52 protein-coding genes (1 of these 52 running past the window's edge) are annotated in these 57671 nt (G+C 74.6%); 35 read left to right on the forward strand and 17 right to left on the reverse strand.

Translation table 11 applies throughout. The features are described 5' to 3' along the window. The 10 genes from KK617_RS07395 to proB form a co-directional block, all read left to right on the forward strand. The coding region (locus KK617_RS07395; RefSeq protein ID WP_277499176.1) for an Rne/Rng family ribonuclease at positions 1-2312 on the forward strand (2312 nt) is incomplete at its 5' end. A gap of 159 nt (positions 2313-2471) precedes the next feature. Beyond that, positions 2472-3758: an O-acetylhomoserine aminocarboxypropyltransferase/cysteine synthase family protein gene (locus tag KK617_RS07400; RefSeq protein WP_277499177.1), complete on the forward strand. Its 1287-nt coding sequence runs from the start codon at positions 2472-2474 to the stop codon at positions 3756-3758. A gap of 13 nt (positions 3759-3771) precedes the next feature. Further along, positions 3772-4890 carry a homoserine O-acetyltransferase gene (locus tag KK617_RS07405; protein ID WP_277499180.1) on the forward strand — a complete coding sequence of 373 codons (1119 nt, stop codon included), beginning with the start codon at positions 3772-3774 and terminating at the stop codon, positions 4888-4890. 256 nt (positions 4891-5146) lie between these two features. Further along, a complete protein-coding gene (locus KK617_RS07410; protein ID WP_277499183.1) occupies positions 5147-6397 on the forward strand; it encodes an HNH endonuclease signature motif containing protein in 1251 nt (416 codons plus the stop codon). 230 nt (positions 6398-6627) lie between these two features. Then, positions 6628-7026 carry a hypothetical protein gene (locus KK617_RS07415; protein ID WP_277499185.1) on the forward strand — a complete coding sequence of 133 codons (399 nt, stop codon included), beginning with the start codon at positions 6628-6630 and terminating at the stop codon, positions 7024-7026. 145 nt (positions 7027-7171) lie between these two features. After that, a complete protein-coding gene (locus KK617_RS07420; RefSeq protein ID WP_277499186.1) occupies positions 7172-7387 on the forward strand; it encodes a hypothetical protein in 216 nt (71 codons plus the stop codon). Between the two features lie 198 nt (positions 7388-7585). Next, positions 7586-7888 carry a 50S ribosomal protein L21 gene (rplU, locus tag KK617_RS07425; RefSeq protein ID WP_277499251.1) on the forward strand — a complete coding sequence of 101 codons (303 nt, stop codon included), beginning with the start codon at positions 7586-7588 and terminating at the stop codon, positions 7886-7888. Between the two features lie 35 nt (positions 7889-7923). Continuing rightward, positions 7924-8178: a 50S ribosomal protein L27 gene (rpmA, locus tag KK617_RS07430; RefSeq protein WP_277499188.1), complete on the forward strand. Its 255-nt coding sequence runs from the start codon at positions 7924-7926 to the stop codon at positions 8176-8178. 128 nt (positions 8179-8306) lie between these two features. Continuing rightward, entirely contained in the window at positions 8307-9887 is a 1581-nt protein-coding gene (obgE, locus tag KK617_RS07435) for a GTPase ObgE (protein WP_277499190.1), read from the forward strand. Then, positions 9884-11020 (forward strand): glutamate 5-kinase, encoded by a 1137-nt coding sequence (proB, locus tag KK617_RS07440; RefSeq protein ID WP_277499193.1) that lies wholly within the window; start codon positions 9884-9886, stop codon positions 11018-11020. The genes obgE and proB overlap by 4 nt, the downstream gene beginning before the upstream one ends. Here the strand turns inward: proB and KK617_RS07445 are convergent. After that, positions 11017-11805: a superoxide dismutase family protein gene (locus KK617_RS07445; protein WP_277499195.1), complete on the reverse strand. Its 789-nt coding sequence runs from the start codon at positions 11803-11805 to the stop codon at positions 11017-11019. The genes proB and KK617_RS07445 overlap by 4 nt on opposite strands. A 145-nt stretch (positions 11806-11950) precedes the next feature. On the opposite strand from KK617_RS07445, the gene KK617_RS07450 reads away from it, so the two are divergent. The 5 genes from KK617_RS07450 (at position 11951) to KK617_RS07470 (ending at position 17188) form a co-directional block, all read left to right on the forward strand. After that, on the forward strand, positions 11951-13159 hold the full coding sequence (locus KK617_RS07450) for a benzoate/H(+) symporter BenE family transporter (protein ID WP_277499197.1): 1209 nt from the start codon (positions 11951-11953) through the stop codon (positions 13157-13159). A gap of 31 nt (positions 13160-13190) precedes the next feature. After that, entirely contained in the window at positions 13191-14390 is a 1200-nt protein-coding gene (locus KK617_RS07455) for a cysteine desulfurase family protein (RefSeq protein ID WP_277499199.1), read from the forward strand. Between the two features lie 23 nt (positions 14391-14413). Further along, the gene (mnmA, locus tag KK617_RS07460) at positions 14414-15529 is read left to right on the forward strand and encodes a tRNA 2-thiouridine(34) synthase MnmA (protein WP_277499252.1); all 1116 of its coding nucleotides are present in this window, start codon (positions 14414-14416) and stop codon (positions 15527-15529) included. Next, entirely contained in the window at positions 15526-16518 is a 993-nt protein-coding gene (locus KK617_RS07465) for a methionine synthase (RefSeq protein WP_277499200.1), read from the forward strand. The genes mnmA and KK617_RS07465 overlap by 4 nt, the downstream gene beginning before the upstream one ends. A 100-nt stretch (positions 16519-16618) precedes the next feature. Further along, positions 16619-17188 carry a type 1 glutamine amidotransferase domain-containing protein gene (locus KK617_RS07470; RefSeq protein ID WP_277499203.1) on the forward strand — a complete coding sequence of 190 codons (570 nt, stop codon included), beginning with the start codon at positions 16619-16621 and terminating at the stop codon, positions 17186-17188. Here the strand turns inward: KK617_RS07470 and KK617_RS07475 are convergent. Next, positions 17169-17804: an alpha/beta fold hydrolase gene (locus tag KK617_RS07475; protein ID WP_277499204.1), complete on the reverse strand. Its 636-nt coding sequence runs from the start codon at positions 17802-17804 to the stop codon at positions 17169-17171. The two genes, KK617_RS07470 and KK617_RS07475, sit on opposite strands and share 20 nt — an antisense overlap. Positions 17805-17840: 36 nt before the next feature. Next, the gene (locus KK617_RS07480) at positions 17841-19424 is read right to left on the reverse strand and encodes a GMC oxidoreductase (RefSeq protein ID WP_277499206.1); all 1584 of its coding nucleotides are present in this window, start codon (positions 19422-19424) and stop codon (positions 17841-17843) included. A gap of 102 nt (positions 19425-19526) precedes the next feature. Between KK617_RS07480 and KK617_RS07485 the strand changes: the two genes are divergently transcribed. Further along, on the forward strand, positions 19527-20132 hold the full coding sequence (locus KK617_RS07485) for a TetR/AcrR family transcriptional regulator (RefSeq protein WP_277499207.1): 606 nt from the start codon (positions 19527-19529) through the stop codon (positions 20130-20132). A gap of 9 nt (positions 20133-20141) precedes the next feature. Here the strand turns inward: KK617_RS07485 and KK617_RS07490 are convergent, their stop codons facing one another. Beyond that, positions 20142-21782 carry an MFS transporter gene (locus KK617_RS07490; RefSeq protein WP_277499208.1) on the reverse strand — a complete coding sequence of 547 codons (1641 nt, stop codon included), beginning with the start codon at positions 21780-21782 and terminating at the stop codon, positions 20142-20144. Between the two features lie 85 nt (positions 21783-21867). Then, positions 21868-22476 carry a TetR/AcrR family transcriptional regulator gene (locus tag KK617_RS07495; protein ID WP_277499209.1) on the reverse strand — a complete coding sequence of 203 codons (609 nt, stop codon included), beginning with the start codon at positions 22474-22476 and terminating at the stop codon, positions 21868-21870. Between the two features lie 159 nt (positions 22477-22635). On the opposite strand from KK617_RS07495, the gene ligA reads away from it, so the two are divergent. Beyond that, positions 22636-24783, forward strand: a complete 2148-nt coding sequence (gene ligA, locus KK617_RS07500; protein WP_277499210.1) for an NAD-dependent DNA ligase LigA — start codon at positions 22636-22638, stop codon at positions 24781-24783. A gap of 123 nt (positions 24784-24906) precedes the next feature. Here ligA and KK617_RS07505 read toward each other — a convergent pair whose 3' ends face one another. After that, the gene (locus KK617_RS07505) at positions 24907-25473 is read right to left on the reverse strand and encodes a hypothetical protein (protein ID WP_277499211.1); all 567 of its coding nucleotides are present in this window, start codon (positions 25471-25473) and stop codon (positions 24907-24909) included. Positions 25474-25680: 207 nt separating this feature from the next. Here KK617_RS07505 and gatC point away from each other — a divergent pair, with 207 nt between their 5' ends. From gatC to gatB, 3 genes are read left to right on the forward strand one after another with little or no spacing between them, the layout of a single operon-like run. Next, on the forward strand, positions 25681-25992 hold the full coding sequence (gene gatC / locus KK617_RS07510; RefSeq protein WP_277499213.1) for an Asp-tRNA(Asn)/Glu-tRNA(Gln) amidotransferase subunit GatC: 312 nt from the start codon (positions 25681-25683) through the stop codon (positions 25990-25992). After that, complete coding sequence (gene gatA / locus KK617_RS07515) at positions 25989-27536, forward strand: Asp-tRNA(Asn)/Glu-tRNA(Gln) amidotransferase subunit GatA (RefSeq protein WP_277499214.1); 1548 nt, start codon at positions 25989-25991, stop codon at positions 27534-27536. Before gatC ends, gatA begins: the two co-directional genes overlap by 4 nt. Next, on the forward strand, positions 27533-29035 hold the full coding sequence (gene gatB, locus KK617_RS07520; protein ID WP_277499215.1) for an Asp-tRNA(Asn)/Glu-tRNA(Gln) amidotransferase subunit GatB: 1503 nt from the start codon (positions 27533-27535) through the stop codon (positions 29033-29035). The genes gatA and gatB overlap by 4 nt, the downstream gene beginning before the upstream one ends. Before the next feature lie 21 nt (positions 29036-29056). On the opposite strand, the gene KK617_RS07525 is transcribed toward gatB, so the two are convergent. Continuing rightward, positions 29057-30220 carry a PQQ-dependent sugar dehydrogenase gene (locus KK617_RS07525; protein ID WP_277499216.1) on the reverse strand — a complete coding sequence of 388 codons (1164 nt, stop codon included), beginning with the start codon at positions 30218-30220 and terminating at the stop codon, positions 29057-29059. 23 nt (positions 30221-30243) lie between these two features. Beyond that, positions 30244-31218 (reverse strand): alpha/beta hydrolase, encoded by a 975-nt coding sequence (locus tag KK617_RS07530; RefSeq protein ID WP_277499217.1) that lies wholly within the window; start codon positions 31216-31218, stop codon positions 30244-30246. A gap of 116 nt (positions 31219-31334) precedes the next feature. Here KK617_RS07530 and KK617_RS07535 point away from each other — a divergent pair, with 116 nt between their 5' ends. Further along, on the forward strand, positions 31335-33029 hold the full coding sequence (locus tag KK617_RS07535) for an alkaline phosphatase D family protein (protein WP_277499218.1): 1695 nt from the start codon (positions 31335-31337) through the stop codon (positions 33027-33029). Between the two features lie 43 nt (positions 33030-33072). Here the strand turns inward: KK617_RS07535 and KK617_RS07540 are convergent, their stop codons facing one another. Genes KK617_RS07540 through KK617_RS07550 form a run of 3 tightly spaced genes read right to left on the reverse strand, consistent with a single transcriptional unit; the run spans position 33073 to position 37222 of the window. Then, entirely contained in the window at positions 33073-33885 is an 813-nt protein-coding gene (locus KK617_RS07540) for an EamA family transporter (RefSeq protein WP_277499219.1), read from the reverse strand. A gap of 53 nt (positions 33886-33938) precedes the next feature. Continuing rightward, a complete protein-coding gene (locus KK617_RS07545) occupies positions 33939-36437 on the reverse strand; it encodes a glycosyl hydrolase family 65 protein (protein WP_277499220.1) in 2499 nt (832 codons plus the stop codon). Positions 36438-36445: 8 nt separating this feature from the next. Next, positions 36446-37222, reverse strand: coding sequence for a beta-phosphoglucomutase family hydrolase (locus KK617_RS07550; protein ID WP_277499221.1), 777 nt, complete (start codon positions 37220-37222; stop codon positions 36446-36448). A 124-nt stretch (positions 37223-37346) separates the two neighbouring features. Between KK617_RS07550 and ilvD the strand changes: the two genes are divergently transcribed. Together ilvD and KK617_RS07560 are read left to right on the forward strand one after the other, a co-directional pair. Beyond that, positions 37347-39104, forward strand: a complete 1758-nt coding sequence (ilvD, locus tag KK617_RS07555) for a dihydroxy-acid dehydratase (RefSeq protein WP_277499222.1) — start codon at positions 37347-37349, stop codon at positions 39102-39104. Further along, entirely contained in the window at positions 39043-40374 is a 1332-nt protein-coding gene (locus tag KK617_RS07560) for an aminotransferase class V-fold PLP-dependent enzyme (RefSeq protein WP_277499223.1), read from the forward strand. The genes ilvD and KK617_RS07560 overlap by 62 nt, the downstream gene beginning before the upstream one ends. On the opposite strand, the gene KK617_RS07565 is transcribed toward KK617_RS07560, so the two are convergent. Beyond that, positions 40371-41039, reverse strand: coding sequence for an MFS transporter (locus tag KK617_RS07565; protein WP_277499224.1), 669 nt, complete (start codon positions 41037-41039; stop codon positions 40371-40373). The genes KK617_RS07560 and KK617_RS07565 overlap by 4 nt on opposite strands. Before the next feature lie 98 nt (positions 41040-41137). Between KK617_RS07565 and KK617_RS07570 the strand changes: the two genes are divergently transcribed. After that, the gene (locus KK617_RS07570) at positions 41138-41932 is read left to right on the forward strand and encodes a GNAT family protein (protein WP_277499225.1); all 795 of its coding nucleotides are present in this window, start codon (positions 41138-41140) and stop codon (positions 41930-41932) included. A gap of 181 nt (positions 41933-42113) precedes the next feature. Here KK617_RS07570 and KK617_RS07575 read toward each other — a convergent pair whose 3' ends face one another. Then, positions 42114-45353 (reverse strand): S8 family serine peptidase, encoded by a 3240-nt coding sequence (locus tag KK617_RS07575; protein ID WP_277499226.1) that lies wholly within the window; start codon positions 45351-45353, stop codon positions 42114-42116. 193 nt (positions 45354-45546) lie between these two features. Between KK617_RS07575 and KK617_RS07580 the strand changes: the two genes are divergently transcribed. The 4 genes from KK617_RS07580 (at position 45547) to ilvC (ending at position 50003) form a co-directional block, all read left to right on the forward strand. Further along, positions 45547-46212: a VOC family protein gene (locus KK617_RS07580; protein ID WP_277499227.1), complete on the forward strand. Its 666-nt coding sequence runs from the start codon at positions 45547-45549 to the stop codon at positions 46210-46212. Positions 46213-46560: 348 nt separating this feature from the next. Continuing rightward, on the forward strand, positions 46561-48330 hold the full coding sequence (locus KK617_RS07585) for an acetolactate synthase large subunit (protein WP_277499228.1): 1770 nt from the start codon (positions 46561-46563) through the stop codon (positions 48328-48330). Then, positions 48327-48911 (forward strand): acetolactate synthase small subunit, encoded by a 585-nt coding sequence (gene ilvN, locus KK617_RS07590; RefSeq protein ID WP_277499229.1) that lies wholly within the window; start codon positions 48327-48329, stop codon positions 48909-48911. Before KK617_RS07585 ends, ilvN begins: the two co-directional genes overlap by 4 nt. Before the next feature lie 66 nt (positions 48912-48977). Further along, positions 48978-50003 (forward strand): ketol-acid reductoisomerase, encoded by a 1026-nt coding sequence (ilvC, locus tag KK617_RS07595; RefSeq protein ID WP_277499230.1) that lies wholly within the window; start codon positions 48978-48980, stop codon positions 50001-50003. A gap of 94 nt (positions 50004-50097) precedes the next feature. Here ilvC and KK617_RS07600 read toward each other — a convergent pair whose 3' ends face one another. Beyond that, the gene (locus KK617_RS07600) at positions 50098-50940 is read right to left on the reverse strand and encodes an ABC transporter permease subunit (RefSeq protein WP_277499232.1); all 843 of its coding nucleotides are present in this window, start codon (positions 50938-50940) and stop codon (positions 50098-50100) included. Further along, positions 50937-51869, reverse strand: a complete 933-nt coding sequence (locus KK617_RS07605; protein WP_277499233.1) for an ATP-binding cassette domain-containing protein — start codon at positions 51867-51869, stop codon at positions 50937-50939. The genes KK617_RS07600 and KK617_RS07605 overlap by 4 nt, the downstream gene beginning before the upstream one ends. A 95-nt stretch (positions 51870-51964) precedes the next feature. Between KK617_RS07605 and KK617_RS07610 the strand changes: the two genes are divergently transcribed. From KK617_RS07610 to KK617_RS07625, 4 genes are all read left to right on the forward strand, one after another. After that, entirely contained in the window at positions 51965-52681 is a 717-nt protein-coding gene (locus KK617_RS07610; protein ID WP_277499234.1) for a DsbA family oxidoreductase, read from the forward strand. Positions 52682-52852: 171 nt separating this feature from the next. After that, on the forward strand, positions 52853-53284 hold the full coding sequence (locus KK617_RS07615) for a hypothetical protein (protein ID WP_277499235.1): 432 nt from the start codon (positions 52853-52855) through the stop codon (positions 53282-53284). Then, complete coding sequence (locus KK617_RS07620) at positions 53281-53724, forward strand: hypothetical protein (RefSeq protein ID WP_277499236.1); 444 nt, start codon at positions 53281-53283, stop codon at positions 53722-53724. The genes KK617_RS07615 and KK617_RS07620 overlap by 4 nt, the downstream gene beginning before the upstream one ends. Next, entirely contained in the window at positions 53721-54557 is an 837-nt protein-coding gene (locus KK617_RS07625; protein ID WP_277499237.1) for a hypothetical protein, read from the forward strand. The genes KK617_RS07620 and KK617_RS07625 overlap by 4 nt, the downstream gene beginning before the upstream one ends. Before the next feature lie 28 nt (positions 54558-54585). On the opposite strand, the gene KK617_RS07630 is transcribed toward KK617_RS07625, so the two are convergent. Continuing rightward, positions 54586-54867 (reverse strand): DUF4287 domain-containing protein, encoded by a 282-nt coding sequence (locus tag KK617_RS07630; RefSeq protein ID WP_277499238.1) that lies wholly within the window; start codon positions 54865-54867, stop codon positions 54586-54588. Between the two features lie 170 nt (positions 54868-55037). Here KK617_RS07630 and KK617_RS07635 point away from each other — a divergent pair, with 170 nt between their 5' ends. Then, positions 55038-55778 carry a hypothetical protein gene (locus KK617_RS07635; RefSeq protein ID WP_277499239.1) on the forward strand — a complete coding sequence of 247 codons (741 nt, stop codon included), beginning with the start codon at positions 55038-55040 and terminating at the stop codon, positions 55776-55778. Here the strand turns inward: KK617_RS07635 and KK617_RS07640 are convergent. Continuing rightward, entirely contained in the window at positions 55759-56325 is a 567-nt protein-coding gene (locus KK617_RS07640) for a class I SAM-dependent methyltransferase (RefSeq protein WP_277499240.1), read from the reverse strand. The genes KK617_RS07635 and KK617_RS07640 overlap by 20 nt on opposite strands. A 448-nt stretch (positions 56326-56773) precedes the next feature. On the opposite strand from KK617_RS07640, the gene KK617_RS07645 reads away from it, so the two are divergent. Together KK617_RS07645 and KK617_RS07650 are read left to right on the forward strand one after the other, a co-directional pair. Continuing rightward, a complete protein-coding gene (locus tag KK617_RS07645) occupies positions 56774-56899 on the forward strand; it encodes a hypothetical protein (RefSeq protein ID WP_277499241.1) in 126 nt (41 codons plus the stop codon). A gap of 11 nt (positions 56900-56910) precedes the next feature. Continuing rightward, positions 56911-57671, forward strand: partial view of a 3-isopropylmalate dehydrogenase gene (locus KK617_RS07650; protein WP_277499242.1) — the 5' portion only. It continues 322 nt past the right edge of the window; only the first 761 of its 1083 coding nucleotides appear in the window; its start codon is at positions 56911-56913; its stop codon lies off the right edge, out of view.

The following is a 57671-nucleotide window of genomic DNA, read 5'->3' on the forward strand; positions in this document are numbered from 1 at the left end:
GGCAGCGCCAGGGCGGGCGGGGTGGCCGCGGCGGCCGCGGCGGTCGCGGCGGTCGCGGCGCGGAGGAGCGCACCGACGGCCCCACCGACGGCACGGACGCCGCCGGCGACACCGAGGGCGACGCCGAGGGTGACGACGCGGGTGACGGCAACGACAACGGGGACGGCTCCGGCAGCGGCTCGTCGCGCCGCCGTCGCCGCCGTCGCCGCTCGGGCGACTCCGCGGGCGGCGGGAACGACGACCCGGAGAACACCGTCACGAAGGTGCGCTCCGCGCGCGCCGTCGAGGACGAGATCACGTCGATCTCCGGCTCCACGCGCCTCGAGGCCAAGAAGCAGCGTCGCCGCGACGGCCGCGAGGCCGGTCGCCGCCGTGCGCCCATCGTCAGCGAGGCCGAGTTCCTGGCCCGCCGCGAGGCCGTCGACCGCGTCATGGTCGTGCGGCAGAAGGGCGACCTGACGCAGATCGCCGTGCTCGAGGACAAGGTGCTCGTCGAGCACTACGTGGCCCGCGAGTCGCAGACCTCGATCATCGGCAACGTCTACGTCGGTCGCGTGCAGAACGTGCTGCCCTCGATGGAGGCGGCGTTCATCGACATCGGCAAGGGCCGCAACGCGGTGCTCTACGCCGGCGAGGTCAACTGGTCGGCGCTGGGCCACAAGGACGGGCAGCCGCGGAAGATCGAGTCGGTGCTGTCCTCGGGCCAGACGGTGCTGGTGCAGGTCACCAAGGACCCGATCGGCCACAAGGGCGCCCGCCTCACCAGCCAGGTCAGCCTGGCCGGCCGCTTCCTCGTCTACGTGCCCGACGGCACCACGAGCGGCATCTCGCGCAAGCTGCCCGACACCGAGCGCACGCGCCTCAAGACGCTGCTCAAGGAGATCGTCCCCGACACCGCGGGCGTCATCGTCCGCACGGCCGCCGAGGGCGCCAGCGAGGAGGAACTGACGGCCGACGTCGAGCGCCTCAAGGCCCGTTGGGAGGACATCGAGGCCCGCTCGGGCAAGGGCGGCGCGCCGCAGCTGCTGTACGGCGAGCCCGACCTGACCCTGAAGGTCGTCCGGGACCTGTTCACGGAGGACTTCTCGCGCCTCGTCATCGAGGGCGACGACGCCTGGCAGACGGTGTCGCAGTACGTCGCGGACGTGGCCCCCGACCTCGCCGACCGCCTCGAGCGGTACGAGCCCGACCGCTCGGCGAGCATCAGCAAGGACGTCTTCGAGAAGTTCCGCGTCGACGAGCAGATCGCGAAGGGCCTGGACCGCAAGGTGTGGCTGCCCTCCGGCGGCTCGCTGGTCATCGACCGCACCGAGGCCATGACGGTCGTCGACGTCAACACCGGCAAGTTCACCGGCTCCGGGGGCAACCTGGAGGAGACCGTCACGAAGAACAACCTCGAGGCGGCCGAGGAGATCGTGCGCCAGCTCCGGCTGCGCGACATCGGCGGCATCATCGTCGTCGACTTCATCGACATGGTGCTCGAGAGCAACCGCGACCTCGTGCTCCGCCGCATGGTGGAGTGCCTGAGCCGCGACCGCACGCGCCACCAGGTCGCCGAGGTCACCTCGCTGGGCCTCGTGCAGATGACGCGCAAGCGCATCGGCACGGGCCTGCTCGAGTCCTTCAGCGAGAACTGCACCCACTGCCAGGGCCGCGGCGTCGTCATCCACGACCACCCGGTCGACCCGAACAAGGGCGGCGGCAACGGCGGCGGGAACAACGGCGGCGGCAACGGCGGGGGTGACGACGACCGTCGCTCCGGCGGCCGGCGCGGCCGCGGTCGCGGCAAGGGCGGCGAGCAGGCCGAGTCGCGCCCGACGCCCCCGAAGGTGCCCACGCCGGCCGAGATCGCCGCGATGGCCCGGCCCGCCCCGGCGGCCGACGACGTCCCCGGCGACGACGCCGTCGACCCGTCGGTCGACGCACCGGTGGAGGCCCCCGCGGCCGACGCCACCGACGTCGCCGAGGTGGCCGAGGTCGTCGAGACCGCCGCTCGCCACGACGCGGAGAGCGCCGTCGAGGTCGTGGCCGCCGCCGAGTCGGCCGACCCCGACGACGAGGTCCTCGAGGCCGAGCCGACCGCCGACCCGACCGCCGAGCCGGTCACCGCGCCGGAGCCGGCGCCGGCGACCACCGGCCCGGTGACGCGCTCGGTCCAGCGCACGGCGCGCACGGCGAAGGTCGTCGCGACCAAGGAGGCCGTCGTGCTGACGGTCGACCCAGCGGCGGAGCCGACCGCGCCGGTCGTCACGCCGGCGCCGAGCGTGACCGTCGTGACGCGGACGCGCCGCGGCGTACCGTCCTCCGACTGACGCGCCACCCCGCACCACGACCGACGGCCCCCGGGACCCCCCGGGGGCCGTCGGCGTCCGTCGTCAAGCAGGTCCACGCCTCGGGAAGCCCTGGGCGCGCCGTACTAACCCGAGTAAGTTGCTCGACATTGCGTCAGTCGACGACCGAGAGGTGCGCCCATGTCCTACCGTCCCGAGACCCTCGCCGTGCACGCCGGGCAGGAGGAGGCCGACCCGGCCACGAACGCCCGCGCGGTGCCGATCTACCAGACGACGTCCTACGTCTTCGACGACACCGAGCACGCGGCCAACCTGTTCTCGCTGGCCGAGCCGGGCAACATCTACACGCGGATCATGAACCCGACCCAGTCGGTGTTCGAGGACCGGCTGACCCAGCTCGAGGGCGGGGTCGGCGCGCTGGCCACGGCGTCGGGGTCGGCGGCGGTGACCTACGCGGTGCTCAACCTGACCTACGCGGGCGACAACATCGTCGCGCTGTCGACGCTGTACGGCGGCACGTACGCCCTCTTCGCCCACACGCTGCCGCAGTTCGGCGTCGAGGTGCGCTTCGTCGACCCGGGCGACCCGCAGGCGCTGGACGCGGCGGTCGACGAGCGCACCAAGCTGGTGTTCGCCGAGACGATCGGCAACCCGCGCCTCAACGTCGTCGACATCCGGGCGTGGGCCGACGCGGCGCACGCGCACGGGCTGCCGTTGATCGTCGACAACACCACGCCGACGCCGTACCTCGCGCGCGTCTTCGACCACGGCGCGGACGTCGCGGTGCACTCGGCGACGAAGTACATCGGCGGCCACGGCACGTCGGTCGGCGGCATCATCGTGGACTCCGGCAACTTCGACTGGGCGGCGCACGCCGAGCGATTCCCCGGGCTGACGCAGCCCGACGCGGCGTACCACGGGGTGGTGTGGACCGAGGCGGTCGGCAACCTGGCCTACATCATCCGGGCGCGCACGGTGCTGCTGCGCAACACGGGGGCGGCCGTCGCGCCGCTGAACTCGTGGCTGTTCCTCCAGGGCCTCGAGACGCTGCACCTGCGCCTCGAGCGCCACAGCGCGAACGCGCTGCGGATCGCGGAGTGGCTGCAGGGCCACGACGCGGTGGCGTGGGTCAGCTACCCCGGGCTCGAGGGCGACCCGAGCAAGGAGGTCGCCGACCGCATCCTCACGGGCAAGGGGTACGGCGGGCTCGTCAGCTTCGGCCTGCGCTCGGGTCGCGACGGCGGCCGCCGGTTCGTCGAGGCGCTCGAGCTGTTCAGCCACCTGGCCAACATCGGCGACGCCAAGTCGCTGGCCATCCACAACGCCACGACGACCCACAGCCAGCTCACGACCGAGGAACTCGAGGCCGCCGGCGTGCCGGAGGACCTCGTGCGGCTGTCGGTGGGCATCGAGAACGTCGACGACCTCATCGCCGACCTCGAGCAGGCGCTCACCCAGGCGAAGTGACCCGCGACCCCCGGTGAGCGAGCCCGTCGCGTCCGCCGACCCCGCGCCCCGCACGCTCGTGCGGGGCGACGGGGTCGGTCACGTTGTCACGCGCACCGCCGTGGTCGCGACCCCCGAGGACCCCCTCGTGCTCGCCGGGGGAGGGGTGCTCGAGCACGTCGAGGTGGCCTACGAGACGTACGGCGAGCTGTCCCCGGCCCGCGACAACGTCGTGCTCGTCGCCCACGCCCTGACCGGGGACGCGCACGCCGCGGGCCACCACGGCGACCCGTCGCGGCGGGGGTGGTGGGACGACCTGATCGGACCGGGCCGGGCGGTCGACACCGACCGGTGGTTCGTCGTGTGCCCCAACCTGCTGGGGGGCTGCCGGGGCACCACCGGTCCGTCGTCGGTCGATCCCGCGACGGGGCGTCCGTACGGCCCCGACTTCCCCGAGCTCGCGGTGCGGGACCTCGTGAGCGTTCACCGCCGGCTGCTCGACGTGCTCGGCATCGGTGCCGTGCACGCCGGGGTCGGTGGGTCGCTCGGGGGCATGCAGGTGCTGCAGTGGCTGGGCGACGAGCCGGGGCGGGTACGGCGCGCCGTGCTCGTCGCGGCCACCGCGCGCCTCACCGCGGAGAACATCGGCTTCTCCGCGGTCGCGCGGGAGGCCATCACCTCCGACCCCGACTTCCACGGCGGCCGGTACGCCGAGCACGGCGTCGCCCCCGCCCGGGGGCTCAAGGTGGCGCGGATGATGGCCCACATCACCTACGTGTCGGCGCGGGGCCTGGAGGAGAAGTACGGCCGCGCCGGCATCGAGGGCTACCTCCAGCACCAGGGCGAGTCGTTCGTGCGGCGCTTCGACGCCGGGTCCTACCTCGTCCTGACCCGCGTGCTCGACCGGTTCGACCCCTTCGCCGACCCGGGCTTCTCGCCGGCCGTCGCGTCGGGCGACCCGGACGTGCTGGCCATCAGCTTCGACTCCGACTGGCGCTTCGGCACGGCGCACTCGGCGTTCCTCGTCGACCGGCTCGCGGCAGCCGGCGTACGCGTGCGGCACGAGGAGCTCGCCTCGCCGTGGGGCCACGACTCGTTCCTGCTCCGCCCGCCCGGCTACCACGAGCTCGTGGCCGAGTTCCTGGAGGCGTGACGGGGGATCGGGGCGCGCGTGCGCCGGCGCGGTGGTCGAGGTGGCGGCGCTGGTCCGGTGGTCGAGGTGGTACTGATTCCGGTGGTCGAGGTGGCTGCGCTGGTCCGGTGGTTGAGGTGGCCGCCCCAGCGGCCCTCGAAACCACGACCGGGGTGGGAGGCGTCAGTGCGAACCCGCCTCGACCTGCGGAAACTCGACCTGTGGACAGGCGTCGTCTCTGGTCAGAACTGTCGGTGGCCCCTGGTGTCATGGACCCATGACCGAGACCGCGCTGCACCCCCTGGCCGGGGTCGTCGCGCGTCTCGACGAGGCCATCGACGACGGCTTCGAGGTCGGACTCCTGACGCTGGGCCCGGCCGAGACGGGTGCCGCGCTGGTCGAGCTCGAGCGGGCGGCCAACCGTCTCACGGCCCTGCAGTCCAAGCTCCTGGCGCACGCCACTGAGGTGCGGGTCGAGGATCACACGGGGGCGCCGTCGACCGCGGTGTGGTTCGCGAGCGCCACGGCCACCACCCGCGCGGAGGCGCACCGTCGGGTGCGGGCGGCGGTGACGATCGACGAGCAGTACGACGCGCTCGCCGCCGCGGGCAGCTCCGGCGCCGTCTCGCAAGACCAGACCGAGGTCATTGTTCGGGCCCTCGACGACCTCGGCGACGGTGTTCCGCCTCAGGTCCGAGTCGAGGCGGAACAGACGCTGGTCGGGTTCGCCCGCGAGCACGACGCCAAGGCTCTCCGCGTGCTGGGCCGGCGGATCCTCGACGTCGTCGCGCCCGCTGTCGGTGAGGCGCGTGAGGCGGAGCTGTTGGCGCGGGAGGAGCGCGAGGCGGCCGCGAAGATCCGACTCATGCTGCGCGAGGACGGCCAGGGCTGTGTCCACGGCCGGTTCACGGTGCCGGAGCTGCACGGCGCGATGTTCGCCAAGATGCTCGACGCGATCGCGTCCCCCCGGCGTGCTCACCTGCGTGATGAGGCCGCCGACGCCCCCGCCGACCCGCGCCCGTCGTGGGAGCGTCGCGGCCAGGCGTTCGTGGAGCTCATCGAGCGGATGCGCGACGCCGATCTGCCCGATGCCGCCGGGGCTGGCGCGACGGTCGTGGTGACGATGCAGGTCGACACCCTCACCGGAGGTCTGGCCGCGGCGTCGCTCGACACCGGCCACCGCATCTCTCCGGGTGAGGCCCGCCGCCTGGCGTGCGGTGCAGACCTGGTGCCGGCCGTGCTCGGCACGAAGAGCGAGGTCCTCGACCTCGGCCGCACCGCCCGGTTCCACACCAAACCCCAACGCATCGCGATGATCCTGCGCGACGGCGGCTGCACCGCGGACGGATGCGACGCCCCACCGCACTGGTGCGAGGCGCACCACGACCACCCCTGGTCGAGGGGAGGCCACACCTCCGTCGAACGCGGACGGTTGCTGTGCTGGCGCCACCACCGCGTGGCCCACGACCCGACGTACCTCACCGAGACCCTTGGCACCGGCAAGCTCAGGTTCACCCGACGGGTCTGATGAGCCCGGATGTCTGACACGTGGTTTCGAGGGCCGCCGGGGCGGCCACCTCAACCACCGGAATGGGCCGGCGGGCCACCTCGCCACCGCACTGACGCGCGACCCCTCAGCCACCGCACTGCCGCGCCTCAGTCACCGCGCTGCCGCGCGCCGCGCGGCCACCTCGACAGGTCGCACGTCGAGTCTGCGTACTCACGCGCGGCCGGGCGCCGCGGCGCGACGGTGGCCGGGTGCGCACCTCCCTCTTCCTCGCCGTCGTCGTCCACGTGCTCCTCCTGATCCCGTACGCCGACGCAGGGGGCGGTTCGCGTCGAGACCTCCACGAGGTCGTGCTGGGGCTCGTGGTGCCCGGGTCCGTGCTCGCGCTCGTCGCCCTGGTGCTGCCGCTGGCCTACTTCGAGGGAGGCACCCGGTGGCTCGGGACCGTCTGCATCGGGATGGGTGTGGCGTCGGGCGTCCCGATGACGCCCTACGTCGTCGAGCTGGCCGCGTGGGCGGGCGGGTGGGAGCCGACGTGGCTGCCGCTCGTCGGTTTCTTCCTCCCGGGCTTCGTGACCTCGTTGGTCCTCGTCGTCCTCGGGACGGCCGCGGTCCTCGCCGACCGGCAGCGCGAGCTGCAGGAGTCGTGAGCATGGAGGACCGCCGCGGCGGTGCGTCGCGGACGGCGCCCGGGAACGCCCGGGCCGTGGTGCGCGGCGTCCTCCTCCTCCACGTCGCGGTGACCGCGCTCGCGGGCCCGCGAACAGGACCCCGACCGGGGACGCGGCCGACGCGGTGCTCGCCGCGCCCAGCGCGGCCGGAGCAGGCACCGCCCTCCTCGTCGGCGACACCCGCGTCGTCGGTGCGACGGCGGCCCTGGCCGCGGTGGGGACGCTGCTGTCCCTCTCGGCCGCTGCCCTCGCCGGCCCGCTCGGCGGTGGTGCGCCGGGCGCGATCGGGGCGAGCGCCCTCGTCCTCCTGGTGGCCGCGGCGTGGGCGGCCGCGCCCTAGGATGGATAGCGCGTGGAGCCGCGGTCCGTCTCGTTTTGCGGACCTCCGCCCTCGTCCCTAGTATTGGTCCTCGGTGTGCTCGGAGTGCACCATCTCTGCGTGGCGCCGCCCCTGGCGTACGACGTCCGGCATCCCGGAGGTCGCGCTGTGCGGTGTGACCAGGCCCGGAGCAGCAGCAAAGTGATGAAGGAGACCGCGGTGTACGCGATCGTGCGCGCAGGCGCCAAGCAGCAGAAGGTTGCCGTGGGCGACGTCATCGAGATCGACAAGAGCACGGTCGCGGTGGGCGAGTCCCTGACCCTCCCCGTGGTGCTCGTCGTCGACGGCGACAAGGTGACGGCCACCAAGCTCGACAAGGCGTCGGTCACGGCCGAGGTCCTCGGGGCCACCAAGGGCCCGAAGATCGTCATCCAGAAGTACAAGAACAAGACCGGCTACAAGAAGCGCCAGGGTCACCGCCAGAAGTACACCCAGGTCAAGGTCACCGACATCTCGCTCTGAGGCCCCCGGTCTCGCACCCACCTAAGGACTGACACATGGCACACAAGAAGGGCGCCGCGTCCACCAAGAACGGTCGCGACTCCAACGCTCAGCGTCTGGGCGTCAAGCGCTACGGCGGCGAGACCGTCAACGCCGGCGAGATCATCGTCCGCCAGCGCGGCACGCACTTCCACCCGGGCAACGGCGTCGGCCGTGGCGGCGACGACACGCTGTTCGCGCTGGTCCCCGGTGCGGTCGAGTTCGGCACGCGCCGCGGCCGCCGCGTCGTGAACATCCTGCCGGGCACGTGAGCTGACGCTCGTCGCACCCCCCAGCACCACGTGAAGGGCGTCCCGATCTCGGGGCGCCCTTCGCGCGTTCCACCCGGCTCCCGCCGAGCCGTCCTGCAGCACCCGCAGCCACACCCCAGGAGCACCCCATGGCCGTCCCCACGTTCGTCGACCGCGTCACGCTGCTCGTCAGCGCCGGCCGCGGGGGCAACGGCGTCGCCTCCGTGCACCGCGAGAAGTTCAAGCCGCTGGGCGGCCCGGACGGCGGCAACGGCGGCCCCGGCGGGTCCGTGATCCTGCGGGTCGACCCCTCGGTCACGACGCTGCTCGACTACCACCACAGCCCCCGCCGCCGCGCCGAGCACGGCGGCCACGGCGCGGGTGCGCACCGCAACGGCTCCCACGGCTCCGACCTCGTGCTGCCCGTGCCCGACGGCACCGTGGTGCGCGGCGAGGACGGGGAGGCGCTCGCCGACCTGGTCGGCGCCGGCACCGAGATGGTCATCGCGGAGGGCGGCCGCGGCGGTCTCGGCAACGCCGCGCTGGCCTCGGCCAAGCGCAAGGCGCCCGGCTTCGCACTCCTCGGCGAGCCCGGCGACGAGCTCACCATCACCCTCGAGCTGAAGGTCGTCGCCGACGTCGGCCTCGTCGGGTTCCCCAGCGCGGGCAAGTCCTCCCTCATCGCCGCCATGTCGCGGGCCCGGCCCAAGATCGCCGACTACCCCTTCACCACCCTCGTGCCGAACCTCGGCGTCGTGACCGCCGGCGACACCGTCTTTACCGTCGCCGACGTGCCCGGCCTCATCGAGGGCGCCAGCGAGGGCCGCGGCCTCGGCCACGACTTCCTGCGTCACGTCGAGCGCTGCGCCGCGCTCGTGCACGTCGTCGACACGGCCAGCATCGAGCCGGGCCGCAACCCCGTCGACGACCTCGACGTCATCGAGGACGAGCTGGCCCGCTACGGCGGGCTCGAGGACCGCCCGCGCCTCGTCGCCCTCAACAAGGTCGACGTGCCTGACGGCGCCGACATCGCCGACATGGTGCTCGACGACCTCGCCGCCCGCGGCCTCCAGGTCTTCCAGGTCTCCGCGGCCTCCGGCGCCGGCGTGCGCGAGCTGACGTTCGCGATGGCCCGCATCGTCATGGAGGCGCGCGCCGCCAAGCCCGTCGTCGAGGCCACCCGCATCGTGCTGCGCCCCGCGGGCGCCGACGGCGCCGAGGAGTTCACCGTCAAGCAGACCGGCGAGGGCTGGCGCGTGCGCGGCACCAAGCCGGAGCGCTGGGTGCGCCAGACCGACTTCAGCAACGACGAGGCCGTCGGCTTCCTCGCCGACCGCCTCGACCGGCTCGGCGTCGAGGAGCGGCTCGTCAAGATGGGCGCCGTCGAGGGCGACACCGTCCTCATCGGCCACCCCGACAACGCCGTCGTCTTCGACTTCCGCCCCGGCATCGACGCAGGCGCCGAGATGCTGGGCCGCCGCGGCGAGGACCAGCGCTTCACCGAGGAGCGCCCGGCGGCCTCGCGCCGCCGCGCCATCGACGAGGCCTTCCCCGAGCGGGGCGAGGGTGAGGCACGCGCCGACGTCGCCCGCCGCGTCGCCGGCCCGACGTCGTACGAGATCGGCGGCGACGACGACCCCGACCGCCCCGACGCCCCGGCCGAGCTGCCGGCCGAGCTGCCGGACGACCTGGGCTGGAGCGAGGACGACCCCACGCGGGACGAGCGGTGAGCGAGGACCGCCGTACCGGGGGAGCGCGCACCGAGGTCGCCGGCGCCCGGCGCATCGTCGTCAAGGTCGGCTCGTCGTCGCTGACGACGGCCGCTGGCGGCATCGACCCCGAGCGCCTCCACCGGCTCGTCGACGCGGTCGCCGCCGTGCACCGCGGGGGCACCGAGGTCGTGCTCGTCTCCTCCGGGGCCATCGCCGCCGGCCTCGCGCCGCTCGGTCTCAAGCGCCGACCGAAGGGGCTCGCGGCCCAGCAGGCGGCGGCCTCGGTGGGCCAGGGGCTCCTCGTCGCGCAGTACACCGCCGCGCTCGCCGCCCACGCGATCACCACCGGCCAGGTGCTGCTCACCGTCGACGACGTGACCCGCCGCTCGCACTACCGCAACGCCCACCAGACGTTCGCGAAGCTGCTCGAGCTCGGCGTGCTCCCGATCGTCAACGAGAACGACACGGTCGCCACCCAGGAGATCCGCTTCGGCGACAACGACCGCCTCGCCGCCCTCGTCGCCCACCTCGTGCACGCCGACCTGCTGGTGCTGCTCTCCGACGTCGACGGCTTGTACGACGGCAACCCGGCGCTGCCGGGCACCTCGCTCGTCACGGACGTCCGCACCGACGACGACCTGGCCGGCATCGAGATCGGCTCACCCGGGGCCGCCGGCGTCGGCACCGGCGGCATGGTCACGAAGGTCGAGGCCGCCCGCATCGCCACCGGCGCGGGCATCCCCGTCGTGCTCACCTCGGCCCCGAACGCGGCCGCCGCCCTGGGCGGCGCGGACGTCGGCACCCTCTTCCACGCCACCGGTCGCCGCCGGCCGACGCGGCTGCTGTGGCTGCGGCACGCCACCGACGCCAAGGGGTCGCTGCACCTCGACGCCGGGGCGGTACGCGCGGTGCTCGGCCGCCGCGCCTCCCTGCTGGCCGCGGGGGTCACCGGCGCGAGCGGCGCCTTCCACGCCGGCGACCCCGTGGACCTGGTGGGCCCCGACGGCGCGGCCGTCGCCCGGGGCCTGGTCAACTTCGACGCCGAGGAGATCCCGCGCCTCGCGGGCCGCTCGTCGGGCGACCTGGCCGCCGAGCTCGGCGCGGAGTACGAGCGGGAGGTCGTCCACCGCGACGACCTCGTGCTCCTCTAGCCCGCCTCGACGGCCCCGCAGGCGACGCGGTCGCCGGAGTCGCCGGTGTCGCGGGTGTCCTGGTCCGGCCCGTCGGGCGCGTAGCGCTCCGGCACGTTCGCGAAGTTGTCCGGGCCCGCGTGCACCATGAACGCGCTGCCGTCGGCGTCCTGCAGGTCGGCCATCGTGAAGCGGTCGGTCGTGGTGGCGAGCGTCGCCGTACCGTCCTCACGGGCCTGCAGCGACGACAGGTCGCCCTCGTGGTCGCCGTGGTCGCTCTCGCCGACGCCGAGGTGGCCGCCGGCGGACAGGAACGCGCCGAGGGTGCCCGGGTCGTCGGGGGCCGCGCTCTCCGGCTCGCAAAGCCCGACGGTGTGCACGTGGAAGCCGTGGAAGCCCGGCGTCAGCCCCTCTACCTCCACCTCGACGCGCGTGCCCTCCTCGGCCTCGCTCAGCGTGACGGTGCCGACCTCGGTGCCCTCCACGTCCTGCAGGGACACGACGAGCTCCGACCCCTCCGACCCCTCGGACCCCTCCTCGGGCTCCGAGCCGTCCGCGCCCTCGCCCGACTCCGCGGAGGACCCGTCCGAGCCCGCCGACTCGTCGACGGGTGCGGGCTCGGTCGAGCCGGTGTCGGACGGGATGGTGCCGCCCGTGCCGTCGTCGTTGTCGTCGTCGGACTCGTCGCCGCAGGCCGCGAGCGCGCCGAGGGCGAGCACGGCGGCGGCCGACAGGCCGAGCGCGCGGGCCCGGGGGGAGCGGCGCTGCCGGGGGCGGGCGGGGATGGGCGGGGTGGTTCGGTTCACGGTTCCTCCTCGTCGCGGGTCCTGCGTCGGGCCGCGGGCCCGGTACCCCTCGGCGGCGACCCCGTGCGCGACCCGTGCGCGACCCGTGCGCGACCCGTGCGCGAGACCGTCCGCGGCGACCCGCCCGCGCCCGTAGGGTGCGCGCGTGCGTCGTACTCCCACCCACGCGGCCGAGCCCCGCGGCTCGCTCGTGGCCCCCGTCCTCGCCGGCGTGGTGACGGCGCTGGTGGGCTTCACCTCGTCCTTCGCGGTGGTGCTCGCCGGCCTGCGGGCGGCCGGCGGGTCGCCCGAGGACGCCGCCTCGGGGCTGCTGGCGCTGACGGTGGCGTTCGGTCTCGGGATCGTCGGGCTCGCCCTGTGGCACCGGGTGCCCGTCACGCTCGCCTGGTCCACGCCGGGCGCCGCGCTGCTCGTGAGCACCGGCACGGTCGACGGCGGCTGGCCCGCCGCGGTCGGCGCGTTCGCCCTCGTCGGCGTGCTCGTCGTGCTCACCGGGCTCGTGCCGTGGCTGGGCCGCCTCGTCGAGCGCATCCCGCCGGCGGTGGCGCAGGCGATGCTCGCCGGGGTCCTGCTGCCGCTGGTGCTCGCGCCGGTCGAGACGGTCGGCGCCAGCCCCGCGCTCGCGCTGCCCGTCGTCGCGACCTGGCTTGTCGTCACGCGCCTCGCGCCGCGCTGGGCGGTGCCGGCCGCGCTCGTGGCGTGCCTGGTGGTGATCGCGGTCGAGCTGAGCCGGTCGGGCACCACCGTCGACGGGCCGCTCCTGCCGGTCCTGACCTGGACGACGCCGACGCTGACCCCGGCCGCGGTCGTCGGCATCGCCCTCCCGCTGTACGTCGTGACGATGGCGTCGCAGAACGTCCCGGGCGCGGCCGTGCTGCGCTCCTTCGGGTACGGCGTGCCCTGGCGCTCGTCGATGGCGGCGACCGGCGCCGGGACCGTCGTGGCGGCCCCGTTCGGCGGCCACGCCATCAACCTCGCCGCCCTGTCGGCCGCCCTGGCCGCGGGCGAGGAGGCCGGACCGGACCGCGACCGCCGCTGGGTCGCCGCGCTGAGCGCGGGGGTGGCCTACCTGCTGCTCGCGCTCGTGTCGGGGGCCCTGACGACCCTGACCGCCGCCGCCCCGTCGGGTCTCGTCGAGACGGTCGCCGGCCTCGCGCTGCTCGGGGCGTTCGGCGCGGCCGCCGCCACCGCGATGGCCGACCCGGCCAGCCGCACGAGCGCGGTCGTCACCTTCCTCGTCGCCGCGGGCGGGGTGAGCGTCGCCGGGATCGGTGGCGCCTTCTGGGCGCTGGTGGCGGGCCTGGCGGTGCGGGCCGTCCTCGAGCGTCCGCGCGGGGTCGGCGAGACGGCGTAGCGGCGGGGTGCGGCGTACGCTGGTCGGCGCCATGCCCCGACCCGACCCGACCGCGAGCGACGCGCGCACCTACCTCGACCACGCGGCCACCACGCCGCTGCGGCCGGAGGCCCGCGACGCCCTGCTGGCGCACCTCGACGCCCCGGGCAACCCGGCGTCGCTGCACGCCGCCGGTCGCGACGCGCGGCGGGTGCTGGAGGAGTCGCGCGAGAGCGTCGCCGAGAGCCTGGGCTGCCGGCCGAGCGAGGTGTTCTTCACCTCGGGCGGCACCGAGTCGGACAACCTGGCCGTGAAGGGCACGTTCTGGTCGCGCCACGCCGCCGACGAGCGCCGTCGGCGGGTGCTGGTCTCCTCGGTCGAGCACCACGCCGTGCTCCACGCCGCGCTCTGGCTGGGCCAGCACGCGGGGGCCGAGGTCGAGCTGCTGCCGGTCGACCGCGCCGGGCGCGTCGAGGTCGCCGCGCTGGCCGAGGCGCTCGCCGCCCCCGAGACCGTCGCCCTCGTGTCGGTCATGTGGGCCAACAACGAGACCGGCGTGCTGCAGCCCGTCGAGGAGCTGGCGGCCCTGTGTCGCGCGGCCGGCGTGCCGTTCCACACCGACGCGGTGCAGGCCGTGGGCGCCGTGCCCGTCGACGTGACGGCCGCCGACGTCGACCTGCTGACCGCCACGGGGCACAAGGTCGGCGGCCCGCACGGCGCCGGGGTGCTGGTGGCCCGGCGCGGCGTCACCCCCACGGCCCTCCTCCAGGGCGGCGGCCAGGAGCGCGACGTGCGCAGCGGCACCGTCGGGGTCCCCTCGGTGGCCGGTCTCGCCGCCGCGTTCGAGATCGCCGTGAAGGCGCAGCCCGAGTCCGCCACGCGCCTCGCGCACCTGCGCGACGACCTCGTGGCCGGCATCCGCGACGTCGTGCCGGGCGCCGTCCTCAACGGCGCGGCCGCCGAGCGGCTCCCGGGCATCGCCAGCATCGGGTTCCCCGGCTGCGAGGGCGACTCCCTCCTCATGCTGCTCGACGCCCGCGGCGTCGAGGTCTCCACCGGCTCCGCGTGCTCGGCGGGGGTGCCCCAGCCCAGCCACGTCCTGCTGGCCGCGGGCCAGGACGAGCTCGAGGCCCGCAGCACCCTGCGCTTCTCCCTGGGCCACACCAGCACCGAGGCCGACGTGGCCGCCGTGCTGGCGGCCATCGGGCCCGTCGTCGAGCGGGCCGGCGCCGCCCGCCGGGTACGCCGGTGAGCGGCCCCGGGGGCACCACGCCGCTGCGGGTCGTCGCCGCCATGTCCGGTGGGGTCGACTCCGCCGTGGCCGCCGCGCGCGCCGTCGAGGCCGGCCACGACGTGACGGGCGTGCACCTGGCGCTCTCGCGCAACCCCGCGTCGTACCGCTCGGGGGCCCGCGGCTGCTGCACGATCGAGGACAGCAACGACGCGCGGCGGGCGGCCGACGTGCTGGGCATCCCGTTCTACGTGTGGGACATGAGCGCGGAGTTCCACGCCGACGTCGTCACCGACTTCATGGACGAGTACGCCGCCGGCCGCACCCCCAACCCGTGCCTGCGCTGCAACGAGCGCATCAAGTTCGCCGCCGTGCTCGACCGCGCGCTGGCGCTGGGCTTCGACGCGGTCGCGACCGGGCACTACGCCGAGCTGCGCACGGGCGCCGACGGTCTCGTCGAGCTGCACCGGGCGGCCGACGCGGCGAAGGACCAGTCCTACGTGCTCGGCGTGCTCGACCAGTCCCAGCTGCGGCACTCGCTGTTCCCGCTGGCCGGCTCCGCGAAGCCCGACGTACGGCGGGAGGCGGCCGCCCGCGGTCTGCTCGTCGCCGACAAGCCGGACAGCCACGACATCTGCTTCGTGGCCGACGGCGACACGGCCGGCTGGCTGGGCGAGAAGCTCGGCGACCGGGCGCCCAACCACGGCGGCGACATCGTCGACGACGCCACCGGCGAGGTGCTGGGCACGCACGCCGGCACCTACGGCTACACGATCGGGCAGCGCCGCGGCCTGCGCCTGGGGCGCCCGGCGCCCGACGGCCGCCCGCGCTTCGTGCTCGACATCGAGCCGGTCTCCGGCACGGTCCGCGTCGGACCCCGGGAGGGGCTGCGCGTCACCGGCCTGCGCGGCGTGCGGCCCCGCTGGTGCGGCGCGGCGCCGCGCGCCGGCGTACCGCTCGCGTGCACCGTGCAGCTGCGCGCCCACGGGGCGGAGCACCGGGCGGTCGCGACCGTCACCGGTGACGACGCGGCCCTCGACGTGGAGCTGCTCGACGCGGCCGAGGGCATCGCGCCCGGCCAGGCGGTCGTCGTCTACGACGGCACGCGCGTCGTCGGCTCGGCGACCATCGCCACGACCCGGCGGGCGGTGCCCGCGTGAGCTTCGCGACCGGCGTCGGCTCCCACCCCGGCGACACCCAGCGCGACCTCGACGAGGCCGTGCGCATGGTGCTGGACCTGCTGCCCGACCTGCCCTACCTCCCCGAGGTGCCCGGGCGCGGCGTCGGTGCGGCGATGACGGGGCGCACCCTCGGCCTGCAGACCGGCCTCGACGTCGACCTGCAGCCGGCGGGCTGGCGGCTGACCGGTACGTCGGGTGCTCCCGGCCGCGACCAGCGGCGCGCCCGCAGCCTGCTCAACCAGGACCTCGACGCGCTCGAGGAGCGTGCGCAGGATCGCACGGGTGCGTTCAAGGTGCAGGTCACCGGGCCCTGGACTCTCGCCACGACCACCGAGCGGCCGCGCGGCGACAAGGTGCTCGCCGACCACGGCGCCCGGCGCGACCTCGCGCAGTCGCTGGCGGAGGCGGTCGGCGAGCACGTGGCCGAGGTCCGCCGCCGCGTGCCCGGCTGCGACCGCGTCGTCGTGCAGGTCGACGAGCCCGCGCTGGCGGCCGTGCTCGACGCGCGCGTGCCGACCGCCTCGGGCTGGGGGCGCCACCGCGCCGTCGACCGGCCGGAGGCCTCGGAGGTGCTCGGCTGGGTGCTCGGGGCGGCGCGCGACGCCGGGGCCGAGCCGTGGGTGCACTCCTGCGCCCCCGGCACCCCCTGGGCGCTGGTGCACGGCGCGGGCGCGGAGGGCCTCGTGGTCGACCTCGACGTGCTGGTGGCCGACGACCTCGAGGCGCTGGCGCTGGCCCACGAGGCGGGCGCCGCGCTCGTGCTCGGCGTGGTCGACCCGACCGGCCCCGTCGTCGGGGAGAAGGACCTCGCGGCGCGCACCGCCCGCTGGCTGGACGTCGTCGGGCTCGCGCCGGCAGAGCGCCTCGGCGTGGCCCCGGGCTGCGGTCTCGCGGGCGCGGCCGCCGCCGACGTGCCGCGCGTGCTGCGCGCCCTGGTCGACGCCGCCCGGCGGATCGACGACGCCTGAGGCCCGCCACGACGGGGTACGCCGCCGCCCTTGCCGCGGGTGCCTACGGTCGGGGGAGCAGCCCCGGCGATCCCGGGGACCCCACGCGCAGGAGGCAACCATGACCGAGTCCGGCACCGACGCCACCGGCCCGCAGGGCCGCACCGTCGCGATCATCGCGAGCGACCACTTCGAGGAGGCGGAGCTCGTCACGCCGCGCGACGAGCTCGCCGCGCAGGGCGCGACCGTCCTCGTCTACTCGCAGAGCGGCCAGGAGATCCAGGCCGTCGAGGGCGACACGGAGAAGACCCGGAAGATCGCGGTCGACGGTGCGTTCGGCGACGTCGACGTGGCGACGATCGACGCGCTGGTCGTGCCCGGCGGCACCGTGAACGCCGACACGATCCGCACCGACGCGACCGCGCAGCAGCTGGTCACCTCGGCCCTCGAGGCCGGCAAGCCCACCGCGGTGATCTGCCACGGCCCGTGGCTGCTCGTCTCCGCGGGCCTCGTCGAGGGCCGCCGCCTCACCAGCTTCCCCAGCCTCGCGGACGACGTGCGCAACGCCGGCGGCGACTGGGTGGACGAGGAGGTCGTCGTGGACGGCGACCTCATCACCAGCCGCAACCCCGGCGACCTGCCCGCCTTCGTCGGCGCGATCGCGTCGGCGCTCAGCGCCGGGCGCGGCTGAGCAGCGTCGAGCAGCCCTCGACGGCGAGGTCGTTCCAGGCCGCCGCGCGACGGAACATGTAGTGCCCGACGGGGCCCGCGTCACGGAAGGTGGCGCGGGCCCCGTCGGCGTCCGCACGCTCGACGTACGCCCGGGTCGCCCGCGGGGAGGTGATGCGGTCGCGGCTGCCGTGCGCGGCCAGCAGCCACTTCCCGGCGAGCGCGGCGGTCGGCTCCCCGGGCGGGAACCACGGCGCCAGCCCCACGACGCCGACCACCGAGGGGTGGTCGGCGATGTGCACCGCGGTGCGTCCGCCCATGGAGTGGCCGAGGAGCACGACCGGCACGTCGGGGAGGGCGGCGTCGAGCCGCCGCAGGGCGGCCCGGGCGTCGGCCACGGGAGCCCCGCCGTTCCAGCCGCGCAGCGTGTAGCGCAGCAGCCACGTCGCGACGCCGTCCGCGGCCAGGCGGGGCGTGATCGAGCGCTGCATCGCGGCCGAGCGGCGCCACGAGGCGCTGCGGCCGTCGACCGGGCTGGCCGACTGCTCGGTGCCGCCGTGGAGGAGCAGCACCACGCCGCGGGGCCGCGTGACGTCGTACCGGGTCAGCGCCTCGTCGGGCGCGGTGGGGGAGCTCACGGGGAGAGGTTCGGACCCGGCGGCCGACCGGATGGGCTAGATCACGACCCCCACGTCCTGCCGCACGATCCGCTTCATCGCCCGCTCGGCGACGGCGGCGATGGTCATCGACGGGTTGCAGGCGGCGGCGGTGCCCGGGAGCAGCGCGCCGTCCAGCACGTACAGCCCCCGCTGCCCCAGCACCCGGCCCTCCAGGTCGCAGGCCGCGCCCATGTTGACGCCGCCGAGGGGGTGCCACGTCGAGGGGGCGACCGCGTTGGTGTCGACGAGCAGCGACCCGAGGCCGGCGATCCGGTGCGCGCGGGGCGCGATCGCGCCGTACTGCACCGCGTGGTCGCCCTCCGGCGCCCAGCGCAGGTTCGCGGAGTCGGTGAGGGCGTCGTACGCGAAGTGGCCCCGCGCGGCGCTCACGCCGTAGCCGACCATCATCGTGCTGCGCGGGTCGAGGTCGAGACCGGCGATGCCGATGGGCGGGATCGACGCCTGGATGATGGTGTTCGCGCGCGCCGGGTCCGACCAGTCCTTGCTGCCGAAGACGACGGGGCCACCCTGCGGCGTGCCGAACCCGCGCAGCGGGTCCGACCACACGTAGATGCGGTCGGCGTTGGTGCCCCAGCCGCGGCCGACGGCGTCGGGCAGGTCGGGGATGGCGCCCGTCGCCGCCGCACGGACGAGCATCTTCGTCGTGCCGACGCTGCCGGCACCCATCACCAGCGTGGGCGAGGTGAGCACGACGGTCTCCTGGCGGGTGCCGCGGAGGTCGGTGCGTGCGGCGGTCACCTCCCACTCGCCCGCTGCGGTCCGCGCGACGTCGGTGACGCGGTGGAGCAGGCGCACCTCGAGCAGCCCCGTCTCCTCGGCGGCCCGGAGGTAGGTGACGTCCAGGCTGTGCTTGCCGCCGTTGTTGGCGCCGAGCGCGCAGTCGCCGTTGGTGAACGAGGGCGGGAGCTCGCCGCGGAGCTCGCGCAGCGCGTAGCTCCAGTCGATGGGCATCGGGATCTTCTCGACGCCCTGGCCCGCGGCCAGGGCACGCTCGCGGAAGGTGCGGGCGGCCCGGTACGGCGCGGACGCGACCAGCTCGTCGGGTGCGGTGGCGAGGCGGAGCATGCGGGCCACCTCCGCGTAGTGCTCGGTCGCGAGCTCGTCGTAGTCGAGCCCCGCCGGGAACTCGTGCTCGAACACGGCGCGGTCCGGCACGAGGCTCATGCCCTGGTAGGTGAGCGAGCCGCCGCCGTACCCCACCCCGCTCATCACCGTCATCGTCGGGCTGGGCGTCGCGTTGAAGACCCCGACGTACGGCGCGGGGCTCAGCGGGCGGCCGAAGAGCTCGGGCGCCGAGCCGTAGAAGAGCGCCCGCTCGTCGAGCGTGGCCACGGTCGGGAACGTGTCGCTGCCCGGGGCCGTCGGCCAGCGGCGGCCCTGCTCGAGGAGGGTGACGGGGACGCCGGCCTGCGTCAGGCGCAGCGCGGCGACGGCCCCGCCGAAGCCCGAGCCGATGATGACGACGCGGCGCCGGTCGCGGCGGACGGGCACGGTGGCCCAGGCCGGACGGGCCCAGCCGCCGACGACGGCGGTCGCAGCGGCGCCGCCGATGAGGGCACGACGAGACAGAGCAGGCATGGGGGACCTCCCGAGACAGGGGTTCGGAGCACGGGTGTGCACCGGAGACTAGACACGTGTCTCACTTGTTCGTCAAGGGTTCCCGATCGCTAGGCTCGGTGCATGAGTCGTCCGGAGGCCCAGCGCGCCGACGGACGGCGGAGCCGGGAGGCGATCCTGGCGGCGGCCGAGCGTCTGCTGCTGTCGGGCGAGGGACTGAGCGTGAGCGGCCTCGCCCGGGAGGCCGGTCTGACCCGCGCCACCTTCTACCGCCACTTCCGCGGCGTCGACGCCGTCCTGGACGCCCTGACCCGCTCGATCGCGGACGCACTCCTGCCGAGCCTGCTCGACGACATGGCCGACCTGGCTCTCGACGCGGCGCTCGCGCGCCTCGCCCACGAGGTGGTCGCGCTGGCCGGCGCGTACGGCCACGTCCTGGCGCGGCACCCCCGTCCGATCGACGAGCTCGCGCGCCTCGTCGTGCCCGACGAGCCGATCGCCGCCCTCCTCGGGGAGCGCCGCTCCCGCGGCGAGCTCACCGCGCGGCTGTCGGTCGACTGGCTCGCTCGCTGCGTCCGCGCGTCGTGCCTGGTCGCGATCACCGACGAGCGGGACCCTGCGGTCGTCGCCGACGAGCTGGCGCTCACGCTGCAACGGCTGGTCGCCCCGGACGCAGCACCGGCGGGCCCGCGGAGCGCGGACCCGCCGGTGCGGGGTGGTGCGGGCTGAGCCGGGACGTCAGCCGACGTGGACGCCCTCGGGGCCGTCGGTCGCCAGCTCGGTGTGCTTGACGTCGAGGAAGAGCCAGACGACGAGCGAGCCGAGCAGGATGACACCCGCGCCCACGAGGAACGCGGTGGTGGCGCCGTCCGCGAACGAGCCGAGGTACGTCGCGCCCTCCACGAGGCCGCCCGCCTGGTCGGCGGGGAGGCCGGCGCCGGAGGCGGCCTGGCCCGCCTGGGGGCCCAGGTCCTCGGCCCGGTTGGACGCCACGTGGCTCGCGACGGTGCTCAGGGCCGCGAGGCCGAGCGCGCCGCCGACCTGCTGCATCGTGTTGAGCACGCCCGAGCCGATGCCCGAGTCCTCGGCGCGCACGTGGTGCACCGCGGTCAGGGTCAGCGGCACGAAGGTCATGCCCATGCCGAAGGACATGATGACGAGGTACGGGAACACCGTGCCCCAGTAGTTGATGTCGACGGCCGGGTCGCCCGCGGCGAGCGCACCGACGAGGTCGCCGGCACCCAGGTCGGCGGGCAGGCGGGAGAAGCCGAAGAGCGCGATCGCGGCCAGGATGGTGCCGACACCGGCGACGTAGCGGGCGTCGATGCGGTTGACCAGGTTGGACGACAGGGTCGCGCCGGCGACGATGCCGACCGAGAACGGCAGGAACGCGAAGCCGGTCTGCAGGGGCTCCCAGCCGCCGATGTTCTGCACGTAGAGGCTGAGGAAGAAGAACATGGCGAACATGGCCGCGGGCACCATCATCATGGCGACGAAGCTGGCCGCACGCGTGCGGTTGGCGAAGATGCGGATCGGCATGAGCGGGTCGGGCACGCGGACCTCGATGACGACGAACGCCACGAGCAGCGCGACGCCGGCCGCGAGCGCGGCGATGGTCCAGGTGTCGCCCCAGCCGTGCGCCTCCTCGCCGGCCCGGGTGAGGCCGTAGACGACGCCGAGCAGGCCGAGCGTGCCGGTGATGGCACCGGGCACGTCGAGACGGCCGACGCCGCGGTCGGACTCGGGCAGGAAGCGGGGCGCGAGCACCGCCGCGACGAGGCCGATCGGCACGTTGATGAGGAAGGTCAGGCGCCAGCCCTGGACGTCGAGGCCCAGGAACGTGTCGAGGCCGGTCAGCCAGCCGCCGAGCACGAGGCCGAAGGCCGCGCCGACGCCGGACATGGCGGCGTACACGGCGAACGCCCGGTTGCGGGCGGGACCGGCCGGGAACGCCGTGGTGATGAGCGCGAGGGCGGCGGGCGAGGCGAGCGCCGCGCCGAGGCCCTGGAGGCCACGGGCGCCGAGGAGCAGGCCCTCGTTGGTGGCGAGGCCGCCGAGCAGCGAGGCGACCGCGAAGACGACGAGGCCCATGATGAACACGCGGCGGCGGCCGAGCAGGTCGCCGAGGCGCCCGCCGAGCAGCAGCAGGCCGCCGAAGGCGAGGGCGTAGCCGGTGACGATCCACGACAGGTTCGCGGAGTCGATGGAGAGGTCGTCGCCGATGTAGGGCAGGGCGATATTGGCGATCGTGGCGTCGAGCACCACCATCAGCTGCGCCACCGAGATGAGCACGAGGGCCCAGCCGAGATGACGGGCCGGGGCCGGCGGGGCGGCGTCGCCCTGCGCGGGGGCAGGGCTCGCCGAGGACAGGTCGGTCATGGGGTTCCTTCGGGTGGTGGTGGAGCACGGCGGGGCCGGTACGGCGGGACGCGAGGGCGTCGGGCGACGCCCGGGCGCCAGGGCGTCAGGGGGTCGCTGCTGCGGGCGGCCTCGTCGCCGCCGGCAGGATGATCTCGTCGATGATGCGGGTGATGGCCTCGTGCGTGGGCGGGTCGCCCAGCACGACGGTGCGGTGGATGACGATGCCGGGGAGTGCGGGCTCGAGCAGGTCGAGGTCGAGGTCGGCACGGATCTCGCCGCGGCGCTGCGCCCGGGCGTAGATCTCGCGGGTGACGGCTGCCTTGGGGCCGATCACGCGCTCGCGGAAGCCCTCCGCGAGCTCGGGGTCGGTCGTGAGCGCGGTGACGACGCTGACGAACACGGCGATGGCCTCGTCGTTGACGAAGCCGTCCTCGGTCGCGAACGCGGCGATGAGGTCGCCCCGCAGGGAGCCCGTGTCGACCGGGACGGTGGGTCCGGCCTTGAGGCTGCACAGGGCGTCGATGACCAGCTGGGCCTTGGTGGACCAGCGGCGGTAGAGCGTCGCCTTCGACGCCTTGGCCCGGCTCGCCACCGCGTCCATCGTGAGACGGTCGTAGCCCACCTCCGCGAGCACCGCGGCCGTGGCGTCGCGGATCTGCTGCTCGCGGTCGCCCTCGACGCGGGGGCGGCAGATCGGGCGGGGCAGGTTCATCGGGTCCTTCGGGCAGAGGATGGAACGGAACGGTTTCGTTCCGTCGAGGACGCTACACCCGTCCGCGCGGATGGAACAACCTCGTTCCATCACTGTTCACCGAGACCCCGGTCACGGTGGTCGCGGCGCATCGTCGGTGCCGCCCGGCAAGATGTCCCCATGAGCGAGGCGAGCACCGGGGTCTCCCCGGCCCCGGAGGAGGCGCGCGAGCGGCACCGCGTGCTGGCGGAGCAGCTGGAGGACGCGCGGTGGCGCTACTACGTGCTCGACTCGCCGACGATGTCCGACGCGGAGTTCGACGCGCGGATGCGCGAGCTGGAGGCGCTGGAGGAGGAGCACCCCGAGCTCCGCACCCCGGGCTCGCCCACCCAGACCGTCGGTGGCGCGGTGTCGACGGAGTTCACACCGGTGGACCACCTCGAGCCGATGATGAGCCTCGACAACGCGTTCACCCACGACGAGCTGGCCGCCTGGTACGCCCGGCTCGCCCGCGACGGCGTCGGCGCGCCCGCGCTGCTGTGCGAGCTGAAGGTCGACGGGCTCGCGATCAACCTGCTCTACGAGGAGGGTCGCCTGGTGCGCGCCCTGACCCGGGGCGACGGGCGCACGGGGGAGGACGTGACCCCCAACGTGCGCACGATCGACTCGATCCCGCACCGGCTCACGGGCACGGACGAGTTCCCCGTCCCCGCCCTGCTGGAGGTGCGCGGCGAGGTCTTCCTGCCGGTCGCGGCGTTCGAGCGGCTCAACGAGCAGATGACGGCGGCCGGCAAGCAGGTCTTCGCCAACCCGCGCAACGCCGCGGCCGGCTCGCTGCGCCAGAAGGACCCCCGCGTCACGGCCACCCGCGCGCTGGGCATGGTCTGCCACGGCATCGGCGCGCGCCGCGGCTTCGAGCCGACGGCGCAGTCGGCGGCGTACGCGGCGCTGCGGGCCTGGGGCCTGCCGACCTCCGACCGCGCCGCCGTCGTGCCCGACCTGACCGGGGTGCAGGAGTACGTCGAGCGGTACGGCGCGCAGCGGCACGCGGTGGAGCACGAGATCGACGGGGTCGTGGTGAAGGTCGACGACGTCAGCCTCCAGCGGCGCCTCGGATCGACGAGCCGGGCGCCGCGGTGGGCGATCGCGTTCAAGTACCCGCCGGAGGAGGTGAACGCGAAGCTCCTGGAGATCATGGTCAACACGGGCCGCACGGGCCGCGTCACGCCGTTCGGGCGGATGGAGCCGACGCGCGTCGCGGGCTCCACCGTCGAGCTGGCCACACTCCACAACGCCCACGAGGTGCAGCGCAAGGACGTGCGCCCCGGGGACACGGTGATCCTGCGCAAGGCCGGCGACGTCATCCCCGAGATCGTCGGGCCCGTCCTCGACCTTCGCCCCGAGGGCCTCGAGCCGTGGGTCATGCCGACGACCTGCCCGGCCTGCGGCACCGGGCTGGCGCAGCAGAAGGAGGGCGACAAGGACCTGCGCTGCCCCAACCACGAGAAGTGCCCCGCCCAGGTGCGCGAGCGCGTGTTCCACGTCGCCGGGCGCGGGGCGTTCGACATCGAGGGCCTGGGCTACGAGGCCGCGGTCGCGCTGCTGGGGGTCGAGGGGTTCGACAACGAGGGCGACGTCTTCGACATCGACGCCGACCTCCTGCTGCGCACCGACCTCTTCACCCGGGCGCCGAAGAAGGGGGAGGAGGGCCGGCAGCTGACCGCCAACGGCGCCAAGCTGCTCGCCAACCTCGACAAGGCGAAGCAGGTGCCCCTGTGGCGTGTGCTCGTCGCGCTGTCGATCCGGCACGTGGGCCCCACCGCGGCCCGCGCCCTCGCGACCGAGTTCGGCTCGATGGAGGCCATCCGCGCCGCCAGCCTCGCGGAGCTGTCCGCGGCGGCCGGCGTCGGGCCGACCATCGCCGAGGCCGTCGTGGAGTGGTTCTCCGTCGACTGGCACCGCGCCATCGTGGACGCGTGGGCCGCGGCCGGGGTCGCGATGGCCGACGAGCGCGACGAGTCCACGCCCCGCACGCTGGAGGGCCTGACCGTCGTGGTGACCGGGTCGCTCGTCGACTTCAGCCGCGACTCGGCCAAGGAGGCGATCCTGTCGCGCGGCGGGAAGGCCGCCGGCTCGGTGTCGAAGAAGACCGACTACGTGGTCGTGGGCGAGAACGCCGGCACCAAGGCCGAGAAGGCCGACCAGCTCGGCGTGCGCACCCTCGACGAGGACGGGTTCAAGGCGCTGCTCGAGCACGGCCGCGCCGGCGTGGGCGACGAGCCCGAGGGGGCGGAGCAGCCCGAGGCGGCGGAGCAGTCCGAGGGGTGACGCCGGGCGCGGGCGCCGTCAGGGCCGGCCGCGCCGCGCGACGTCATGCGGAGCGGAGGTCGGGAGCCACGGTCCGCATGACGTCCGAGCGTGGCGCCGTCGAGGTGACCGGGCGCGTCGAGGTCACTGGGCGGGCTCCATGCCGAAGAACAACCAGCCCTCGTCGGTCGAGCGGACGAAGAGCGCGGCGGCGTCCCCCTCGTACGCCTCGGTGAACGGCACCACGAACACGGCGACGTCGTCGACGGTGATGTCGAGCTCCTCCTCGACGGAGGCGGCGAACTCCTCCCAGCCGGGGTCGGCTCCCTCCTCGTCCCCGGTGGACCCCAGGACCTCCTCGCGGCCGACCTCCGCGTCGGGGTCCTCGGGCAGCTCGAGGGCGCCTGTCGCGGCGGCCTCGACGAGCGCCGCGTGGTGCGCCTCGTTGTCGGGGGCCTCCACGACGTCGGACCAGGCCGCCTCGGTCGAGACCTGCTCGAACGCCTCCAGGTCGTCCTCGAGGATCGAGGTGCGCCACGCGGCGTAGACGTCCTCGGCGGTGTCCGCGGTGTCGGCGGTGTCGGCGGTGTTCGTCGTCCCCCGGTCCGTCGCCGTGTCGTCGGCACCGGTTCCGTCGCCGCACCCGGCGAGCACGACGGTGAGGGTCGCGGCGACCGCGAGGTGGGCCAGGCGTGACGTCCGAGGGTTCATGGAGGTCCATCGTGTGCCCCGGCGCGTGGGGCCAAACCCGCGGCCGCCGCCACGCGCGGGACGTCATGCGAACCCGAGGCCGGGGCCCTCGATCCGTATGACGTCCGCGGCGGGGCGGTGCGGGGCGCGGCGCAGGCGAGGTGGCGGCGTACCCCCCGGTCGACACCGACGCCGCCGAGGTCGGGGCTCCTCCCTAAGATGGCCGCCATGCCCGACACACCCCCGGCGCTGACGCGCGAGGACGTGGCGCACCTCGCCGACCTCGCCCGCATCGACCTGTCCGACGCCGAGCTCGACCACCTGGCCCCGCAGCTGTCGGTGATCCTGGAATCGGTCGCCTCGATCCAGGGCGTGGCCGGCGACGACGTGCCGCCGACGTCGCACCCGCTGCCGCTGACGAACGTGTTCCGCGAGGACGTGGTGACGCCCAGCCTGAGCGCCGAGGAGGCCCTCGCGGGGGCCCCGGCCGTCGAGCAGCAGCGCTTCAGCGTGCCGCGGATCCTGGGGGACGAGCAGTGAGCACGACGAACGGCGACCTGACCCGGCGTACCGCCGCGGAGCTGGCCGACGCGCTGGCCGCGGGCGAGACGACCTCGGTCGAGCTGACCCAGGCCCACCTCGACCGCATCGCGGCCGTCGACGGCTCCGCCGAGGCGGGCGTCCACGCGTTCCTCCACGTCGACCCCGAGGGTGCCCTCGCGCAGGCGCGGGCCTCCGACGAGCGGCGGGCGGCCGGCACCCCGGCGCACCTGCTCGACGGCGTGCCGATCGCGGTGAAGGACATCCTCACCACCACGGGCCTGCCCACGACGTGCGGCTCGAAGATCCTCGACGGGTGGGTGCCGCCGTACGACGCGACGGTCGTCACCCGCCTCAAGGCGGCCGGCCTGCCGATCCTCGGCAAGACCAACATGGACGAGTTCGCGATGGGCTCCTCCACGGAGCACTCGGCCTACGGCCCGACCCGCAACCCGTGGGACCTCACCCGCATCCCGGGCGGGTCCGGCGGCGGGTCGGCGGCGGCCGTGGCGTCCTACCAGGCGCCGCTCGCGCTCGGCACCGACACGGGCGGCTCGATCCGCCAGCCCGGCGCCGTCACGGGCACGGTCGGCGTGAAGCCGACGTACGGCGGCGTGTCCCGCTACGGCCTCGTGGCGCTGGCCAACTCGCTCGACCAGGTCGGGCCGGTGACCCGCACGGTGCTCGACTCGGCGCTGCTCCACGAGCTCGTCGGCGGCCACGACCCGCGCGACTCCACGAGCATCCCGCAGCCCGTCCCCGGCCTCGTCGCCGCGGCGCGCCAGGGTGCGGCGGGCGACGTGGCCGGCCTCAAGGTCGGCGTCGTGCGCGAGCTGGGCGGCGAGGGCTGGCAGCCGGGCGTGATGGCCCGCTTCGACGAGGCGGTCGAGGCGCTGGTCGCCGCCGGCGCCGAGGTCGTCGAGGTGTCCTGCCCGAGCTTCGTGCACGCCATGGCGGCGTACTACCTGATCCTCCCGGCCGAGTGCTCCTCGAACCTCGCGAAGTTCGACGCGATGCGCTACGGCCTGCGGGTGCTGCCCGAGGGCGTCGCCTCGCCGAGCGCGGAGGAGGTCATGCGCGCCACCCGCGACGCCGGCTTCGGCGACGAGGTGAAGCGCCGCATCATCCTCGGCACCTACGCGCTGTCGTCGGGCTACTACGAGGCCTACTACGGCCAGGCGCAGAAGATCCGCACGCTCATCAGCCGCGACTTCGCGGCGGCCTTCGAGCAGGTCGACGTGCTCGTCAGCCCGACGGCGCCGACCACGGCGTTCCCGCTGGGGGAGAAGCTCGACGACCCGCTGGCGATGTACCGCGGCGACCTCGCGACCATCCCGGCCAACCTCGCCGGCGTGCCGGGCATCTCGGTGCCCGCCGGTCTGGCGGACGAGGACGGGCTGCCCGTCGGGTTCCAGGTGCTGGCGCCGGCGCTGGCCGACGACCGGGTCTACCGGGTGGGTGCCGCCGTGGAGGCGCTGCTGGGCGAGAAGTGGGGTGGCGCCCTGCTCGAGCAGGCGCCCGAGCTGGAGGAGGTCGGCCGATGAGTGCGAGCACCGAGGTGCTGGTGGACTTCGACGAGGCGCTGGAGCGCTACGACCCCGCGCTGGGGCTCGAGGTCCACGTCGAGCTCAACACCGCCACGAAGATGTTCTGCGGCTGCCCGGCCACGTTCGGCGGGGAGCCCAACACGCAGGTCTGCCCGACCTGCCTGGGCCTGCCGGGCGCGATGCCGGCGGTGAACGGCAAGGCCGTCGAGGCCGCCATCCGCATCGGGCTGGCGCTCAACTGCGAGATCGCCGAGTGGTGCCGCTTCGCGCGGAAGAACTACTTCTACCCGGACATGCCGAAGAACTTCCAGACGTCGCAGTACGACGAGCCGATCGCCTTCGACGGCTACATGGACGTCGAGGTCGACGGCACCACGTTCCGCGTCGAGATCGAGCGCGCCCACATGGAGGAGGACACCGGCAAGTCCACCCACGTCGGCGGCGCGACGGGCCGGATCCACGGCGCGGACCACTCGCTGGTCGACTACAACCGCGCCGGCATCCCGCTCATCGAGATCGTCACCCGCCCCATCGTCGGGGCCGGCGCCCGCGCGCCCGAGGTGGCCCGGGCGTACGTCGCGCAGCTGCGCGACCTCATCCTCGCCCTCGGCGTCTCCGAGGCCCGGATGGACCAGGGCAACCTGCGCGCCGACGTCAACCTGTCGCTGGCGCCGAAGGGCAGCGGCGTGCTCGGCACCCGCAGCGAGACGAAGAACGTCAACTCGTTCCGCTCCGTGGAGCGCGCCGTGCGCTTCGAGGTCGCGCGTCACGCGGGCGTGCTCGACGCGGGGGGGAAGGTCGTCCAGGAGACGCGCCACTTCCACGAGGACACCGGCATCACGACGTCGGGCCGCGAGAAGTCGGACGCGGAGGACTACCGCTACTTCCCGGAGCCCGACCTCGTGCCCGTCGCCCCCAGCCGGGAGTGGGTCGAGGAGCTGCGCGCCACCCTGCCCGAGAACCCGACGGCGAAGCGGGCGCGCCTGCAGGCCGAGTGGGGCTACTCCGACCTCGAGATGCGCGACACGGTCGGTGCGGGGGCGTTCGGCCTCGTCGAGGAGACCATCGCCGCCGGGGCCTCGCCCCAGGCGGCGCGCAAGTGGTGGGTGGCCGAGCTGGCCCGCCGCGCCAACGACGCGGGCGTCGAGCTCGCGGCCGTGGGCGTGACGCCGGTGCAGGTCGCGGCCGTGCAGGCGCTCGTCGAGGGCGGCACGATCAACGACAAGCTGGCGCGCCAGGTCTTCGACGGCCTCGTGGCCGGCGAGGGCACGCCGGAGGAGATCGTCGCCGCCCGCGGCCTGGCGATCGTCTCCGACGACGGCGCGCTGGGCGCCGCCGTCGACAAGGCCATCGAGGCCAACCCCGACGTGGCGCAGAAGATCCGCGACGGCAAGGTCGCCGCGGCCGGCGCCCTCATCGGCGCGGTCATGAAGGAGATGCGGGGCCAGGCCGACGCCGGCCGGGTGCGCGAGCTGGTGCTCGAGCGCCTGTCCTGACGGGCGGGCCGACGGGCCTGCTCAGCGCAGCGCGAGCCGCACGATGCGGTCGTCGCCCGGGCGGGGTTCCACCCGGCCGTCGGTGTTGTTCGTCAGGAGCCACAGGCTGCCGTCGGGTGCGGGGCGCACCTGGCGCAGCCGGCCGTACGTGCCGGTCAGGTACGCCGTGGGGTCGCTCGCGCGCCCGTCGGCCACGCTGACCCGCCAGAGCCGCTCGCCCCGCAGGGCGGCCATCCACAGGGTGCCGTCGGTGTAGGCCAGCCCGGAGGGGGACGCCTCGTCGGTGGGCCACGTGAGCTGCGGGTCGACGAAGCCCCGGTCGGTGCCGCCGGTGCCCTCGACCTCGGGCCAGCCGTAGTTGCCGCCGGGCTCGACGAGGTTGAGCTCGTCAGCGGTGTCGGCGCCGAACTCGGTGGCCCACAGACGGCCGTCGTCGTCGAAGGCGAGGCCCTGCACGTTGCGGTGGCCCATCGACAGCACCGGCGACGTGGGGTCGGGGTTGTCGGGCGCGGGGGCGCCGTCGGGCGTGACGCGGAGGATCTTGCCGGCCAGCGAGTCGGCGTCCTGGGCGAGGCCCTCCTCGCCGGCGTCGCCGGTCGAGACGTAGAGCATGCCGTCGGGGCCGAACGTGAGGCGGCCGCCGTCGTGGCGGTTCGCGCTGGGGATGCCGGTGAGCACGTCGGTCTGGGCGCCGAGGGTGCCGTCGGCGTCGAGCACGCGGCGTACGACGCGGTTGTCCTCGTCGGTCGTCAGGTAGAAGAAGAGCGTCCGGTCCTGGGCGAAGTCGGGGGAGACGGCGACACCGAGCAGGCCCGACTCGTCCTCGTTCTCGGCCTCGGGGAAGTCACCGGCGTCCGTGGTGGTGCCGTCGGCGGCCACGAGCAGCACGTCGCCGGTGTCGCGCTCGGGCACGACCGCGCGGCCGTCGGGGAGGAACGCCACGTCCCACGGCGTCTCGAGACCGGTGGTCACGTCGCCCGTGGGCTCGGGCACCGGGGCGGGCGCCGCGGTGGTCGGGGTGCCGGTGGGGCTCGCCGGCGTCGTGGCCGCCGACCCGCCGTCCGACGGGGTGATGACGGGGGAGTCCGCCTCCTGCGCCGACTCCTCCCCGGAGCACGCGGTCAGCGTGACGAGGGCGGTGGCGACGGCGACCGCGACCGCGGTCGCACGGCTCGAGGGGCGCATGCTCCCCAGCGTGGGTCGGGCCCTCAGAGGCCGGCCCGCTCCGCCCCCGGCCGCTCCCCGAGCCGGCCGAGGAAGTCGACCAGGAGGTCGTGCAGCTCGCCCGGGTGCTCCATGCCCACGAAGTGCGACCCCGGCAGCTCGACGTAGCGGGCGTCCGGCATCCGCTCGGCGGCCGAGCGCATGGCGCGGGGGCCGGCCAGGATGTCGTGGGAGCCGGCGACGAAGACCGCCGGCACGTCGATGCGCGACAGCGAGACGCGCTGGTGGCGGGCCGTGTGCAGCGCCATGTGGAAGTACCAGTCGAGCGGCGTCGTCAGGAACTCCCGCACCGCGACGGCGGCCGCCTCCTCGTCCTCGACCTCGCCCATGAAGCCCACGGCGCCCAGCAGCCTGATGGTGGTGGGGCCGATGGGCAGGGCACGCGCGACCGGGGTCAGCAGCGGGCCGGCGCGCCGGCCCACGCGGGTGATCCCGACCGTCAGCCGGCCGCGCACGGGCGCGGGCAGGCGCGTCAGCTCGAGCATGGTCGAGAACGTCGCTCCGGGGACGCCCGCGACCGCGAAGAGCCCCTCGACCCGGTCGGGGTGGCGCGTGGCGAGCTCGAACTGGGTGTTCACGCCCATCGACCAGCCGATGGTCGGCGCGGAGGCCACCCCGGCGTCGTCCATCACGGCGAGGGCGTCCTCGACGAACGCGTCGATGCCGATGCTGCACCCGTCGACGGGCCGCTCGGAGCCCCCGACGCCCCGGTGCGCCCACGAGACGACGCGCACGCGGCAGGCGGGGTCGAGCAGCGCCGGCCAGGCGTGCGCGTTCGTGCCGAGACCGTTGCACAGCAGGACGGTCGGGCCGGGCAGCGCCCGGTCGGGGTCGTTGGTCCACGCGCGCAGGCGGGTGCCGTCGGCGCTCGTCACGTCGTGGAACGCGAGCCGGACGGGGCTGTCCGGGCTGTCGGGGCCGGCGGGGGGAGGGCCGTCGACCGGGAGGGAGGGAGGCACCGCCGCATCATGCCCGACCGCGCCCGGCCGTGGTGGTCCGGCTGTGGTGCGAGTCTCACCCGACGTTCACCCGGACGTGCCCCGGGCGACGTCCGGGCGGCGTGGGCTCGGGTGCCATGCACTCGTCTCGGAGAACACTTCTGGGTGCCGGCGCCGTCGTCGCGCCCACCCTCCTCGTCCCGTCCGTCGCCCCCGCGGTGCTCCCGCCCGCGGCGGCGGCCGACTCCCGTCGTACGGCGGCCGCCCCCACCCTGGGTGCGGACCCCTTCACCCTCGGCGTCGCCTCGGGCGACCCGGCCGCCGACGGCTTCGTCCTGTGGACGCGCCTCGCGCCCGAGCCGCTGGCCGCCGACGGCGCGGGCGGCATGCCGTCGCGCCGCTACCAGGTGGCCTGGGAGGTCGCGGCCGACCCCGGCTTCCGCCGCGTCGTGCGCCGCGGCCAGGTCAGCGCCGGGCCGGAGTCGGCCCACGCCGTGCACGTCGAGGTCCGTGGCCTGGCCGCGGGCCGGGAGTACTGGTACCGCTTCCGCACCGGCGCCCGCGGCGCCGCCCACGTCTCCGGCGTCGGTCGCGCCGTCACCGCCCCCGCACCGTGGGCGCTGCCCCGGCAGCTGCGGATGGCGTTCGCCTCGTGCTCGAACTTCCCGGTCGGCTGGTTCACCGCCTACCGCCACCTCGCCGAGGAGCAGCCCGACCTGGTGCTCCACCTGGGCGACTACCAGTACGAGGGCGCGGCGAACCCCGCCCACCTGCGCCCGCACGCGGGCCCGGAGACCACGACCCTGGCCGGCTACCGCCAGCGCCTCGCGCAGTACCGCACCGACCCCGACCTGCAGGCCGCCCACGCCGCCGCCCCGTGGCTCGTCGTGTGGGACGACCACGAGGTGGACAACAACTACGCGGCACTGGTCTCGGAGAAGCCCGCCGAGCAGGCCGTGTTCGCCGAGCGGCGCGCGGCGGCGTACCGCGCCTACTACGAGAACATGCCGCTGCGGCGCACCTCGGTGCCCCGCGGTCCCGGCATGCAGCTGTTCCGCCGCGTCTCGTGGGGCCGGCTGGCGACGTTCCACATGCTCGACACGCGCCAGTACCGCTCCGACCAGGCGCAGGGCGACGGCTGGAAGGCGCCCGGCGGCGGGTACGACGACCCCACCCGCTCGCTGCCCGGCCTCGCCCAGGAGCGGTGGCTGCTCGACGGCCTGCGGGCCTCGGGCGCGCGCTGGGACGTGCTCGGCCAGCAGGTGTTCTTCGGCGGGCGGCGTAACGCGACCGGCGCGGCCACGACCGTCTCGATGGACTCGTGGGACGGCTACCCGGCCTCGCGGCAGCGCATCAGCCAAGGCTTCCTCGACGCCCGGGTGCGCAACCCCGTGGTGCTCACCGGCGACGTGCACGCCCACTGGGCGAGCGACCTCTACCTCGACTACGACGAGCCGACGACGCCGATCGGCTCGGAGTTCGTGACGACGTCGATCACCTCGGGCGGGGACGGGTACGACGACCCCACCGGCACCCACCCGTGGATGCCGGACAACCCCAACATCCGCTTCTGGACGAACCTGCGCGGCTACGTCTCGACCACGATCGAGCCCGACGCGATGCGGGTCGACCACCGCTGCGTCCCCGTGGTCACGACGCCCGACGCGCAGGCCTTCACCCGTCGCTCGTACGTCGTGGAGGACCGGGTGCGCGGCATGCAGCAGGTCGCGGACGCCCCGCTCGCCGCCGCGGCCGGTGCCCGCGCGCGTCGGGCGCTCCCGAGCGACGAGCAGGTCGTGCGCGACACGGTCCGGGAGGAGACCGGCTACTGAGCCGGCGCCGGGCCGGCGCCGGGCCAGCGCTGAGCCGGTCCTCTCAGTCGGGGGCCGGCTCGGCGTGCGGCGGGGCGCCGCGTGATGTGGCCGTGGCGCCCGCGACGGCGGCGACCACGCAGGCCAGGGCCGCGACTTGCAGCGCGGTCAGCAGCTCGCCGAGCACCACCAGCGCTGCTACCGCCGCGGCGGCGGGCTCGAGGCTCATGAGGATGCCGAAGACCGACGGCGGCAGCGTGCGCAGCGCGACGAGCTCGCACGAGTAGGGCACCACGGAGCTCAGCAGCCCCACCGCGAGCCCGACGAGCAGGATGCGGGTGTCGAGCATCTGCCCGCCGTGCGCGGTCAGCACCCAGGGCGTGAGCGGCACCGTCGCGACCAGGCTCGCCACCGCCAGCCCCTGCAGGCCGGGCCACTGCGCGCCGGTGCGCGCGCTCAGCAGGATGTACGCCGCCCACGCGACCCCGGCGACGAGCGCGAAGGCGACGCCCACCGGGTCGAGGTCGGCGGGTTCGGCGCCGAGCAGCACGACGCCGGCCGCCGCCAGGCCCACCCACACGAGGTCGCGCGGGCGCCGGCTGCCCACGAGCGCCAGGGCCAGCGGGCCCACGAACTCGATGGTCACCGCGATGCCCAGCGGGATGCGCGCGAAGGACTGGTAGATCGCCCAGTTCATCGTGCCGAGGCTCAGCCCGAACCCCAGCACGACCAGCCAGTCGCTGCGCGAGCGGCCGCGCACCTGCGGCCGCGCCCACGCGAGCAGCACCAGCGTGCTGGTCACCAGGCGCAACCACACGATGGTGGTGGGGCTGACCTCGCCGAACAGTCCCTTGGCGACCGCCGCCCCCAGCTGCACCGACGCGATGCCGACCAGGACGAGACCGACGGCGCGGCCCAGGGGTGGGGTGCTCAGGACTCCTCGTCCGGTCCGACCACGGGGGTCGGCACGCCGGCGGTGATGACGGTGCCGTCGGCGCGGTGGCCGCCGACGAGGGGCCGGTCGCCCAGCACCCCGTCCTTGCGCGGGCCCTGGTGCGCCAGGGTCACGGTGGCCGCGGTGCCGGGGCGGGCCACGTGCTCCTCGCCGCGCACCCGGAACGGCACCTCGCCGTCGCCGTCGACGACCGCGACGGTCATCTCGTCCTGGGTGACGGTGACCTGCACCCGGGTGCCGTGCCACTGCAGCGGGAACGACAGCGACGGCCAGTCGGCGGGCAGGCGCGGGTCGAACGACAGGCGCTCGCCGTGGTCGCGCATGCCGGCGAAGCCGCTGACGAGCGCCGACCAGACGCCACCCATCGACGCGACGTGGAGGCCGTCGACGGTGTTGCCGTGCAGGTTGACGAGGTCGACGTAGAGCGCGGAGCGGAAGTAGCGCAGCGCCACCTCGTGGTAGCCGACCTCGGCCGCCATCACCGACTGCACGACCGCCGACAGCGTCGAGTCGCCCGTCGTGATGGGGTCGTAGTACTCGAAGTCGGCCTTCTTCTCCTCGGGCGTGAAGCGGTCGCCCTGGAGGAAGAGCGCGAGCACGACGTCGGCCTGCTTGAGCACCTGGAACCGGTAGATGACCAGCGGGTGGTAGTGCAGCAGCAGCGGCCGCAGCTCCATCGGGGTGCGGGAGAGGTCCCACACCTCGCGGTCGAGGAAGTGCTCGTCCTGCGGGTGGATCCCGAGGGTCTCGTCGAACGGGATCGTCATCCCGGCCGCGCACCGGGCCCACTCCTCGACCTCGCCGTCGCGCAGCTCCGTGCGGTGCACGACCTGCGTGTACGCCGCGGGGTCGCTCGCGGCGAGGTCCCGCACCGCCTGCACGGCGCGCTCGAGGTTGTAGCGCGCCATGACGTTGGTGAACAGGTTGTTGTTGACGACCGTCGTGTACTCGTCCGGGCCCGTCACGCCGTGGATGTGGAACGAGTCGGTGCCGTTCGTGCGCCAGAACCCGATGTCGGCCCACATGCGGGCGGTCTCGACGAGGATGTCGATGCCGTCGCGCACGAGGAACCCCGTGTCGCCGGTCGCGTCGACGTACTTCGCGAGCGCGTAGGAGATGTCGGCGTCGATGTGCACCTGCGCGGTGCCTGCGGCGTAGTACGCCGACGCCTCCTCGCCGTTGATGGTGCGCCACGGGAACAGGGCCCCGGCCTGGGCCATCTCCTTCGCGCGCTCGCGGGCCGCGGGCAGCATGCGGCAGCGGAAGTGCAGCGCGTTGCGGGCCGTGTCGGGGGAGGTGTAGGTGAGGAACGGCAGGACGTAGACCTCGGTGTCCCAGAAGTAGTGCCCCTCGTAGCCCGAGCCGCTCACTCCCTTGGCCGGCACGCCCTGGTGGTCGGCGCGCGCGCTGGCCTGCGCGAGCTGGAACAGGTTGAAGCGGATGGCCTGCTGCAGCTCCGGGTGGCCCTCGACGACGACGTCCGCGCCGGCCCAGAAGCGGTCGAACCAGGCCTGCTGCTCCTCGCGGTAGTGGTCGACGCCGAGGCGCCGCGCCCGGTCGAGCGTGCGGTCGCAGCGGTCGGAGAGCTCCCGGACGGGGACGCCCTTCGAGGAGTGGTAGGCGACCAGCTTGTCGACGCGGATGGTGCTGCCCTGCGTCGCGTCGGCGCGCACGACGTACTTCGCCATGTCCTCCTCGGCGTGCCGGATCACCTCGTGGGTGTCGTCGCAGGTGAGGAGGTGGTCGGCGGCGACGGCGACCGTCATCTTCGAGCGGGCGCACTGGTAGCCCAGGAGCATCCGCTGCTCGTTGGCGTAGTGGGCGCGGGGGAGCAGCACGCGGTGCTCGAACCCCGACGACTTGCGGGGGTCGAGGCCCTCGCCGAGGGAGGCGCCCGGCACGTGGTACTCGTCCTTGCCGTCCTGGCGGTTGAGCATCTGCGAGGAGATGACAATGGGCGCGTCGCCGTCGAGCATCGTGACCTCGAGGCTCAGCAGCGACAGGTGCCGCTCGGTCATCGAGACCATGCGGCGCGAGACCACCCGCACCCGCTTGCCCGAGGGGGTGCGCCACACGAGCGTCCGCGTCAGCTCGCCGGACCGGAAGTCCAGCGAGCGCTCGTAGTGCTCGAGGTCGGCGGTGCCCAGGTTGAGCGGCTCGTCGTCGACGTAGAGCTTGAGCACCTTCACGTCGGGCACGTTGACGATCGTCTGGCCGGTGCGGGCGAAGCCGAACGCGCTCTCGGCGTGCTTGATCGGCCACGTCTCGTGGAAGCCGTTGATGAAGGTGCCGTGGGCGTGGGCGTCCCGGCCCTCCGCGGGGTTGCCCCGCATGCCCAGGTAGCCGTTGGCGACGGTGAACAGCGTCTCGGTCAGGCCGAGGTCGCCGGGGAAGTGGTCGGTCTCGACGAGGCGCCACGGGTCGACCGGGAAGCGCCCGCGGTCCATCGGGTCCTCGGGGACGTCCTTGCGCATCGCGGCCATCAGGCGTCGGCCCCCGGCAGGCCGGCCCCCGGCCCGTCGGTGACGGGCACGAGCTCGGCCAGGTCGGTGACGACGACGGTCGCGCCGGCCTCGGTGAGCACGGCGGCGCCGGCCCCGCGGTCGACGCCGACGACGGCGGCGAAGGCGCCGGCCGCGCCCGCGCGCACGCCGGAGACGGCGTCCTCGAGCACGACGGAGGTCGCGGCGTCGGCACCCAGCGCGGCGGCCGCGTGGAGGAACGTGTCGGGGGCCGGCTTGCCCGGCAGGCCCAGCTCCTTGGCCACCGTGCCGGACACGACGGTCTCGAAGCGGTCGAGCAGGCCCGCGGTGCGCAGCACGGCCGGGGCGTTCGCGGAGGACGAGACGACTGCGAGACGGATGTCGAGGGTCGCCAGGTGGTCGAGCAGCGCGACGGAGCCCGGGTAGGGGCGCACGCCCTCCCGCTCCAGCACCTCGTTGAACGACTCGTTCTTGCGGTCGCCCAGGCCGTGGATCGTCTCGGCCTCCGGGCTGTCGGACTCGCTGCCCTCGGGGAGGTCGATGCCGCGGGAGGCGAGGAAGTCGCGCACCCCGTCGTACCGGGGCTTGCCGTCGACGTGGTCGAAGTAGTCGCGCTCGGTGTAGGGCGAGGTGTCGCCGGGACCGTCCCAGGCGGCGAGGAAGTCGTTGAACATGACCTCCCACGCGCGCATGTGGACCTCCGCCGTCGGCGTGATGACGCCGTCGAGGTCGAAGAGGGCGGCGCGGTGCTCGGACCAGTCGATCGCAGTTGTCACCGGGACAGGCTAGGGCCCCGCCGCGCGGCCCGTGAGGAGGACGTCGTTAACGGGGGGTTACCGGTGGCCGCCCGCATCCCGGCGCCCCGGTGGGTGGGGGCCGGCGCCGGTCTACCCTGGGCCCATGACCGGTGGCGCCCCCGACTCCCAGCTCGACTCCCAGCCCGACTCCCAGCTCGACTCCCAGCCCGACTCCCAGCCCGCGACGCAGCCCGACATCAAGCCGCGCTCGCGCGACGTCACGGACGGCCTCGAGCGCGCCGCCGCGCGCGGCATGCTGCGCGCCGTCGGCATGGGGGACGACGACTGGGAGAAGCCGCAGATCGGCGTCGCCTCGTCGTGGAACGAGATCACCCCGTGCAACCTCTCGCTCGACCGGCTGGCGAAGGCCGTGAAGAACGGCGTGCACGCCGCGGGCGGCTTCCCGATGGAGTTCGGCACCATCTCGGTCTCCGACGGCATCTCGATGGGCCACGAGGGCATGCACTTCTCGCTGGTCTCCCGCGAGGTCATCGCTGACTCGGTGGAGACCGTGATGATGGCCGAGCGCCTCGACGGCTCGGTGCTGCTGGCGGGCTGCGACAAGTCGCTGCCCGGCATGCTCATGGCCGCGGCCCGCCTCGACCTCTCGAGCGTGTTCCTGTACGCCGGCTCGATCATGCCCGGCAAGGTCGACGGCCGCGACGTGACGATCATCGACGCGTTCGAGGCCGTCGGCGCCTGCCTGGCCGGGAAGATCTCCCGCGAGGAGGTAGACAAGGTCGAGCGCGCCATCTGTCCCGGCGAGGGCGCCTGCGGCGGCATGTACACGGCCAACACGATGGCCGCCGTCGCCGAGGCCCTCGGCATGTCCCTGCCCGGCTCCGCGGCCCCGCCGGCCGTCGACCGCCGCCGCGACGGCTACGCGCACAAGTCGGGCGAGGCCGTGGTCGGGCTGCTGCGCCGCGGCATCACGGCGCGCCAGATCATGACGAAGGAGGCGTTCGAGAACGCCATCACCGTCGTGATGGCGCTGGGCGGATCCACCAACGCCGTGCTCCACCTCCTCGCCATCGCCCGCGAGGCCGAGGTCGACCTGACGCTCGAGGACTTCAACCGCATCGGCGACAAGGTGCCGCACCTCGGCGACCTCAAGCCGTTCGGCAAGTACGTGATGTACGACGTCGACCAGAAGGGCGGCATCCCGATGGTGATGAAGGCCCTCCTCGACGCGGGCCTCATGCACGGCGACTGCCTCACCGTGACCGGCCGCACGATGGCGGAGAACCTCGCCGACATCGCCCCGCCGGCCGTCGACGACGACGTGATCCGCACGCTCGACCGCCCCATCCACGCGACCGGCGGCCTGACGATCCTCCACGGCACGCTGGCCCCCGAGGGCGCGGTCGTGAAGTCGGCCGGCTTCGACGAGTCGGTCTTCGAGGGCACGGCCCGCGTCTTCGACGGCGAGCGGGCGGCGATGGACGCCCTCGCCGCCGGCGAGCTGAAGCCCCGCGACGTGGTCGTCATCCGCTACGAGGGCCCCAAGGGCGGCCCGGGCATGCGCGAGATGCTCGCCATCACCGGCGCGATCAAGGGCGCGGGCCTCGGCAAGGACGTGCTGCTGCTCACCGACGGCCGCTTCTCCGGCGGCACGACGGGGCTGTGCGTCGGCCACGTGGCCCCCGAGGCGGTCGACGCCGGGCCCATCGCGTTCGTGCGCGACGGCGACCGGATCACGCTCGACGTGGCCAACCGCCGCCTCGACGTCGACATCGACGCGGACGAGCTGGAGCGCCGCAAGGAGGGCTGGGAGCCGCTGCCCCCGAAGTACACCCGCGGTGTCCTCGGCAAGTACGCCCGCACGGTGCAGTCGGCCGCGCACGGCGCGGTCACCTTCTGAGGCGGGTCCGCTGAGCCTCCCCCGACCCGACCTCGACCCGGCCCACCTCGACCCGGCGGCGCTCGACCGCGCGGACCCGCTGGCGGCGTACCGCGAGCGGTTCGTCGGGGCGGGCACGTCGCTGGTCTACCTCGACGGCAACTCGCTGGGCCGCCCGCTGCGCACGACGGTGGAGCGGATGGCGTCGTTCGTCGAGGCCGAGTGGGGCGGGCGGCTCATCCGGGGCTGGGACGAGGGTTGGTTCGACCTGCCGCTCACCCTCGGCGACGAGCTGGGCCGGGTGGTGCTGGGCGCGGCGCCGGGCCAGACGGTGGTCGGCGACGCCACGACGGTGCTGCTCTACAAGCTGTTGCGCGCCCTCGTGGACGCGGCGGTGGCGCGGGACCCCCGCCGTACCGAGGTCGTCGTCGACACCGACAACTTCCCCACCGACCGGTACGTCGTGGAGGGGGTCGCCGCGGAGCGGGGCCTGACGGTGCGCTGGCTCGAGGTGCCGGTCGACGGCGGGATGGAGGTCGCGGCCCTCGAGCCGCTGCTCGGCCCACGCACGGGCGTCGTCGTGCTCAGCCACGTCGCCTACCGGTCCGGCCACCTCGCCGACCTCGCGGGCGTCACCGCCGCCGCCCACGCGGCCGGCGCGTTCGTGCTCGCGGACCTGTGCCACTCCGCCGGGGCCGTCGAGGTCGGGCTCGACGCCGCGGACGTCGACGTGGCCGTCGGGTGCAGCTACAAGTACCTGGGCGGCGGGCCCGGCGCCCCCGCCTTCGCGTACGTCGCGGCCCGGCTCCACGACGAGCTGCGCCAGCCCATCACCGGCTGGATGGGCCACGCCGACCCGTTCGCGATGGGTCCCGGCCACCAGCCCGCCCCGGGCATGCGGCGCTTCCTCTCGGGCACCCCGCCGGTGCTCGCGATGCAGCCGTTGCGCGACACGGTGGCGCTGCTCGACGAGGCCGGCGTGCCGGCGGTGCGCGCCAAGGCGGCGGGGCTCACGTCGTACGTCGTCGACCTCGCCGACGTGCACCTCGCCCCGCTCGGCGTGCGGCTCGCCAGCCCCCGCGACCCCGCCGCCCGCGGCGGCCACGTGACGCTCACCCACCCCGCGATGCGCGAGGTGGTCGCGCGGCTGTGGCGCGAGGACGTGCTGCCCGACCACCGCGACCCCCACGGCCTGCGGGTCGGGCTCTCGCCGCTCTCGACGTCGTACGCCGAGGCGCACGCGGGTGTGCTCGCCGTCCGCACGGCCCTGCTGGACCTCGGGGCCGGCTAGCGGCGCTGCCCGTGGCCGTCGTGGCGCGGGGCGGCGAAGAGGAGCACGACGAGCACGCCGAGGCCCAGGGCGCCGGCGGGCAGCAGCACGGCCTGGGCCATCGCGTCGGAGAAGCGTCCGGCGACCTCGGCGGGCACCGTCCCGCCGCCGGCCTGCATCTCCTCGGCCGATCCGGTCGCGCCCGGCAGGTTGGCCGCGAGCCGCGCCTGGATGAGCGCGGCGACGGCGGCGCTGCCGAGGACGGCCCCGACCTGACGCGTCGTGTTGTAGACGCCCGAGCCCGCCCCGGCCGACGGCAGCGGGAGGTTGCGGGTGGCCGTCGCGCTGAGCGGCGCCCACAGGAACGCGCTGCCGACGCCGAAGAGCGCCAGGGGGAGCAGCACCTGCCACACCGGGCTGTCGGTCGTCATCACGCGGCTGAGCCCCAGCAGCGCGAGCGCCGAGGCAACGAAGCCGACGACCGTGATGCTGCGCGGGTGCGCCCGGTCGACGAGCCGCCCGACCACCGGGGCCAGGAAGCCGGTCGCGAGCGCCATCGGGACGAGCAGGAGCCCGGACCCGATGACCATCGCCCACAGGGCGGGCCAGGGGCTGACCCCGGGCGCGTCGGTGCTGGGGGCGTCGCTCCCGGCCGCGGCGGCGGGGGAGCTGGTCGGGTCGGGCATGCGTGGTCTCCGTCGGGTGGGTGGTGGGGCGGTGAGGGCCGCGCGGGACGGTACGCCGCGGGTCGCCGGCCGTCGAGGGGGTTGCGTACGGTCACGTCGTGACGACCCCGCCGAGCGCAGCGCCGGAGCTGCGACCGCACCTCGCACCGTCCCCCCGCCGCACCGACCCCGGCTCCCCGGCCGGCCTCCCCGTCGGCCCCCCGGTCCCGCCGCGGGGGGTCGCGGCGCCGGCCCACGAGCCGCTCACCGGGCGGTGGGCGCGCCTGGAGCCGCTGCGGCCGGCGCACGCGGCGGCGCTGCACGCGGCCACGGCGGCGCCGGAGGACGACGCGGCGTGGACCTACCTGCCCCTCGACCGTCCGGCCGACCCGGAGGCGTCGGCCCGTCGGGTGCGCGACGACGTCGCCGACCCCGACCTGCTGACGTGGGTGGTGGTGCCGCACGCGACCGGCCGGGTCGAGGGGAGGCTCTCGCTCCTGCGCACGAGCACCGCGAACCGCACCACCGAGGTCGGCTGGATCTCGTTCGGCCCCGCCCTGCGGCGCACCACCGCGGCGACCGAGGCCGTGGCGCTGCTGGCCGACCACGTGCTCGGCGCCGGCTACCGGCGCCTGGAGTGGAAGTGCGACAGCCTCAACGAGCCGTCGCGGCGGGCGGCGCTGCGCCTCGGGTTCACCTTCGAGGGCCGCTTCCGCCAGGCCGTGGTCGTCAAGGGGCGCAACCGCGACACCGACTGGTTCTCGCTGCTGGACCACGAGTGGCCCACGGCGCGCGCCGCCTGGCTGGCCTGGCTCGACCCGGCGAACTTCGACGCCGACGGCCGCCAGCGCCGCAGCCTCGCCGAGCTGCGAGCGGGGCTGCGAGCGGGGCTGCGGGCCGGCCGGGACGTCTAGGCGGGTCCGGGGGCCGCCGGGCCGCCGGGCCGACGCCTGGTTCGTGGTAGGAGCGCCACGCATTCCGCGGCGCTGCTACCACGAACGGCGTGGCACGCCCCGCACGCACGGCGACGGCCGCCGGCCCCCGGAGGGACCGACGGCCGTCGGTGTGGTGCTGGTCGTGCAGGTGGTACGGCGGTCAGCTCGCCGGGACCGGGACGATCTCCGAGCGCGCACCCGGGGCGCCGAAGAGGTGCAGGACGAGCGCCTCCTTGCCGCCGGCGCCCAGCAGGTCGATCGTCGCGCCGTCGGTGTCGGCGAACACGGGCCCGGCGGTCGCGACCGCCGGGGCGCCCGCGTCGAACGCCACCGGGCGGGTCGTGTCGGCGAGCCCGCCGGTCGCGGCGTCGAACACACCGGCCACGTAGGTGATCGGCGCGCTCGTGCCGTCGGTCGGCAGCCCGAGGGCGGCCTTGGAGACCGGCAGCAGCGCCACGTCGGTGTCGAAGACGTTGGTGTCGCGGTCGGCCTCGTAGAAGTTGACCGGGCGCTCGTCGAGCGTGTCGCCCGTGGCCAGGTCGACCGTCACGGAGTAGAGGACGTCGGTGTCGGTGAAGAACTGCAGGTAGGTCTCCACGTCGGCCGCGCCGTCACCGTCGATGTCGTAGTCGACGAACGGGATGTTGGCCCGTCCGACCGTCGCCCAGTCGCCCCAGGTGTCGATGCCGAACCAGAGGTAGTCGTCGGTCGCGCCGGCGCCCACGGACTGCAGGTCCATGCCGCGGTCGGAGCCCTGGTCGACGCACCCGACGACCTGGGTGCCCGTGCACAGCGGCATCTGGCCGCTGCGCGCGCCGAGCTCGAGCACCGACACCACCGAGCGGTGGCCGCTGACGCCGTTGCCGCCCTGCGCCACACCCGCGCCGTCGAGCACGAGCTGCCCGTCGGTCACGGTGGAGGTGGTGGTCGAGTTCGGCCGGGCGACGCCGTGGACCGGCACCCGCAGCGCGGGGTTGTTGCCGGACTTGATGGTGACGCGACCCGAGGCCGCGGTGACGAACTGGCGGGGCACGCCGAGCTGCTCGGCGGCCATGGTCGGGTCGATCACCCGGGCCAGGCGGCGCGGGTAGACGGTCATCGTCAGCGTCACCGAGCGCTGCGAGCGCGCCGGCACGGTGAGGCTGCTGGCCGAGAGCGAGTAGCCCACGCCCGGCTGGGACGTGGCCGCCTGGTAGCCGAGCTGGTAGGTGACGGCGCGGCTCGCGTCGTTGCGGACCGTGATCGTCTTCTGGCGCGTGACCTTCTCGGTGGTGATCGGCGCGTTGACGATGCCGAAGGTCGCCGAGACGGGGTTGTTGGTGCCGTTCGTCCACGCCAGCGTGGAGGTGCCCGCGGCGTAGCGCGCGTCGATGCGGCCGGCGCCGACCCGGGCGGGGCCGTAGCGGTCGCCCGAGCGGCTGGCGCCCTCGAACAGGTCGTTGGTCGCCGTGTTCATCACGGCGGCCTTCACCTCGAGCGGGGAGTACGACGGGTGCTGCGCCAGCACGAGCGCGGCGACACCGGCGGTGACCGGGGCGGCCATCGAGGTGCCGGACAACGTCGCGATGCCGTTGCCGCTGCCCACCGCCGCCGAGCTGATGGTGTCGCCGGGGGCGGCGACGTCGGGCTTGACGCCGCTGTAGGTGCCGTGGCCGCCGCGCGAGGTGAACCCGGAGACGGTGTCGACGATGCCCTCGTCGTACGTCGCGAGGCTCTGCGCCAGCGTGCCGTCGAACTGCACCGCGAGCGTGCCGGCCTCGGCGGCCGGGCGGAGCCGGTCGGTGTCGTTGCCGGTCAGCTGGATGACGGGGATCTGGGCGTCACCGAGGATGCCCGCGCCGAAGACGTCGAGCTCGCTGGTGAAGATGGCGCCGATCGCGCCCGCCTCGCGGGCGTTGGCCGAGCGGGCGCCGGAGCCGCAGCGGCGGGTGGCGTCGCTGTCGTCCCACTCCAGCCACGCGACCTTGCCGGCCACGCGGGCGGCGTCGGTCGCGCTGAACGGCTCGCAGCCGTCGGCGTTGGCGCCGGGCACGGTCGCGACCGTGCCGGCGACGGGCGGGCGGGTGGCGAAGGGGTACGCGGTGGAGAACTGGCCGGCCGCCGTGCCCGCGACGTCGCTCGGCGCCGTCACGCGGATGGCGTCGCGGCGCTGCATGGCGTCCACCGTGCTGGCGACGGCCAGCGAGCTGGTCGCGCTGCCCGGGGAGCCGCCGGCGTCGGTGATGTCGCCCTCGTTGCCGTTGGAGGCGACGGTGAGCACGCCGTGCCGGGTGAGGGCGTCGATGACCTCGTTCTGCGGGTCGTCGGAGGGCACGTAGGCCGAGCCCAGCGACATGTTGACCACGTCGAGGCGGTCGGAGAAGTCGCCGTCGCCGTTCGGGTCGAGCGAGTAGTCGAGGGCCGCGATGACCTGGTCGGTGCTGCCCTCGCAGCCGAAGACGCGCAGGGCGTGGATCTCGGCCTGCGGCGCCATGCCGGGGCCGATCTTCAGGCCGCGCAGGGTGTTGGGGCCGACGGAGGCGTAGTTGCCCGCGAAGGTCGAGCCGTCGGGCATCACGCCGTACCCGGCCGCGCTGCCGGCCACGTGGGAGCCGTGGCCCTCGCAGTCGAGCGGGTTGGGGTCGGGGGAGGGCACCGGGTTGTAGGACGCGGCGGTGTCGTCGGCGTTGTAGTCGTCGCCGACGAAGTCGTAGCCGCCCACGACCTTGGCGCGACCGGCGGCCGGCAGGGCCTGGAGCCAGCCGTCCTCCGTCGAGCTGGCCTGGGCCGCCTCGAACGCCTCGACCGTGCCGGGGCCGCCGAAGGTGGCGTGGGTGTAGTCGACGCCGGTGTCGATGACGCCGATGCTGACGCCGTCGCCGGTGTTGCCGTTGTAGGACCACACCTGGTTGGCGCGCACGAGGCTCGCGGCGCTGGAGTTGTCGAGGGTGCGCTCGGTGATGCGCGAGACCTTGACGACGCCCGGCTGGGTGGCCAGCGCGCGGATCGCGGTCGTGTTGGCGCTGATCGCGACACCGGGGACGGCGTTGGCGACGGTGTAGAGCTCGGCCGCGCCGGAGTCCTTCGCGCGGGCCGCGGCGACGATGCGGTCGGCGGTGCCCTGCACCTGGGCGCGGCGGTCGGTCGCCCGGCGCTTGGCGGTCGACGCGGAGCCCTGGGCGGCGGCGTCGGCGGCACCGGCGCCGCTGAGCTGGACGAAGACGCTCTGACGGGCCTCGGTGTCGAGGTCGACACCGGGGGCGATGGGGGCCCGGGCGACGGACGGCGGGGTCGTCTGGGGGATCGGCAGGGGCTCGGCGCCCGGGTCGCCCGGGGCGGCGGAGCTGGGCGCGACGGAGAGCATCGTCGCGCCGAGGGTGAGTGCGGCGACGCCGGCCCACCGTCGAGGAGTAGTGAACACCCGAGATCTCGCTTTCGATTGTCGCCGGGCGGCCGCGTTCCCGAATTCGCGCGGCCGGAAGAACTCCGGCGTCCGCGCACTGTATGCCGAAGCACCGACGGCGCCCAGCGCCCCGACCAGGATTTCTCCGAACCGTGATCGGACGGTGCCCGGGGGCCTCCCGATCGTCGGCGGCGGGTGCTCAGATGGGCGCATGACTCCGACGACGCTCACGGGCGAGCAGGTCCTCGCCGCCGACCTCGCCGACTGGCGGTTCCTGCTGGGTCGCCTCCACGCCCGCTTCACCTTCGACGACTACGGGGTGGGTCTCGCCCTGGTCGCGGCCGTCGGCGCCCACGCCGCCGAGGTCGACCACCACCCCGACCTCGACCTGCGGTACGGCGCGCTGCGGGTCGTCACGAGCAGCCACGACGCCGACGGCGTCACCGAGCGCGACGTCGCGCTGGCCCGCCGCGTCAGCGAGCTGGCCGCCGAGCTCGGGGCGCGCCCGGAGCCGACGACGGTGCAGCAGCTGGAGATCGCCCTCGACACCCCCGACCTCTCCCGCGTCAAGCCGTTCTGGCGGGCGGTGCTGGGGCTCGCCGACCGTCCGGGGTCGCCCGACGAGGTGCGCGACGAGGTCGACGTGCTGCCGGCCCTGTGGTTCCAGGAGTGCGCCCCGCCCGCGCCGGGGGAGGCCGAGGGGCGGATGCGGTTCCACCTCGACATCACGGTGCCGCACGACGTCGCCGAGCAGCGGGTGGCGGCCGCGCTCGCCGCCGGGGGCACCCTCGTCAGCGACGCCGCGGCCCGGGCCTTCTGGGTGCTCGCCGACGCGGAGGGCAACAAGGCGTGCGTGTGCACGTGGCAGGACCGCTGAGCCCCCGCCGACGGGCTCGGTGCTCCGGCGGCGTGTCGACATGTGGGACCGACGTACCAACATGTGGAACGCGTGGCAGAGTGGGTTGACGTCGTCGGTCCCCGGCGGCGACCGTAGGGCGCATGCGCACTGTCCTTCTCGTACGCACGCGACGCGTGAGCTGAGGCCCCGAGCCCCACGTTCCCGCGTCATCCCCTCGTTGCCGTCAGGCCGAGGGGTTTTTTGTTGGCCTGGCACCGGTGCCGGAGACTTGGACGGTCGCCGGTCCGGGCCGGCGAGCAGGACCCGCACGACAGCACACCAGTGCTCCCGCGACGACGCGGGGGCTGACGAGGAAGTTCGAGGCTGATGACTGAGCACCCCGAGGCGACCGGCCCGTCCGTGACCGGGGCCCAGAGCCTGGTGAAGTCGCTGGAGAACGCCGGGGTCGACACGATCTTCGGCATCCCGGGCGGCGCGATCCTGCCGGCCTACGACCCGCTGATGGACTCCACCCGCATCCGCCACATCCTCGTGCGCCACGAGCAGGCGGGCGGCCACGCCGCGCAGGGGTACGCCGCGGCGACCGGCCGGGTGGGCGTCTGCATGGCGACCTCCGGGCCGGGCGCGACGAACCTCGTCACGCCGCTGGCCGACGCGCACATGGACTCGGTGCCCATGGTGGCCGTCACCGGCCAGGTCGGCGCCGCGATGATCGGCACGGACGCCTTCCAGGAGGCGGACATCCGCGGCATCACGATGCCGGTGACGAAGCACAACTTCCTCGTCACCGACCCCGCGGAGATCCCGGTCAAGATCGCGGAGGCCTTCCACATCGCCTCGACCGGTCGACCCGGCCCCGTGCTGGTCGACATCGCGAAGTCGGCGCTGCAGGCCACCACGACCTTCGACTGGCCGAGCGGCATCAACCTGCCGGGCTACCGCCCCGTCACGCGGCCGCACACGAAGCAGATCCGCGAGGCCGTCAAGCTGATCCTCGAGGCGCGCCGCCCGGTGCTCTACGTCGGTGGCGGCGTCATCCGCTCCGGCGCGTCGCGCGAGCTGCTGCGCCTGGCCGAGTTCACCGGCATGCCGGTCGTCACGACCCTCATGGCACTGGGCGCGTTCCCCGACAGCCACCCGCAGCACCTGGGCATGCCCGGCATGCACGGCACGGTCGCGGCCGTCGCCGGCCTGCAGAAGAGCGACCTCATCATCAGCCTGGGCGCCCGCTTCGACGACCGCGTGACCGGCAACCTCGACTCGTTCGCCCCGAACGCCCTGGTCGTGCACGCCGACATCGACCCGGCCGAGATCGGCAAGAACCGCCACGCCGACGTGCCGATCGTGGGCGACGCGCGCGAGGTCATCAGCGAGCTGACGTCGCTGCTCGTCGCCCAGGCCGACGCCGGCCACACGGGTGACTACGAGGGCTGGGTCGACTTCCTCGCGGGCGTCAAGAAGCGCTACCCGCTGGGGTACGACGCGCCCGCCGACGGCTCGCTCGCCCCGCAGCACGTGATCGAGCGGCTCAGCGCCATCGCGGGCCCGGAGGCGATCTACTGCTCCGGCGTCGGGCAGCACCAGATGTGGGCCGCCCACTTCGTGAAGTACGAGAACCCCCGCACGTGGATCAACTCCGGCGGCCTCGGCACGATGGGCTTCTCCGTGCCCTCCGCGATGGGCGCGAAGGTGGGTCGTCCCGACACCACGGTGTGGTCCATCGACGGCGACGGCTGCTTCCAGATGACCAACCAGGAGCTGGCGACCTGCGCCATCGAGGGCATCCCGATCAAGGTGGCCCTCATCAACAACGAGTCGCTCGGCATGGTGCGGCAGTGGCAGACGCTGTTCTACAACGAGCGCTACTCCAACACCGACCTGCACTCCAAGCGCATCCCCGACTTCGTGAAGCTGGCGGAGGCGTACGGCTGCGTCGGCCTGTCCTGCGAGACCCCGGGCGACGTCGACTCGGTCATCGAGAAGGCCATGTCGATCGACGACGTGCCCGTCGTGGTCGACTTCCGGGTGCACCGCGACGCGATGGTGTGGCCGATGGTCGCCGCCGGCACGAGCAACGACGAGATCAAGTACGCGCGCGACCTCGCGCCCACCTTCGACGAGGACGAACTGGTATGAGCACGAGCACCAAGCACACCCTGTCCGTCCTGGTCGAGGACAAGCCCGGCGTGCTGGCCCGCATCGCGGGCCTGTTCAGCCGCCGCGGCTTCAACATCGACAGCCTCGCGGTGGGCCCCACCGAGCACCCCGACGTGTCCCGCATGACGATCGTCGTGGACGTGGAGTCCTCGCCGATGGAGCAGGTCGTCAAGCAGCTCAACAAGCTGGTCGAGGTCATCAAGATCGTCGAGCTCGACCCGACCGCCTCGGTCGCCCGCGAGCTCGTCATGGTCAAGGTGCGCGCCGACTCCGAGACGCGTGGTCAGGTGCTCGACACCGTCCAGCTCTTCCGCGCCAAGGTCATCGACGTCGCCCCCGACGCCGTGACCATCCAGATCACCGGCAACGCCGGCAAGATCGCGGACTTCCTGCGCGTGCTCGAGCCCTTCGGCATCCGCGAGCTCGTGCAGTCGGGCATGGTCGCGATCGGTCGCGGGTCGCGCTCCATCACGGAGCGCACGGTGCGACCGGTGCCGGTCCCCGTGCCCACCGCGCCGCCCGCCCCGGCTGCGCCCGCGACGCCCGCCGCCGTGGGCTGAGCACCGCCCCACCTGCCGCACCACCCGCCGTACCCCGAGAAGACAACGACGAAGGAGAAGCCCGACGTGGCTGAGATGTACTACGACGACGACGCCGACCTGTCCCTGATCCAGGGCAAGAACGTGGCCGTCATCGGTTACGGCAGCCAGGGCCACGCCCACGCGCTGAACCTGCGCGACTCGGGTGTCGACGTCCGCGTCGGCCTGCCCGAGGGCTCGAAGAGCCGGGCGAAGGCGGAGGAGGAGGGCCTGCGCGTCCTCACCCCGGCCGAGGCCGTGGAGGAGGCCGACGTCATCGTCGTCCTCGCCCCCGACCAGGTGCAGCGCCACCTCTACACGGAGTCGATCGAGCCGCACATCGCGGAGGGCGACACCCTCGTCTTCGGCCACGGCTTCAACATCCGCTTCGGCTACATCACCCCGCCGGCCGGCGTGGACGTGGTCCTCGTGGCCCCCAAGGCCCCGGGTCACACGGTGCGCCGCGAGTACGTCGCGGGGCGCGGCATCCCGGACATCATCGCGGTCGAGCAGGACGCCAGCGGCACCGCGTGGGACCTCGCGAAGTCCTACGCCAAGGCCATCGGCGGCACTCGCGCCGGCGTCATCAAGACGACCTTCACCGAGGAGACCGAGACCGACCTGTTCGGTGAGCAGGCCGTGCTCTGCGGCGGCGTCTCGCACCTCGTGCAGGCCGGCTTCGAGACCCTCACCGAGGCGGGCTACCAGCCGGAGATCGCCTACTTCGAGGTGCTCCACGAGCTCAAGCTCATCGTCGACCTCATGTTCGAGGGCGGCATCGCCAAGCAGCGCTGGAGCGTCTCCGACACGGCCGAGTACGGCGACTACGTGTCGGGCCCGCGCGTCGTCGACGCCGGCGTGAAGGAGCGGATGCAGGCCGTGCTCGCCGACATCCAGGACGGCACGTTCGCGAAGCGCTTCATCGACGACCAGGACAAGGGCGGCGAGGAGTTCACCGAGCTCCGCGCGAAGGAGGCCGGCCACCCGATCGAGGCGACCGGCAAGGAGCTGCGCTCGCACTTCTCGTGGCAGCAGACCGACGCCGACTACACCGAGGGCTCCGCCGCGCGCTGACCCCGGGCCGGCTGCAGCAGAGCCGCCGCACGCACGGACGCCTCCGTTCCCCGCACGGGGAGCGGAGGCGTCCGTCGTCAGCGGCCGGCCGCGCTCACTTCACCTCGGAGCGGCGCAGCGTCCAGAGCCCGACGAGGAGCGGCAGGACGAGCCACGGCAGCGACGAGACCCCGATCTGGGCCCACGCCTCGCCACCGGGCCAGCCGTCGAAGAGGCTGGTCTGCGCGTAGTTGAAGTCGAGCCAGGGCTGCAGGTCGGCCCACCAGTCCTGGAACGTCGCCAGCGTCATCAATAGCGTCGGCACGACGAACGAGTAGACGAAGTACCCCACGATCGCCGCCGGCGAGCTGCGCAGCAGCACGCCGAGCATGAACCCGACCGCCATGCCCAGCAGGTTGGCGACGACGATGCCGACGAGCGAGCTGACCGACGAGTCCCAGACGGCGTCGGTGCCGGCCAGTGCCGAGCCGACCACCGTGCCGAGGGCCCCGACGCCCATCGCCACCAGCATCGAGACCACGCCGACGACCGCGGCGACGGCCGCCTTGGCGGCGATCACCCGGCCCCGCGACGGCACCATGGTGAAGGTGCCCAGCCCGCTGCGCTGGCTCCACTCGCTCGTCACCGAGAGGATCGCGAGCACGGGCAGCACGATCGCCATCGGGATGCCGATCGCGCTCGCGAACGTCTCGAAGGTGAGCGCCTCGTCGGGGGCGAAGAGCACCACGGCGGCGCTCGCCACGACGGCCAGCACGACGATGCTGGCGCACAGCCACAGGCCGGCCCGGGTGTCGAACGTCTTGCGGGCCTCGACGCCGACCAGCCGCGCGAACGACGGGCGCCGCAGGTCGGGGCGGGGGGTGCGGACCGTCGTACCCGCGACGGGGGTGCTGCCGGGGGCGGCCGTGCCGGCCGGGGGCGTGACGAGCGCGCTCATGCCGCCACCCCTGCCGTGCGCAGCGGGGCGGGGGTCTCGCGCTGGGTGTCGGCGGTCAGCTCGAGGAACATCTCCTCGAGGCCGGCGCCGTCGGCCGCCCGCAGGCCCGCGAGGGGTACGCCGGCCGCGTGCGCCACCCGGCCCACCTCCCGCGGCTGGGCCTCGACGGAGAGGGCGCCGTCGTGCGTGCGGGTGACGACGATCCCGGCGGCGCCGAGGGCGCGCACCAGGGCGGCGCCGTCCGTCGGCTCCGCGGGCGCGACGACCGTGCCGGCCGACGCCAGCAGCTCGGCCTTCGTGCCCTGCGCGACGATGCGGCCGCGGCCGATGACGACGAGGTCGTCGGCGACGACCTCGATCTCGCCGAGCAGGTGGGAGGAGAGCAGCACCGTCCCCCCGCGCTGCGCGAACCCGCGCAGCAGGTCGCGCATCCAGCGGATGCCGGCCGGGTCGAGCCCGTTGGCCGGCTCGTCGAGCACCAGCACCTCGGGGTCCCCGACGAGGGCGACCGCGATGCCGAGGCGCTGGCGCATGCCGAGGGAGTAGTTGCGCACCCGGCGCTCCGCCTCGGTCGAGGTGAGGGAGACGAGCTCGAGCATCTCGTCGACCCGGGTGCGGGGCAGGCCCGCGGTCTGGGCGGCGATCGCCAGGATCTCGCGGCCCGTGCGGCCCGCGTGCTGGGCGGAGGCGTCGAGGAGCACGCCGACCTCGCGCGGCGGGTTCGGCAGGTCGGTGAACCGCGCGCCGCAGACGGTCGCGCTGCCGGCCGACGGCGGCGTGAGGCCGACCATCATCCGCATGGTCGTGGACTTCCCGGCGCCGTTGGGCCCCAGGAAGCCGGTGACCCGCCCGGGGCGGGCCGTGAAGGTCACGTCGTCGACGGCGCGGTGGGCGCCGTACGTCTTGGTCAGTCCGGTCACTTCGATCATGGTCCGAGCCTCGCGGCGCCGCGGCGCCGGGGACATCGGGGGAAGTCCTGGCCCGACCCCGGGAATGGGCCGGGGGGCCTCGGGGTTGGGGGTGCGTGCGCATCGAGATCTGGTCCGACGTCGTCTGTCCCTGGTGCTTCGTCGGCAAGCGCCGGCTGGAGAAGGCCCTCGCGGGCTTCGAGCACGCCGACGAGGTCGAGGTGGTCTACCGCTCGTTCGAGCTCGACCCCTCCGCCCCGCAGCACGGCCACGAGCTGACGACCGGGGTGCTCGCCCGCAAGTACGGGCGCAGCGAGGCCGAGATGCGCCAGATGCAGGAGCAGCTCGTCGAGGTCGCGGCCCAGGAGGGTCTCGCGATGCGGCTCCTCGAGAACGTGCACACCCGCACCGTCGACGCCCACCGGCTCCTCCACCTGGCTCTCGAGACGGGCGGGCCCGCGCAGCAGCGCGAGCTCAAGGAGGCGCTGCTCGCGGCGTACTTCCTGCGGGCCGAGGACGTCGGCGACCACGACGTGCTGCGCGCCGCCGCCGCGGGTGCGGGGCTCGACGCCGCGCGCGTCGACGAGGTGCTGGCCGGCGACGCGTACGCCGAGGCCGTCGCCGCCGACGTGGCCCAGGCCCGGGCGTACGGGGCGACCGGGGTGCCCTTCTTCGTCGTCGACGCCCGGTACGGCGTCTCGGGCGCCCAGCCCACCGAGGTGTTCGACCAGCTGCTGCGCCAGGCGTGGGCGGAGTCGCGCCCGACGCTGGTGCCGGTGGGCGGCGACGCCGAGGCCTGCGGGCCCGACGGGTGCGCCGTCCCCGGCGCATGATCCCCCTCCCCGCGGCCTGACGCCACCGCGTCGACCGCGTCCTGTGGACGGCCCGGTGGCTGTCCACAGGACGGGTCGCGCGCACTTCCGCCGACCCCCTCGCTCGGTGAACCTGGTGGTGGCCGGACGGGGGTCCGGCGCCGGCGGGAGCCGGGAGGCGAAGGGGGAACCATGAGCGCGGGAGACAGCGGCCCCACGGGGGCGGACGAGGCCCGGGCGGCGATCGCCGCCGTGCTGGCCGACGCGGACGCACAGGTGCGCCGCGCGGAGTCGTACGTCGCGGCGGTCGAGGGCCTGCGGGTGCGCGGGCGCGACCGCAGCGGAGCGGTGGTGGAGCTCGACCACGGGGGCGGTCTGGTGGACGTCGTCGTGGAGGAGCGGGTGGCCCGCGCGGGCGCGGAGCCGGTACGACGCGCCGTGCTCGCCGCCGTGGGGGACGCGCGGCGGCGGCTGCCCGAGCGGCTGACCGCGCTCGCGGCCCAGGCGTTCGGCCCGGAGGCCGCCACGACGGCCCACGTGCGCGAGCACGCCGAGCGGCAGTTCGGCGCCGGGGGTCGGGCGACGCGGTCCGCGGCCGGTGCGGCGGACGGGGTGCTCCGGTGAGCGGGGTCGTCGCGGTCGACCCCGGGGCGCTGCACCACCACGCGAACCGGCTGGCCGCGCTGGCGGCGGAGCCCCGCGCGGCGGGTGGGGCGGCCCGTGCGGTCGCTGCCCCGGGGAACGCCTTCGGTCTCCTCTGCGGGTTCATCGGTCAGCGGCTCGAGCCGTTCGGGCTCATGGGAGCCGTCGCGTGCGAGGCGGTCGGCGGGGCCCTCGAGGCCACCGCGGAGGGGCTGCGGCTCTTCGGGGACGACGTGGTCACCACCGACGCGACCGTCGGTGCGGCCGCGGACCGTGTCGTCGACGGGGTCGAGGCGGTCGTGCCGGTGCTGTGGGAGACCGTCGTCGGCGTCGTGACCGACGCCGGGGCCGGCCGGGGCGGGGAGCTCGCCCGCTGGGCGGAGCGGCTCGGCGCCACGCCCGTCGGGGGAGCGGTCCGGTGAGCGCCGACCCCGCCGACTACCTGGAGGCGGAGGGCGACAGCCGCACGTGGCACACGGGCGCCGGGGTGGTCGACAGCCTCATGACGTCCGCCGCCTCGGTGGGGCGGGACGACTGGCTGCAGGCGGGGCTCGCGGGCCTCTGCGCCGTGGACGAGACCGCCAACCTGCTGTCCGACCCCTTCGGTCGCCTCCTGCGGGCCGGCATCGGGTGGGTCATGGAGCACTTCCAGCCGCTGCACGAGCTGCTCGACGCGGTGACCGGCAACCCCGACGAGGTGCTCGCCTTCGCCGGCACGTGGACCAACGTGGGCGAGGGGCTCCTCGCAGTGGCGGACCAGCACCGCGCGGCGGTGGCCGAGGTCGCCGAGGGGTGGACGGGGCGGGCGGCGGGGGCCTACACCGTGGCGGCGGCCGGGCAGAGCACGGCGGCCGAGGCCTGCGCCGAGGCGGCGCTCGGCATGGCCGGCGCCACGCGGCTCGCGTCCTCCCTCGTCACGGGCGTGCGGGCGGCGGTGCGCGCCGCGATCGCGGACCTCGTGGCCTGGCTCGCCCCGCGCTTCCCCGTCCTGGCCTCCGGCGTCGGCACGGGCCCGATCCTGCTGCGGCTGGCCCAGCGCGTGCGCGGCGAGGCGCAGCGGCTCGCCGAGGTGCTGCAGCGGGTCGTGAGGTCGGTCGAGACCCTGTGCGAGCGCCTGGACGCCTGCACCCGAGACCTCGGGAGCGTGGTGTCCCACCTCGGGACCGCCGCGCGCGTCGTGGTCGCCCCGAGCGGCTTCCTCGAGAAGGCTGCGTCCGGCGCGGTGCGGCACACGGCGACGTACGACGACGTGTGAGCCCGCCCGCCCACCGGGGCCCGTGCGGTCAGCGGCGGGCCAGGCCGTCGAGGCGCAGCTCGGTGCTCTCGTCGCGGTGCGCCCCGTCGGTCCCGACGTGCCGGGCGCTGATGGTCGGGCCCTCCTGGACGACGTGGACCAGGGCCATGCCGTGTCCACGTCCGAGCCCGTGCTCCTCCTTCAGCCAGGCCAGGATCTCGCCGGCCTTCGTCGAGGCGTCGTACCCACGGGCGTGGGCGGCGTCCACCAGCTGCTGCGGGGTGAGACCGGTCTTCTTCTCGGCGCCGTCGAGGTAGGCCTGGAAGGACATGCGCTGCTCCTGAGGTGGGTCGGGCGGTACGGCGGTCGGGGGGGCCGACCCGCGGGCGACCGCGAACTCATCGCTGGCCCGGGCAGCGGGGCCGCGCAGTCCGCCCCGGGCGGTCCACCCCTGCGCCGGTGGACGTGCCGCGCGGAGCCCCCAGGGTGCACCCTGGGACCGTGACCACCCTCGTCGACCTCGGCCCCGTCGCCCAGCTGCGCGCCGGGCGTCTCCCGCGCCGCCTCGCCCAGATGACGGTCGGGCTGATCTTCTACGGGATCTCGCTCGGCATGCTCGTGGCGGGCACCCTCGGCACCGCCCCGTGGGACGTCCTGCACACGGGCATCGCGACGCACGTGCCGCTCACCCTCGGGCAGGTGCTCATGCTCGCCAGCATCGTGGTGCTGATGGCCTTCTGGCCGCTGCGGGAGGTGCCCGGCGTCGCGACGCTGGCCAACCCCGTCGTCCTCGGCCTGAGCGCCGACGCGACGATCTGGCTGCTGCTCGACGTCGTCGACGTGCACGACGTCGTCGGGGACGGCGCACTCGGCTGGACGGTCCGGGTCGGGCTGATGGTCGGCGGCGTCGTGCTGTGCGGGTTCGCGACCGCCCTCTACATCGGGGCCCAGCTCGGCCGCGGTCCCCGCGACGGCCTCATGACCGGGTTGTCGCGCCGCACGGGCTGGTCGCTGCGCGCGGTCCGGACCGGCATCGAGGTGACCGTCGTGCTCGCCGGCCTGGCCCTCGGGGGTGCGGCCGGCGTCGGCACCCTGGTCTACGCCCTCGCCATCGGGCCGCTGACGCAGGCGATGCTGCCGCGGTGGACGGTCCGACTGCCCGGCGCGGCCGTGGCCCCGCCGGTCGTCGAGGCGGGCGTCGAGGCGGGCGTCGAGGCGGGCGTCAGCGCCGGGTCGCGATGACCGCGGAGGCGTCGGAGGCGACCATGACCTCCACCGCCGTGAAGCGCTCGTCGCTCAACCACTGCTCCCGCAGGGTGTCGACGCGGCCGTAGGTGATCGGCGGCCACTGCTCGCAGGGCACGAAGTCGTCGAGCACGACGACGCCGCCCGGCTCGACCAGGTCGGCGATCTCGTCGACCGCGACCGAGGTGGGGTCCCCGGAGTCCAGGAACAGCAGGGAGAAGGGACCCTTGTCGCCGAGGGTCGACCAGTCGGCGGCGAGCACCTCCACCTGCGGGTCGTCGACGAAGATCTCCGCCGCGGCCCCGGCCAGGCGCTCGTCGAGCTCGGCGGTCAGGATGTGCGCGTCACCGCGCAGCCCGCTGCGCAGCCACGCCGTACCCACGCCGCACCCGGTGCCGAACTCCGCCATGACGCCCCCGCGGGTGGCGGCGAGCGCTGCGAGGAGCCGCCCGGTCTCGTTGCGGCAGAAGGACACGTAGCCGGCGCGGCGGGAGACGTCGAACGCGCGGGAGACGATCTCGGGCAGCTCGGGGGGCGCGCTCACGTCCCCGAGTGTGCCATCCGCGGACAGGTGTCTCGGATGGTGAGCCAGTTCACGAGACCTGCTGCGCGGTGCGGCGGGCGGGGGTAGCGTCCTCGTCACCATGCGGAGCGTGATCGTACTTATCGAGTGCCGCGGCGAGGCCCACTGAAGGTGAGGCCACCTCGCCGCGGTGTTCGGCGTCGGTACGTCGCCTGGCCCCACCGGATCCCCGCATCCGCCCCTCGCTCCCACCCCTGAGCGCCGGACCGGTGCGGGTACGACGCCCCGTGGCGGCCCGCAGGTGACTCCTGCGTGATCCGCAGCCCCGCCTGGTCCACTCCTGGTCATCCCCAGGGTCGACGGTCCCGTCACGGGGCGTCGCGCCGGCACGACCGGCCCACCGCACACCCCGTCACGCCACCCGTCACACCCCCTGTCACCCCCTGACACGACACCCCAGGAGCCCGCTATGTACGACATGTATCCCGAGTGGGGACCCGCCAGCCACGACCCCCGCAACCCCCACAGCCACGAGGCCGTCCAGGTCGCGCTCGACTCCCGAGACACCCGCGGCGAGCGCCCCGACGACAACTAGGCTCGCCGGTCATGACCGACTCCTCCACGACCAGCCCGACCTCGGGCTCGCTGCGGCTCGCCGTCATCCCCGGCGACGGCATCGGGCAGGAGGTGACGGCCGAGGCGCTCAAGGTGCTGGAGGTCGCCGCGCCCGCGGGGGTGGAGTTCGAGCCCACCCGGTACGACCTGGGCGCGGAGCGCTACCTCGCGACCGGCGAGGTGCTCCCGGACTCGGTGCTGGAGGAGGTCCGCTCCCACGACGCGATCCTGCTCGGCGCGGTCGGCGGCAAGCCCGGCGACCCGAACCTGCCGCCCGGCATCCTGGAGCGCGGCCTCCTGCTGCGGCTGCGCTTCGAGCTCGACCACTACGTGAACCTGCGCCCGTCCCGGATCTTCCCCGGCGTCACCTCGCCGCTGGCGGACCCGGGCGAGGTCGACTTCGTCGTCGTGCGCGAGGGCACCGAGGGCCCCTACACGGGCAACGGCGGTGCGCTGCGCGTCGGCACGCCGGCCGAGCTGGCCACCGAGGTCTCGATCACCACGGCCTTCGGCGTGGAGCGCGTCGTCCGCGACGCGTTCGCCCGCGCCCAGCGCCGGCCCCGCAAGAAGCTGACGCTCATCCACAAGACCAACGTCCTCACGTACGGCGGGGCCGTGTGGAGCCGGCTGGTGAAGGAGGTCGGTGCGGAGTTCCCCGAGGTCACCGTCGACTACCTGCACATCGACGCCGCCACCATCTTCATGACGACCGACCCGTCCCGCTTCGACGTGATCGTCACCGACAACCTCTT

It is taken from the genome of Nocardioides sp. ChNu-99 (assembly GCF_029493445.1).
GTDB lineage: Bacteria > Actinomycetota > Actinomycetes > Propionibacteriales > Nocardioidaceae > Nocardioides.

Excerpts from the sequence above, each read along its gene's own strand:
- KK617_RS07400 (WP_277499177.1), top strand. The coding sequence starts at position 2,472 with ATGTCCTACCGTCCCGAGACCCTCGCCGTGCACGCCGGGCAGGAGGAG.
- KK617_RS07410 (WP_277499183.1), top strand. The coding sequence starts at position 5,147 with ATGACCGAGACCGCGCTGCACCCCCTGGCCGGGGTCGTCGCGCGTCTC.
- rpmA (WP_277499188.1), top strand. The coding sequence starts at position 7,924 with ATGGCACACAAGAAGGGCGCCGCGTCCACCAAGAACGGTCGCGACTCC.
- obgE (WP_277499190.1), top strand. The coding sequence starts at position 8,307 with ATGGCCGTCCCCACGTTCGTCGACCGCGTCACGCTGCTCGTCAGCGCC.
- KK617_RS07455 (WP_277499199.1), top strand. The coding sequence starts at position 13,191 with ATGCCCCGACCCGACCCGACCGCGAGCGACGCGCGCACCTACCTCGAC.
- KK617_RS07470 (WP_277499203.1), top strand. The coding sequence starts at position 16,619 with ATGACCGAGTCCGGCACCGACGCCACCGGCCCGCAGGGCCGCACCGTC.
- KK617_RS07480 (WP_277499206.1), bottom strand. The coding sequence starts at position 19,424 with ATGCCTGCTCTGTCTCGTCGTGCCCTCATCGGCGGCGCCGCTGCGACC.
- KK617_RS07485 (WP_277499207.1), top strand. The coding sequence starts at position 19,527 with ATGAGTCGTCCGGAGGCCCAGCGCGCCGACGGACGGCGGAGCCGGGAG.
- KK617_RS07490 (WP_277499208.1), bottom strand. The coding sequence starts at position 21,782 with ATGACCGACCTGTCCTCGGCGAGCCCTGCCCCCGCGCAGGGCGACGCC.
- KK617_RS07495 (WP_277499209.1), bottom strand. The coding sequence starts at position 22,476 with ATGAACCTGCCCCGCCCGATCTGCCGCCCCCGCGTCGAGGGCGACCGC.
- ligA (WP_277499210.1), top strand. The coding sequence starts at position 22,636 with ATGAGCGAGGCGAGCACCGGGGTCTCCCCGGCCCCGGAGGAGGCGCGC.
- KK617_RS07505 (WP_277499211.1), bottom strand. The coding sequence starts at position 25,473 with ATGAACCCTCGGACGTCACGCCTGGCCCACCTCGCGGTCGCCGCGACC.
- gatC (WP_277499213.1), top strand. The coding sequence starts at position 25,681 with ATGCCCGACACACCCCCGGCGCTGACGCGCGAGGACGTGGCGCACCTC.
- gatB (WP_277499215.1), top strand. The coding sequence starts at position 27,533 with ATGAGTGCGAGCACCGAGGTGCTGGTGGACTTCGACGAGGCGCTGGAG.
- KK617_RS07525 (WP_277499216.1), bottom strand. The coding sequence starts at position 30,220 with ATGCGCCCCTCGAGCCGTGCGACCGCGGTCGCGGTCGCCGTCGCCACC.
- KK617_RS07535 (WP_277499218.1), top strand. The coding sequence starts at position 31,335 with ATGCACTCGTCTCGGAGAACACTTCTGGGTGCCGGCGCCGTCGTCGCG.
- KK617_RS07545 (WP_277499220.1), bottom strand. The coding sequence starts at position 36,437 with ATGCGCAAGGACGTCCCCGAGGACCCGATGGACCGCGGGCGCTTCCCG.
- ilvD (WP_277499222.1), top strand. The coding sequence starts at position 37,347 with ATGACCGGTGGCGCCCCCGACTCCCAGCTCGACTCCCAGCCCGACTCC.
- KK617_RS07565 (WP_277499224.1), bottom strand. The coding sequence starts at position 41,039 with ATGCCCGACCCGACCAGCTCCCCCGCCGCCGCGGCCGGGAGCGACGCC.
- KK617_RS07580 (WP_277499227.1), top strand. The coding sequence starts at position 45,547 with ATGACTCCGACGACGCTCACGGGCGAGCAGGTCCTCGCCGCCGACCTC.
- KK617_RS07585 (WP_277499228.1), top strand. The coding sequence starts at position 46,561 with ATGACTGAGCACCCCGAGGCGACCGGCCCGTCCGTGACCGGGGCCCAG.
- ilvN (WP_277499229.1), top strand. The coding sequence starts at position 48,327 with ATGAGCACGAGCACCAAGCACACCCTGTCCGTCCTGGTCGAGGACAAG.
- KK617_RS07600 (WP_277499232.1), bottom strand. The coding sequence starts at position 50,940 with ATGAGCGCGCTCGTCACGCCCCCGGCCGGCACGGCCGCCCCCGGCAGC.
- KK617_RS07605 (WP_277499233.1), bottom strand. The coding sequence starts at position 51,869 with ATGATCGAAGTGACCGGACTGACCAAGACGTACGGCGCCCACCGCGCC.
- KK617_RS07615 (WP_277499235.1), top strand. The coding sequence starts at position 52,853 with ATGAGCGCGGGAGACAGCGGCCCCACGGGGGCGGACGAGGCCCGGGCG.
- KK617_RS07630 (WP_277499238.1), bottom strand. The coding sequence starts at position 54,867 with ATGTCCTTCCAGGCCTACCTCGACGGCGCCGAGAAGAAGACCGGTCTC.
- KK617_RS07645 (WP_277499241.1), top strand. The coding sequence starts at position 56,774 with ATGTACGACATGTATCCCGAGTGGGGACCCGCCAGCCACGACCCCCGC.